This window comes from Actinomadura sp. KC06, from assembly GCF_004348735.1.
In the GTDB taxonomy this organism is placed as follows: domain Bacteria; phylum Actinomycetota; class Actinomycetes; order Streptosporangiales; family Streptosporangiaceae; genus Spirillospora.
The window spans coordinates 1-57,671 of record NZ_SMKT01000039.1 but is presented as its reverse complement, the minus strand read 5'-3'; the positions used below and the strand labels follow the sequence as shown (position 1 = coordinate 57,671).

Sequence of the window (57,671 nt, the reverse complement as noted above, 5' to 3'; positions counted from 1 at the left end):
GGACGCCGCGAACCCGGCCACCTACGAGTTCACCAAGCACGTCCTCACCGAGATAGCGGAGATGACACCCGGCCCGTACCTGCACATCGGCGGGGACGAGTCGCACAGCACCGGCCACGCCAACTACACCAAGATGATCAACGCCTTTACCGGCCAGGTGAACGGGCTGGGCAAGACGGTCGTCGCCTGGAACGAGGCCGCGGGCACGGCACTGCCGCAGGACAACGCCGTCGTGCAGTTCTGGAATGGGAACCGGACCTCCGTCGCCGAGGCCGTCACGTCCAGGGGCGCCAAGGTGATCCTGTCCCCTGCCGCGAACACCTACGTCCCACAGAAGCAGGACTCCCGGCAGCCGCAGGGCGGCACGTGGGCGTGCGGCGGCGTGTGCGGCCTCGACCGGCACTACGGCTGGGACCCCGGCACGTTCGTCCCCGGCATCCAGGAGACGAGCGTCCTCGGCGTCGAGTCGGCCCTGTGGGGCGAGTTCATCCGGCGGCTCCCCCAGGCGCAGTACTACAGCTACCCACGCCTCATCGCCACCGCCGAAGTGGGCTGGACCCCGCAGGCCCAGCGCGACTACCCGGACTTCACGCGCCGCCTCGCCGCGCTCGGCGGACGGCTGACGGTCGAGGGCGTCAACTTCTTCCCCACCGCCAGCGTCCCCTGGCCGACGGCCGCGACCGGCACCGACAAGACCGTCCCGGCGGGCTCGCCCGCGGGCGCGACCTGGACGGTCACCGCACCGGCCGCCGGCGACCTCACCGGTACCATCACCTGGGACGACGGCGTCCGCGAGGACGTCACCCTGACCGCCGAGCGGCGCGCCAGCATCCCCGACATGCGGGCGAACAGCACGTTCACCGCCGTGTCGAACCGGACGTTCGGCACGCCGGGGACGCGGACCGCGACGCTCACCGCCCGGCCGTCCGGCGGTGAACCCGTCGAGGCGACCTTGACCGTCACCGTTTCCTGAACCCGGGTGCGGGAGGACCTGGACCACTCATGACCACACCCGACCCCAGCACTCCGGCCTGCTGCGCGGCCTCGCGCGGCGGCGCCCACGCGCTCTCGCCGCCCGCCGCCCGCCCGCCGTCCCGGCCCGCCGGCGCGCGGCGGTCCGCCCCGTACGGGGAGGGGATGATCCTGCTGCCGGGCGGCACGTTCCAGATGGGCAACGAGGGCCCCGACGCCAACCCGCTGGACGGCGAGGGCCCCGTCCGCCGAGTGCGCGTCGAGCCGTTCCGCATCGACCCGTTCGCCGTCACCAACGCCCAGTTCGCCAGGTTCGTCAAGGCGACCGGGTACCGGACAGAGGCCGCACGGTACGGCTGGTCCTACGTCTTCCAGGGGCTGCTGCCCCCGGACCTCTCACACTCGGCCCCGGCCCCCTCCGGGACGCCGTGGTGGCGTGCCGTGAAAGGGGCCGTCTGGAACCGGCCCGAAGGCCCCGGCAGCGATGTTCGACAACGCCAGAAACATCCCGTCGTGCACGTCTCCTGGAACGACGCCGCCGCCTACACCGAATGGGCCGGCAAGCGCCTGCCGACCGAGGCCGAATGGGAGTACGCGGCCCGCGGCGGCCTCGACCAGGCCACCTACCCGTGGGGCAACGACCTCCACCCGCGCGGGCAGATCCGCTGCAACATCTGGCGCGGCAGCTTCCCCCACCGGCACGACGGCCGTCCCGGCACCGTCGCCGCCGACTCCTACCGGCCCAACGCCTACGGCCTCTACAACACCGTCGGCAACGTCTGGGAATGGTGCGCCGACCCGTTCAGCGGCATCGGCGACACCCGCGCCATGCGCGGCGGCTCCTACCTCTGCCACGACTCCTACTGCAACCGCTACCGCGTCGCCGCCCGGACCGGCAACACTTCCGACTCCAGCACCGCCAACACCGGCTTCCGCTGCGCCGCACCCGCCTGACATCCATCCTGGGCGTCACACAGCTGTGACACCCAGCGATAGTTGGCGTTGATAGTGCTCCGTGACCGGGCTGATCGCGCCGGATTCCCAGCGGTAGTTGGCGCTAGTTCCCAGCGACAGTTGGCGGCTGCCGCGGTGGCGGAACGGAACCGGTCGAGGATCGTGCGAGCGAGTCGTCGCAGCTGCCCTGGCTACGAACAGGGTGTTGCCGACGCACGCCGAGGCCCTACATTGTGACCAGAGCTGATGGCAGGAAGAACCGCTTTCGGGCCCGGCTGATCGTGGCCCGGTACGCCAGGTAGCTCGACAACAGCACACCGGTCGCCGCCGAGTACGGCACCACCCGTTCCAACGGTCTTGGTGGTCTCCGCCCTGATCCGCAGGATGCGATGCGCGGGATCCAGGTCGGCGGTGCGCAGCGAGCATAGGTCCTCGCGCCGCAGCGCGGCGTCGTAGGCCAGGGCCAGCATGACGCGGTTACGAATCTGCTCTTCGGCCGCGACCGCCAGGACGGCGTTCCATTGCTGTTCGGTGGGGATCAACGGCAGTTTCGTCCGCCGGGGCGCCAGGCCGAGCCGACGCCCACCGCCAGATTCCACGTAGCTTCTTAAGCTGATCAAGAGGCAGATGGATGTCGGGCGGGCTTTCGTCTGCTAGGCCAGCGCATCGTCCTCGGATAGGCCTCACCGTCCGTCACCACCGAGAGAGCGACAGAGCCGTTAACGCGCCGTCACAACCCGGCGCCGTCGGCGCCGGTGACGTTTCCGCCCGCCGACGCGCGGTACCGGACCGCGCTCTTGCAGCTCAGTATCTCGACGGCACCCCGAGGACCGCGCGCGGACACACCGGCAAAGCGAGGCCGGGGCCGGTTGCGCAGCGATCCAGAGGGTAGGGCACGCCCGACGCTGAAATTAGGACAATTCGACCTGTTCGGGAGGGTTCCAATGGCTTTGATGAGGCAGGCCCCGCGCACTCGCGGGACCGGGATGTTGAAAGTTCCGCGCAGCAGGGGCATGCTCAACGGCCTGCTGCTGGTGCTGCTGGCGTTGTGGGGCGGGCTCATTCCGTTCGTCGGCCCCTACTTCAACTTCGGGTTCGGGTCGGACAACGCATGGGTCTACACCTCCGACCGTCTGGTGCTGTCCATCCTTCCGGCGATCGCCGTAGGTGTGGGCGGGCTGATCTTGCTGGCAAGTTCCAACCGGCCTGTCGCGCTGTTCGGTTCCTGGCTGGCCATTCTGGGCGGCCTGTGGTTCGTCGTGGGCACCACGATCGCCGCGCAGTGGAACATCAGCCTTGGGGCGGCTTTGGGTGGCCAGACCCGTCAGATCGCCGAGCAACTGTCGTTCTTCCAGGGTCTCGGCGCCGTCATCGTCTTGCTGGCAGCGATGGCACTAGGACGCTTCCTGGTGGTCGGCGTGCGAGAGGCACGGCGAGCCGAGACAGCACGAGTGGAACCAGGGCGAGTGGAACCAGAACGCACCGCCGCCAAGGAGGGCCACGGCGGCCCAGGCTCCACCGCTGCTCCAGATTGGGAGAACCGGGCAGGCCCCCGCCACGAGGACCAACGACCGTCAAGCCCTGCGGAACGCACCCGGCGTGCAACTCCGCCTTCGCGCCGGTGACCTGAGGTCCGCCGCGCAGCCCCGGGACGGGTACAGATCACAGGCTCGATCTGATCGGCCTGGCTGGTGGTTCCGGCAGGTTGTGAACGATCACCTGTGGTCACTGCGGCTAGGCTCAGGCAGACGCACACCGCGGACGGGTCGGCACACATGGGATGGGTCGGGGAACCCGGCCGCCGCCGCGTGCTCGCTGATCGGCAAGCGCAGTGGCGGTTGGGGCAGGCGGTGATCCTGGTCTTCCGGGTCCGGCAGGGTGCCCGCGCCAGTCGTGATGGCGGGGCCGTGTTGTTGGCGGGACCGCTGATGTTGCAAGCGGGCCTGGTCGGCGCGAATGACCTGCCGGATGATCGCCGTGGCGATGGCGTCCCACATGCTCGGGGTCGCTCATCGGCCCACGGCGCCGATACTGGTCAGCGCTTCGGCCAAGGCCGTCGGCATTGTGCCCGGCCGCCGGGCAGGCGGCTGGTAGGTGTCCATGGCGGGCCCGTGGCTGGACGATTCGGCGGCATTGAGGAGCACGACGTCGCCGGTGGGGGTGTTGGCCGCTCGGAGGCCCGCCTTGCCGGTGGTGTCCCAGCCGGGATGGTCTCGCATCACGTACGTCATAGGGTCATCGTCTCTCGCTGGCGCCAGTGAGGCCTGAAGAACAGGGCGGGCGAATGGGCCGGTGGCGGTGCTCACTGCCATCCCAGGTCCAGGGCCGCGGTGACGTGCTCGGCCAGCAGCGCACGGTTCTTGGTCTCCGCGTCGCTGCGGATCTTCAGGGCCTGGACGATCTCGGCGAGCAGGCGCAGTTCCGGCAGGTGGTGCAGCCAGATCCGGGATCCGGGGTGGTGAACTACGGTGATCAGGCCGTGCTGCGCCCAGTCCCGCAGTGTGGTCGTGCTCACGCCCACCATCTGCGCAGCCTCCTCCGGGCGGCACCAATACTGGCCCGCCGTGCCGGTCTCGACCGGCTCGCAGTACAGAACCGCCACCCACCCCCATCGCAGGGCGCACCGCGTTCCCGCGGGGAGCTGCTCTCCGCATGCCTTGCATCGGGTCGCCGGCACCGGGTCAGAGGTCTTCGACCACGCGGACCAGCCCAGCCCATGTCGAGGAGGACTGGGCAGCGACGGGCCTATCACTAGTGGTGACGGTCATCAAGAGCGACCTGGCCTGCGACGTATGGCTGGCCGTGTTCGGTCTGTCGCGATGCGCGTTTCACTTGTCCCTCTCCCTTCGCACCGTGGTTGTTGTACGACAGAGGCAGGGGCTACTGACGGGAGCGGCCGGATGACGACGGGCGTGCCGGAGATGGCGCTGCCGCAGGGCGGCGGGGCGATCCGCGGGATAGGCGAGAAATTCGAACCCGATCCCCACACCGGGACCGGGAACCATACGGTTCCGATCGAGTTGCCACCCGGCCGGGACGGGTTCCAGCCTCGCCTTGCGCTCTCCTACAGCACCGGGGCGGGGAACGGGCCGTACGGGCTGGGCTGGAGCCTGAGCGTCCCGCAGATCTCGCGCCGTACCGACCGGGGCGTCCCCCGCTACGACGGCTCGGACGTGTTCGTGCTGTCCGGCGCCGAGGACCTGGTGCCGGCGCCCGGCGGCACGGGCGGCGTCCACCGGTACCGGCCCCGCACGGAGGGGCTGTTCGCGCGGATCGAACGCCACGCCGGCTTCTGGCGGGTGCACGGGCGCGACGGGCTCGTCAGCACCTACGCCGACGTCGTCGCCGACCCCAAGGACCCGGCGAAGATCTTCGCGTGGCTGCTCTCGCACACCACCGATCCGGCCGGCAACCGGATCGAGTACCGCTATGACCCGCCCGACCAGGGCATGCGCTACCTCCGCGAGATCAGGTACGCCGACCACGGCGATCGTGCGGCACCGCAGTTCCTGGCGTCGGTGGAGTTCTCCTACGAGGACCGGCCCGACGCGTTCTCCGCCTACCGCTGCGGATTCGAGATCAGAACGGCCAAGCGCTGCGCGCAGATCCGGACCACGGTGCTGGGCGACACCGTCCGGGTCTACGAGCTGGGATATTCCAACGATCTCGGCGGCAACGGCGTCTCACTGTTGCGAAGCGTCCGGTCCGTCGGCAAGGACGGGACACGCATCCAGGCGCTGCCGCCCGCGGAGTTCTCCTACACCCCGTTCGCTCCGGCCGGACGCCGCTTCCGCCGGGTCGAGGGGGCCGCGTTCCCGCCCGGCTCGCTGGCCCGGCCGGAACTCGAGATGGTCGACATCACCGGCGACGGCCTGCCCGACGTGATCGAACTGGCCGGCACCGCCCGGTTCTGGCGCAACCGCGGGGACGGCCGGTTCGACCGGCCGCGTTCGTTCCCCTCCGCCCCCGGCGCGCGTCTCGGCGATCCCGGTGTCCAGATCCTCGACGCCGACGGCGATGGACGCGCCGACCTGATGGTCTCGGGCGAGCGGGCGGGCTACTTCCCGCTGGGCCACACCGGCGCCTTCGCCCCGTTCCGGCCCTACGAACAGGCGCCGGGGTTCGCGCTCGACGACCCCGAGGTACGCCTGATCGACCTGACCGGCGACGGCGTGACCGACGCGCTCCGGTCCGGGGCGCGGTTCGAGTGTTTCTTCAACGACCCTGTGCGGGGCTGGGGCCGGACCCGGAGGGTGCCGCGCCGGGGCCCGGCGGAGTTCCCCGACGTGTCGTTCGCCGACCCGCGCGTCAAGACCGCCGACATGACCGGCGACGGCCTCACCGACATCGTCCTGGTGACCGACGGCGCCGTCGACTACTGGCCCAACCTCGGCCACGGGAACTGGGGCGGGCGGATCCGGATGCTCGGTGCCCCGCGCCTGCCCCGGGACTTCGACCCCCGGCGGGTGCTGCTGGGCGACGTCGACGGAGACGGCCGCGCCGACCTGCTGTACGTGGCGGACGGGTCGATCACCGTCCTGATCAACCAGAGCGGTGAGCGGTTCGCCGAACCCGTCGTGGTGCGCGGAACGCCGTCCACGACCGACCGGGACGACGTCCGGCTGACCGACCTGCTGGGCACCGGCACGGCGGGCGTCCTGTGGTCCACCGAGCCCGGCGCCGGCGGGACGGGCATGCACTTTCTCGACCTGACCGGCGGCGCCAAGCCCTACCTGCTGTCGGAGATCCGCAACGGACTGGGCGCGCTCACCCGGGTCGGCTACAAGCCGTCCACCCACTTCCTCGTGGCGGACGCGAAGAGCCCCGCGACCCGCTGGAGGACGTCCCTGCCGTTCCCCGTGCAGGTCGTGGCTTCCGTCGAGACCATCGACCAGCTCACCGGGAGCAGGTTCACCGCCGCCTACTCCTACCACCACGGGTACTGGGACGGGCACGAGCGGGAGTTCCGCGGCTTCGCCAGGGTCGACCGCAGGGACTCCGCGGCCGCGGGCGTGGCGCCGGTGGAGACCCGCACGTGGTTCCACATCGGGACCGATACGCGTCTCGACCACGAGTACTGGCCGAAGGATCCGGCGGCGTTCCCGCCCCCGGCCGCGGAAGGCCGCGACGCGCTCCGGGCGCTGAGGGGCAGCGCGCTGCGCGCGGAGGTGTACGGCCTGGACGGCGACGACCGGCCCTTCAGCGTGACCGAGCAGGCTTATGCCGTACGGCCCGAGCCCGGCGGCCCGGATCCGGGCGGCGCGATCTTCTTCCCGCACCGGGTGGCCCAGCGGACGACCCAGTGGGAACGCGGCGACGAGCCGCGCACCCGCTTCACCTTCACACCGGACTACGACGCCTACGGCAACCAACTGTCGGCCACGCAGATCGCCGTGCCGCGCGGCCGCGACCATCGGGTGGCGGGCCCGCCCGGCAAGCCGTATCTGGCCACACGCACCGTCACCGAGTACGCCGGCCGCGACGACGCCGAGCGCTATCTGACCGGCAGGGTCGCCCGTACGGTCGTCAGCGAGCTGGTCAACGACGGTTCGCAGCCGCTGTCGGAGCTGACCGGCGCCCACCGGGTCGTGGGGGACACCCGGAACTTTTACGACGGCGCCGACTACGCGGGACTCCCCCTGGGCGAGCTGGGCGACCGGGGTCTGCTGACCCGGACGGAGTGCCTCGTCCTCACCGACCAGATCCTTCAGGACGCCTACGGGGCGCAGACTCCGTCCTATCTCACCGGCCCGGACTTCGGCGCCGACCACCCACAGGAGTTCCGGGACCTGCTGCCCGCGGGCGCCGGATACATCCAGGGTGAGCACGGCCTCTACGCGGTGACCGCCCGATACCGCTACGACGAACGGGGGCTCCGTACCGGGATCAAGGACGCGCTCGGCCGCGAGACGCAGGTCGTCTACGACCAGTACGGACTGGTGCCGGTGTCCATCACCGACCCGTCCGGTCTCGCCTCCCGGTGCGTCCCCGACTACCGGTACATGCGCCCTCGCGAGATCATCGGGCCCAACGGCGACCGTACGGTGGTGACGTACGCGCCCCTCGGCCTGCTGGAGACCGTGGCCGTCATGGGCGGGCCGGGTGCGGCCGCCGGTGACACGCCCGAAGCGCCCGGCATCCGCTACGTCCAGGACCCGATGGCCTTCGCCGAACGGGGCAGCCCGGTCGGCATCCGCACGATCCAGCGGGTCAGGCACGCCACCGACGCCGCCGATTCCCCGGTCATCGAGACGGCCGACTACTTCGACGGTTTCGGCCGTCCCCTGCAGAGCCGCGCCCAGGCCGCCGGCGACGGCGCGGAGGTCATCGTCAGCGGCCGGAAGGTCTACGACGCGAAGGGACGCGTGCGCGAGACGTACGAACCGTACTTCGGCGCCGGGTTCGACTACGACGGACGAACTGTGGACGGTGCGCGGACGGAATTCCACTACGACCTCCTGGACCGGGTGACCCGTACGGTCTTCGCCGACGGCGCCGAGCAACGCATCGTGTACGGGGTGCCCCGCGACCTCGGCGACCCGGACGCCTTCACACCGACCCCCTGGGAGGTCTACACCTACGACGCCGCCGACAACGGCGGGCGGACCCATCCCTCGCTGACCGGCCACAGCCACCACTGGAACACCCCGGCGAGCATCGAGGTGGACGCCCTGGGCCGGACGGTGCGGACGGTCGCCAGGAGCGGCCCGCAGCAGGCCCTGACGGCCACCGCGACCTACGACATCCTCGGCAGGACGATCAGCCGCACCGACACCCTGGGCCGTAAGGCCATGGTCTACGTGTACGACCTGGCCGGCCAGGTGCTGCGCACGCAGAACATCGACACCGGCGTGACCCGCACGGTCTACGACGCCATCGGGAACACGGTGGAGAGCAGCGACGGCCGGGGCGCCCTGGTGCTGCGGGGCTACGACGTGACGACCCGGCCGCTGCGCATCTGGGCGAGGGACGCCCAAGGGGAGCGGCTCACCTTGCGCGAGAAGTACGTCTATGGGGAGGCCGACAGCCCCATAGAAGACAACCGGCGCGGACGGCTGATCCAGCACTACGACGAGGCCGGGCTCGTCACCGTGGACGCCTACGACTTCAAGGGCAATCCCCTTGAGACCACCCGTAGCGTCATCGCCGACACCGACATCCTCGCGGTCTTCGACCCTCCGCCGCCGGACTGGCGGGTCCCCGCCTTCCGGGTCGACTGGGACGAGCCCGCACGGCTCGAGCCCCGGACGTACCGGAGCTCGCTTCGATACGACGCGATGAACCGGCCCACCTCCCTGACCCATCCGGAGGACGCCGAGGGACGCCGCCGCGAGCAGACCTTCTCCTACGACCGGTCGGGCGCGCTGGCGGCCATGGCGCTGGACGGCGAGCCGCTCATCGGGCACATCGAGTACAACGCCCGGGGACAGCGCCTGCTCATCGGCTACGGCAACGGAGTCGAGACGCGCCGCTCCTATGACCCGGCCACCTTCCGGCTGGTCCGGTGCGTCAGCGCCCGGCCCCAGGCCGCCGGCGTCCCGCTCCAGGACATGACCTACCGCTACGACCTGGCCGGGAACGTGATCGGCATCGATGACCGGACGCCGGGCTGCGGCATCCCCGGCACGGCCGCCGGGCCCGACGCGCTGAACCGCCGCTTCACCTACGACCCGCTGTACCGGCTGATCACGGCCACCGGCCGGGAGACCGACACGGTGCCGCCCGCCCCCTTCGACGCGGGCCCGCGCGGCACCGACGTCACCCGTGCCCGCGCCTACACCCAGCAGTACACCTACGACTCCGAAGGCAGTCTCATCCTGCTGCGCCACCAGACCGCGAACGGCGCGACGACCCGCACCGTCGCCCTGGACGGAAACCGGCTGACGTCCATGGCCTTCGGCTCCACCACCTTCGACCACACCCACGACGCGGCGGGAAACACCCTGACCGAGGGCCTTTCCCGCCACTTCGAATGGGACCACGCCTGCCGGTTGAAGGTCTTCCGCGACCAAGCCGACGACGCCGAACCGACCGTTCACGCCCACTACCTCTACGACGGCTCCGGACGGAGAGTGAAGAAGGTCGTGCGCAAACGCGGCCGCGTAGAGGTGACCGTCTACATAGGCGGCGTGTTCGAGCACTCCTACACCACCACGGTGTCGGAGCGGATCGAGAACACCACCCTCCACCTGACCGACGGAAGCGACCGGGTGGCCGAGATCAGGACGGGCACGCCGTTCCCCGACGACGGCACACCCGCGGTGAAGTTCCACCTTCCCGATCACCTGGGTTCCTCGCAGGTCGTCGTGGACGGGACGGGCGGCCTGCTGAACCGCGAGGAGTTCACGCCGTACGGGGAGACGTCCTTCGGGTCCTACACCCGCAAGCGCTACCGCTTCACCGGCCGGGAACGCGATGAGGAGAGCGGCCTGGCCTACCACGGCGCCCGCTACTACGCGCCGTGGCTCGGGCGCTGGGTCTCCGCCGACCCGGCGGGCCCGGTGGACGGGCTGAACCTCTACGCCTACGCCCGCGCCAACCCGCTCCGGCTGAACGACCCGGGGGGCACCCAGTCCGGTGAGGCCGACGACCTGGAAGGCGACTGCGATCCGACGGCGCAGAGCTGTGCGGAGCCGCCCCCGGAGGAAGAGGACGCCCCGGGCTGCGACCCGCTCGCCCAAAGCTGCGTGACGATCCCGCGCGACTACAGCGAACAGAAGCCGACCAAATCTCCCCAGGTGCCCAGGCCGGTGGAACCGATGGTGACCCCCGCGGAGGAACCCGAAGAGACCTCCGCGAGCACGCGGAAGGACCTGCTCCACGTCCTGCCCTGGTGGACGTCGGGCATACGGAGCACGCGGCTGAACATCTGGCGCTGCGAGCGGCTCTACGACGACTTCGACCTCATGAAGAAGCTCACCGAGCGGACGTGCGGCGACTACTGCGAGCTGTTCCACATGAGGCTGGTCGGCACGAACATCCCCTTGTCGATCGAGACCGCCTACGAGTACATGTCGGACGCGTGCCTGGAGCAGGAGAGGACCCTCAACGACATGGCGAGCACCGCGAAGGACTGGGGCTGCCCGCAGGCGCCGCGGATGATGGACATGATCACCGAGTACGACGATCTCATCCGGGACTTCGACACCATCCTTCGCGGGAACTGGTATCCGGGCAACCCCTCGTGCGTGCTGACCAGCCCGAGCGTTGGACGCGTGCGCGTCCCGACCGGGGACCCGTCCACCGGCAATGTCCCGCGCGTGGCGGTCGAGGACATGTTCGAGATCTTCGCGTTCGGCAAGAGCGTCGAGCTGTTCCTGCAGAGCGCCGAGACCTTCGGCTCCGGGGTGCTCGGCCGGGCCCCGGCCCTCACCATCCCGTTCCTCATCGTGCCCGACGGCTACTTCGACGACTCCGGCGGCGTGATCCGCCCGCTCCAGCCCCAGGGCTACTGACCTCTCGTCTGACCTCTCGTCCCGACCTCCAGGAGAAGCGCCATGGCCGCCATCGCCGGGCAGACGACCGAGTTCTTCCCGAACGTCGCGATCACCCCCATCACCACGACGGACGGGGTCTACCGCAACGCCCAGATCACGGTCGCCGGAACCGCCGACTGCAAGAAGCAGACCACCACCACCGGGACGGACGGCACGCCCCAGACCGGTCCGCTGACGTCCTCACCGCAGTCGATCCAGTCCGTGGACGTAAAGCTCGGCAACGGCCCGTTCGTACGCGCGACCGCCAACGGCCCGTCCACCACCCCGTGGACGCAGTGGTCTCTGGGGCCGGTGGACGTCACGGGCGTGGTCGGGAACACGTTGACGATCACCGCGAGGGTCACCGCGCCGGGGCCCGACCCCCAGCGCACCGACGACACCACCACCTCCCAGGCGACGCTCACGCTGACCGTCGACCGCACCCCGCCGGTGGTCAACCTGACCACGCCGGTCCAGATGACCCGGACCGTGGACGCCACGGCCACCCCGCCGACCGCGTTCTTCGAGATCAAGGGCACGGCGGTCGACGACTTCAGCACGGTCACCGCGGTGACCTTCACCGTGGACAACGGCCCCGCCCGCCAGGCCGTCCTCGGCGGCTCCGGCAAGAACCGGACCTGGACGACCGGCGCGAGCACGAGCACCTCCGCGGTCAAAGTGGCGCTCGGCGACCACACCGTGAAGGTCACCGCCACCGATCAGCAGGGCAACGTCTCCGCCGCCACCGCCGTCACGCTGCACGCCGTCCAGGGATTCAAGCCCCATGACGAACTCGACGTGTTCGGTGCCGCCGACTACCTGGAAGACCTCCAGGTCTTCGCCGCCAAACGGGTCGTGGCCGCACCGGCCTCCCCGCCCAAGATGCTCGACGCCCAGTTGCTGGGCGCGGTGTTCTTCCAGAGGTACGCCCAGCTCATCGACCACTCCAACATGGACGTGGCGGTCGCGCCCGTACGGCAGGTCCGCGTCGCCGTCGAGGTCCTGCGCCGCTACCTGACCGCCGCCGCGGCGGTCCTGCCCGCCTCCGCCGAGATCGCCTACCGCACCGAGGCGTACGGTGCGCTGCTCGCCGGCCTCGGTGTCTCCGCCGACGAACTGCGCAGGGCGCGCGGCGACCGCCCGGCACAGGAGGCCCTCGCCGAACGCCTCGGTGTCGTCCTCCCGCCCGCCGACCAGCCCGCCGCGCCCAACCCCCTGGACATGCTGCTGTTCACCGACGCCGACATCGCCGCCGCCGGGTTCGAGGAGAGGGTGGAGGAGACCTTCGGGCTGGTGGACACCACCCAGGACATCCTGATCAACCGTCCCCCGGCGGCATCGCGGCTGCTGGTCGCCCAGCTCGACGGGCTGCGGGCACGCTGGAAGCAGCAGGACGACTCCGCCCGCGTCTTCGGGGACGTGCCGGTGCCGGTCATCGACCCCGACCTGCTGGTGGACGCCGACCTGAAGGACGGCCCCGCCAAGTCGCGCCGGACCGAGCGGCTCGCCGAGGTCGCCGCCCTCGCCAAGGAGATCGACGACCTGCGCAAGACCAAGAGCACCCCGCTGGCGGGCTTCGACGCCGTCGTCGCGGCCTTCCTGCCCGGCGGGAGCACCGCCCTCGCCGAGCTCACCGCGGGCTTCGAACAGGGGCGGGACCTCACCGGAGCGCTGGACCGGGCCCGGCTCACGCCCGCCGCGCTGACCCAGCTGATCCGGTCCCGGCAGCTCGCCACCGCCGCCACGCTCACCGAGGCCGACTGGACGGCGGTCATCGCGATCCTCACCCAGGTCCGCAAGATCGGCCGCTACCCGGCGTGGCGGGACCAGGAACAGCGGCCCGACATCGGCGTCAGCCTCGACCCCGCGCTCTTCCCCGCGGTGACCGACGCCCCGGTCGACCTGCCGCCCTGGCGCGCCGACCCGGCCGCCCGCCGGGCCTGGCTGAGCACGCTGCGCTCACGCGCGGCCGAACGGCAGACCGTCGTCGACGCCCTCGCCACGGTCGTCGACGACGCCGAGGGCGACGCCCTGCCCGGGCTGCGGGACGCGCTCGCCGCCGCCGCGCAGGCGATCACCCCGGACACGCTGAAGACCAGGAACCTGCCCAAGGCGACCGGGTTGCTGATCGACCTGGCGGCCGCGCCGAGCGTCCGGACCAGCCGGGTCCAGCAGGCGATCGAGACCCTGCAGGGAGCGCTCTTCGGCGTCCGTACCTCCGGGTTCGCGCGGTTCACCGTGCAGACCTCCACCGGGGCGTTCGCGCACCCGGCCGCGGCGTGGCAGCTGGTGGCCGGCCTGACGACCCCGGCGGGAACGACCGTGGCGTACGGCAAGCCCGGGTTCGACACCGAATGGGCCTGGTGGGGCGCGCACGAGACCTACCGGGCCGCCGGACAGGCCCTGGCCTACCCCGAGCGGCTGCTGCGACCCGCGCTCCGCCCGACCGGGCTGCCGCCGATCCCCAACCCGACACCGCACTTCACCGCCCTGGTCGCGCTGCTGCGCGGCCGTACCCGGATCACCCCCGCGCAGGCCCGCCAGGAGGCCGCCGCCTACCTGCGGCACCTGCGCGACGACGGCACGATCCCGCTCCCGGCCGACCTCGAGAACACCTCGTTCAAGATCACCGACCAGCTGACCGACCAGCAACTGGCCGACCGGCAGACGCTCAGCCGCAAACTGCTGAGCCCGACGCCGACGTCGCCGGTCGACACCGGCGACCCGTACACGGTCGCCGGCCATCTGCAGGAGCCGCTGTTCTTCGTGCCCGTCCTGATGGCCGAGCACCTGCAGCGGTCCGGCGAGCACCTGGCGGCGCTGGACTGGCTGAAGACCGTCTACGCCTTCCACCTGCCGCTGCCCGCGCCCACGACCCTCAGCCCGCGCAAGATCTACCACGGGCTGACCTTCGACATGAGCCTCACCTCCTCCTACCCCAGGCCCGCCGACCTGCCCGTGCCGGGGCTGCCCGGGCTCAGCCCGTTCGAGATCGCCCGCAGCCGGCGTGGTGCGCTCAGCCGGTTCGTGGTCACCCTCATCGCCCGCTGCCTGGTCGAGTTCGCCGACGCCGAGTTCACCCGCGACTCCGACGACTCCCGAGCCCGGGCCCGCGGCCTGTACGAGACGGCGGCCGAGCTCCTGGACCCCGCGGTCACCTGGGACGCCTGGACGACCGACAAGGAGAACATCTTCGGCAAGAAGGATCCGATCGTCATCGCCCTCGACGACCGGATCAAGGGTGATCTCGCCAAGCTGCGGCAGGGACTGAACATCGCCGGCCTGGAACGCCTGCGCGCCGACGCGTCGGCGATCGCGCCCCGGCAGCCCACCCCGTACCGCTACTCGGTGCTGGTCGCCCGCGCCAAGGAACTGACCCAGTACGCCGCGGGCGCCGAGGCCGCCATGCTGTCGGCACTGGAGAAGTTCGACGCCGAGGAGTACACCCGGCTCAACGCCGTCCAGAACCTCGAACTCGGCGACCAGAACGTCGCCCTGCGCGAGCTCGGTGTCACCGAGGCGGTGCACGGCCTCGACCTCGCCGGGCTCCAGGCCGACCGCGTCGACCTCCAGATCGCCCACCTCGAGGACCTGCTCAACCCGCGCGACACCGCCTTCGAGGTCATCGCGGCGATCGGCGGCGCGGGGCTGGCGGTCGCCGCGGGCCTGGCGAGGAAACAGAACCCGCTGCTGGCCGGAGCGTCCGGCGTCGGCTCCCTCATCGGCGGCATCAGCTCGATCGTGGAGAAGCGCAAGGAACGCCGGTTCCAGCTCGACCTGGCCAAACAGGACCAGCGCATCGCGGGCGCCCAGCAGGCGATCGCCCGGGACCGGGTGGGCATCGCCGAGACCGAACTGGCGATCGCGCGGACCCAGCTGTCGCACGCCGCGGAGACGGTGGACTTCCTGCACAACAAGTTCACCGGCGCCGAGCTCTACGAGTTCATGAGCCAGGTGCTCACCGACGTCTACCGGTCACTGCTCCAGCAGGCCACCGCGATCGCCCGGCTCGCCCAGGACCAGCTGGCCTTCGAACGCCAGGAACCGCCCGCGATGATCATTCGTGGCGACTACTGGGAGTTCACCGGCGGGCCGGACCGGCGCGGCCTCACCGGCGCCGCCCGGCTGCTGGCCGACCTGGTCGACCTCGACCAGCGGTCCTTCCTGGGCGATCGCAGGCGGCTCCAGCTCAGCCGCAACATCTCTCTCGCCCAGCTCGACCCCGTGGCCTTCGAACGGTTCCGCGAGACCGGCGTCCTGGTGTTCGGCACCCCCGAGCGGCTGTTCGACGAGGAGTTCCCCGGCCACTACCTGCGCTTGGTCAAACGTGTACGGGTCGCCACCATCGCGCTCGTGCCGCCCACGCGCGGGATCCGGGCGACCCTCAGCTCCTCTGGCGTGTCCCGTACCGTCATCGGCGACGAGACCGGCTTCCGGACGGTCACCGTGCGCCGCGACCCCGATACCATCGCCTACACGGCCACCACCGACGCCGGCGGCCTGTTCGAGCTCGCCCCAGACCAGGACGCGGGCATGCTGCTGCCCTTCGAGGGCAGCGGAGTGGACGCGCTGTGGCGGCTGGAACTGCCGAAAGCCGCGAATCCCTTCGACTACTCGACGATCTCCGACGTGATCGTGACCATCGACTACGAGGCGCTGCACAGCCCCGCCTACCGCCGTCAGGTCGTCGACCGGCTCCCCAGCTCGGTGAGCCTGGACCGCGCGTTCAGCCTCCGCAACGAGTTCCCCGACCTGTGGTACGCCCTGCACAATCCGGACGAGCAGCCCGAGCCCCTGACCGTCCGCTGGCAGACCGGACCCGGCGACTTCGCGCCCAACCTCACCGCCCCCCGCGTCACCGACCTGCTCCTCTACATCTCCCTCGCGGGCGGCGTCCGTGAGGAGTTCACCGGCCTGGAGCTGCGCTTCACTCCGTCCTCGGGCGCGAACGCCCTGGGCGGGGCCGCGTCCACCTCCGTCGACGGCGTCCTCAGCTCCCGCCGCACCAACGCCACCGCCTGGCGCGCGATCCGCGGCCAGGCCCACGCCGGCACCTGGGAGCTCAAACTCAAGGCGCTGGCCGACCGCTTCGCCGTCGCCGAGGTCGACGACCTGGTCTTCGTCCTCACCTACACCGCCACCCGCCCGTCCTGGCCCGTCTGACGGGCGAATCTTCACCCTCTGTAACCGTCGGGGTCGGTTCCTTCGCCTGAGCCGGGTAGTTGACGATGGAGGCAGCGGAACGCGGAGGAGGGGGAGCGGTGGAGAGCAATCCTGTGCTCGTCGAGGTGGAACGGTCCGGGTTTGTGGAGTCGCGGCATCGCGGGGCGGCGGCCGGTTCGCCGCTGACGGGACGGTCGCGGTGCGCGCCGGGAACCCGGACGTGCCGATCTTCCCGCGCTCGGCGAACAAGCCGATGCAGGCCGTCGCGATGCTGCGGGCCGGGCTCGACCTGGACGGCGAACTGCTCGCGCTCGCCGCCCGGCAACCACTCGGGCGAGGACTTCCACGTCGAGGGAACGTGACGTCGTGGACGAAGTCCATTTCGCCCTGGCCGACCACCGGCTGCTCGAAGCTGCCGTTGGTCAGGGCGACTTGATCGCCGCAACTGCCAGGGGTGGAGTTTTGTGGATCTGCCATGAACGGGAGCGCCTTTCTGTGGGGCTGGGCTGCCGCGGGGGTGCGACGCCTTCCCTATCTGACTCCCCAAGGCGACTAGTTGAACACAAACCGTGAGTACAGGTGAGGGTGGCCAGTTCATGCAGGGTCACCGCCCCGCCGTTCCGTTCGGACATGCTTGATCACTACCGGGTCGTCGGACCGACCCTTCGCACTAGCGGGCCCACGATCGCGCCGACGCCGACGCCGACGCCGAGGGGCGAGTCGCCCGCGCGCAGACCTCGGAGGCCTACTTCAAGGACGAACGGGACAAGGTGGCCGCCAAGGCCGCCGAGATCGCAACGGCCAACACCGAGCTGCGCGAGGAGAACAAGGCCCTCACCCGGCAGAACCGGGAGCTGACTGAACAAGGTCCGCACGGACTCGGCGCAGTGCCACGAGAAGGCGGGCGGGGACGCCATGACCGGTGGATGAGGACCCATCCCCCTTCCACCACCGAACTTTGTGAGCAAGCTTGGCGTAGTGAGGCCGAGGAGCGGATGGTCTGGCACGAGCAACCGGGGCTCGGCGTAAGCCCTGTGAGCCGTTTGCTGGGCACAGGAGAAGGGACGACCAGGGAAGTCGGACTTGGAACCACCAGCACGCGACGCGGTGCGATCTGGGACGGTATCCGGCGGCGGTCATCGTCGCACTCACTCCGCTCAACTTGCGCATCGTCGGAATCGGTACGACGCCAGGGTCTGTCTGGTGCTTGTACCGGCACGTCGCACCGACGCCCACCCGAGTCGTCTGATCTGGCGCCATCCATCCAGGGGCGTACGACGCGGCCGATTCAGCCGGATGATGCCAGAGGGGATCACCGCAGGCCCCGTTGGCCTCGCCGCGACCGGCACGTTCGCCCTGCAGAGCGCGGTCGGGTTCTGGCCCGCCGCCACGTGACAAGCCTTGACGAGGGCCTCACCGCGTACGTCGTGGAGAATCCCGGACGGATTCTCACCCTGTCCGCGCATCGCCGCGTCTATGAGGCCCTGATCCCCGTAACGAGCCAGTCATTCGGCGCCGACATGACGCCCTACTGGGCGCAGCGGAGCAGGGAAGGATACCTGGAGCGCCTGGCCGAGTTCGTGTTCGTCTGCGACGACATGGGCACCCTCGTCGGCTGGACCGGCTATCACGTGCTCCGTTTCGACGAGCACATCATCGTCTACCTCGATTCCACCGGCATGGTGCCCTCGCACCAGTCCAGGGGCACCATGCGCGCGCTGTTGCGCGACCGGATCGCGAACGGCGCGCTGCCGCGGTGCGCGGGCGACTCGCCGGTCTTCCTGGCCGCCCGCACCGAAAGCCCGATCTTCTTCCGGCTGATGCGCGGAATCGTCAATGACGCCGTGATGTTCCCGAATCCCGGAATCCCCACGCCTGCAGAGGTCCAGCTATGCGGAATCAACCTCGGCACCTGGCTGGGGCAACTGGACCTTCTTGAGCCGTCCACGCTGATGCTCCGCAACGCCTACGACACGCTGGACGAACTCTACGGAGAACTGCCCACAACGGGGGACCCGGATCTCGACGAGATGTTCCGCGGGGCGCTCGGGCCACTGGACGCTTTCCTCCTCGTGAGCAGGATCCGTTGAAATCGCCTGGTGCGGGCACCGTCGACGCCGTTCTCCTTCAACCGGCGATCGAATACCGGCAGGACCTCACATCGCGGGTGCACACGGCGTGCGACATGGTGAGCGTGCCTCGGGGCAGGGCCTTTGTCGTCCTTCCGGAGCGGTGGCCGACCGGGTATCTCGCCATCGACGACTACGCGCGGACCGCGGAGGACCTCGACGGGCCGACGGTGCGAGCGCTGGGCGCCGCGGCGCGAACGACGGGCGTCCACCTGCACGCCGAAAGCATGGTTGAACGCGACCCGGACGGGCGGCTGTACAACACCAGCCTGCTGTTCGCACCGGACGATCGGCTGGTGCACACCCACCGCAAACTCCACCTCTGCGGATCCGGTGCAAAGGAAGCAGACCTGCTGGAACCGGGGAACAGCGTGCGGGTGCAGGAGACCGAGATCGGCCGGATCGGCATCGTCACCTGCTATGACCTGAGCTTCCCGGAGATCCTCCGGATGCTGGCCGAGGACGGTGCCGAGCTCGTCCTCGTCACCGCCACATGGCGGGCGGACCGGATCGCGCACTGGCGGCTCCTAGTGCCCGCGCGCGCCCTGGAGAACCAGGTCCACCTGCTGGCCTGCAACGCCATCGGATACCAGCGCCAGGTCGAGGTCGGCGGCGAGAGCATGGCCGTAGATCCTTGGGGCCGTGTCACGGCCGCGTCGTGGCGATGGCCCAGGGCGCTCACCGGCGCGCTCGACCCGGGCGCCGTCAGCCGGGCGCGCGCAGATCCCGGCGTTCTCCGATCGCCGTCCCACCGTCGCCCTGGAGGACGGCGGCCGCCGGGCCGCCGCCCCGACGGCCGCGAACCCGTCCGCCGAAACCATCAGCGAAGGAGGTCCTGAGATGCTGCCCGTGCCCGAGGGGATCGATCCTCAGCTCGCCCGCCTCGCCGCGCTCCAGCCAGACCTCGACTACGGCCGGCCGCAGCAGGCGCGCGCTGCGCTGGAACGCGCGCTCAAGATCGCCAAGACCATGCGCGCCGCGCCCGGCCCGGACGACGGCCTGGTCGTCACCGACCGCGTCATCCCGGCACGCGAGGGGTCCCCGGACATCCCGGTGCGGATCTACGCCGCACGGGGACGCCCGGAGCCCGGCCCCGCGCTGCTCTTCTTCCATGGTGGCGGCTTCGTAACCGGCGGGCTGGAGACCGAGGAGGTGCGGTGCAGCGAGATCGCCCGGCGGACCGGTGTCCTCGTCATCTCCGTCGACTACCGGCTGGCCCCCGAGCACCCGTTCCCCTGCGCGTTCGAGGACTGTTACGACGCCCTGTGGTGGACGGCCGCGAACGCGTCCGCGCTCGGCGTCGACGGCGCGCGCATCGCGCTGGGCGGCAACAGCGCCGGAGGCGCTCTTACCGCGGCGGTCGCCATGGCGGCGCGGGACCAGGGCGGGCCGTCCCCCGCCTACCAGGTCCTGCTGTACCCGGTCATCGACCACCGGATGACCACCCCGTCGATGAAGCGGTTCGTCGATACCCCCGGGTGGCACCAGCGGAACAACGTCCACATGGTGGCGCCACTACCTCGGCACCGACACGCCCGAGTCGGTGTCGCCGTACGCCGCGCCGGCCATGGCGGAGGACCTTTCGCGGCTCCCCCCTGCTTACGTCATGACGGCGGAGTTCGACCCGTTGCGCGACGAGGGCGTGGAGTAGTAGAGGACCTGCAGCAGCTTCTCGTCCGGCCCGTCGACCCGGCGGTCCCGGTCGTCCAGGCGGCGCTCGCCGCTCACACCCACGTCACACCCACTCGAAGTACTCGGCCTGGTGCAGCGCGGCGGTTTCGTAGGTCGAGACCACCCCGTCGTGGTCGCCGGCCTTCCCGGTGGCGATCCGGCGGTACCCGGTCACCGCGTCGCACATATTGCGGGTGACCCAGAACTGGTCGGTGCGGACCCCGCCGTTGTGACCGGTCGGCGCGAACAGCTCCTTGTCCGCCGCCGGGTCGTCCAGATGCGCGGAGATGAGGTTCGCGACGTCGAACAGTTCACCGTCGTTCAGAGTCCGCGCGACGCGGGTGTCGCCTATCCACGGCCCGTCCGGGTCGAGCCTGCGATGGCAGCGGGCGGAGCGGTTGTAGGGCGGAACCATGGTCCAGTCCGGATCGGGGTCGGCGACACCTTGGAAGTTGACGTCGGCGCCGATCACGCCCATCCCGCCGTATCGGTAGAGCCGGGCGATCCACAGCTGCGCCTCTGTGGCGGCCTTCTGCGCCGAGTAGGGGATCAGGTGCCCGGTGAGGGCGGTGAGCGGAACCTTCACTTCCGGGTCGGCGATGATGTCGAACACGCCGACGCCGAAACCGTGGTGGGTCTCGTAGGCGTACTTGGTCTCCCACTGCCGCCACCGCAGAACGTCGGGGCGGAACATCAACACGGTGTGCGCCCCCGACCTGGACGGTGCGACGTGGGCGCGCATGCCCAGGTCGTCCTCGGCGTCGGCCTGCAGGCGCGGATCGGTCATCCAGCCGTGCGCCTCCTGCCCGAACAGGAGGTCGGGGTTGACCTTCCGGATGATGTCGACCTGGTCAGGCCACCGGTCGTCGGGACGGCCGCGGCTGTCCGTACGTCCCGCGTACTGGAAGTTGAGGGACATCGTGGTGAGCAGCATGTGGGGGGCTCTCTATGGTCAGGTCGCCCAGGGCCGGGCGAACGATGGGGGTGTGCGCGGGTGGGCGGACCGAGGATGCCCGCCCGCGCACGCTGGGGGATGGGTGCCGTGTTGAAGGGCCGACGCGCCCCGACGTCACGGGGATTACCCGGGGCGCGCCGCCCGCCCGCGCCCCTGGCAGCCACGTTTGACCAAGGGGCGCGGGAGTCACCGGGATGTGGTCTCCAACTTGACCCACAGCTCGGCGGGGGTGTTCGCGTCCAGGGCCGAGGCGTCGGTGTGCGAGAGGTCCTCGCGGTCCACCGTCGGTCGAGTCGCCCACCACCGTCCCCGGTTGGTCCAGATGAATGACCAGCCGGGGAACGCGTCCTTGAAAATCCGCTTGAGGTCGCTGTTGTCCTCCGGCAGGGGCGGGACGCTCTCTGTCGCCTCCGCGCGGGCGATGGTCTCCTCGCCGAGCTGCCTCACCGGACGCACCGCCCCGAGGTGTCCGCGGCGGCCGCCCGTGCGGCGTCCTCGGCGTCGAGCTGCGCCTCGATCTGGTGGACGCCGTCGATGAGTTCGCGGAGCCGCTCGGCGGTGGCGGCTCGGAGCCAGGCGACGCCGCCACCCCTGGGGATGGAGAGGAGTCCGCGCCTGGCGTCCCAGGCCATGGCCTTGAGCTCGGGAAAGTAGGCGAACGCCCAGCCGTTGTAGTCGGCCCGCAACTGCGTGAGCTTCTCCCTGTAGTCGTTCGGGCTTTCGTCGCCCTCTGCGACCGGGGGCGGTACGTTGCCCATAGCCGGACCTCCGATCCGGTGAGGCCCCGGAACCCCCGGCGTTCGCGCGCCGGCCGGGGCCGTCGTGTCTGGTCGGCGAGGCCCTGCGCCTATCGGCACTGGCAAAGCCCCGCTAAAGCCAGTGAATCCATGTCCCGGGTCACAGAGATAGGTGACAATAGGCGTCACGGAGAAGGTGACAAACCTCTTGTCACCCTGTCACCGTCGCGCCTTCGGCCCTGTCCCTCGAAGGGTGTCCGACATGAGCGGAGCCTGCCCGCCCCCCGTGGGCGATTCGCCTGGAATCAGAGCGCGTTAAGCGTGGCTGGGGAAAATGGGACATGGCCCGCAGCCTGTTCGCGGCTGCGGGGATCACACATCCCGAGACCAAGCGAGTCAAGGCTCTGGCCAGGCAGATCTCCCGCTGGGAAGCCGGCCGGGTCGGGCCACGGGACTGGGCGGGCGCCATCGCCGACCTGTTCGGCATCACGCCGAAAGAGCTTTTCCCCCCGGATCGGCAGGAATCGCCACGAGCCGCCCCTGAGTACCCTAAGCCGATCGACGACTTGGGGCAGGTGAGTGAGTTGCTGCGCCGGGTTTTCTTGAAGCGCGGGATTGCGCTCACCGCACTGCCCGCCGTCCGTGAGAGCCACGGGGTATCGCGTCGTCCAGGCACTCGAAATCCTGGGCGCTGATCATCTCGGCTGCATCGTGGACAACCTCGGCGAGATGATCGACCACTACGGCGCTACAGTGTGCGCCCGGCCCCCTTCCGAGGTTTATGACGAACTGCTCGCCGTCAGGTCATACGCCAAACACGTGCACGACCACGTAGCCCCATCCCCGCGCCGCACCGACCTGGGGCTGGCGTCCGGCTGGCTGTCGCACCTGCTCGCCGTCGCGGCCTGCGACATGGGCGAGCACGCCGCCGCCCGGCTGTGGTGCTCGGACGCCGAGCGCCGCGGTGACGAGGCGCGGCACCCGGACCTGGCCGCGTGGTCGGTCCTGACACGCGCGATGATCGCCTTCTATCAGGGGCACGCGCAGCAGTCGGCGACGCTGGCCGCCAAAGGCCAGCAGATCGCCCCGATGGGCACCGTGGTCCACGCCAAGCTCGCCTCCCAGGAGATGCGCGCAGCGGCGATGGTCGGCGCCGGCGACCAGATGACCCGTGCGCGACGCCACGCCGCCGCAGCGATCTCGGCGCTCCCGGACGGGGTTGCGGAGACGGGCGCGTTCTCGATCGCCCTGGCCGAGGACCCGCCGTACACCGCGACCTCGCTGCTGCTAGCCGGTCGCCCGCAGGAGGCGGTGGCCGCCACCGAGCGCGTGATCGGTACCGTCTACCGGCCCGAGGCGCGGCAGCGCGGCGAGCACCCGTCCGGGTACGCCCGCTCCTTGCTGATCCTGGGACTGGCACATGCCGAGGTCCGGCAGCTCGACCAAGCCGCCGCCGCCGGGCACGACGCGCTCAGCGGCAGCCGCCCCGCCTGGCCCACCATGGTGCTGGCCAAGCGGGTCGATAGGGTCCTGGCCGAGAACTTCGCAGGCGCCCGCCAGACCGAGGACTACCACGCCCGCTACCTTGAGGCGACCACCCTCCAGGCGGAGGGCGGCCTGCAGCTGGCCGCCACCGACGAGGACCCTGCATGACCGACGACCTCCAGCCCGAGCAGTTCCCCGAGATCACCCGGTTCGTGGACGTCGAAGCGCCTCCGCCTGACGGCGAGCCGAGCGCGTACTTCCTCTTCGGAACCAACCAGGTCCCGCCCGTGGACATCGCCGCCGACAGGTATCACCAGGGGCTCGCCCCGCTGATCATCGCGACCGGCGGCGTCAACCGCCACAACCAGATCGTCGAGGGCCAGGTGTTCCGCGCGCTGCTCATCGAACGCGGCGTCCCCGTCGACGCTATCCGCGTGGAGGACCGGTCGGCGAACACCTGGCAGAACGTGGAGTTCGCCCTCCCCTTCGTCCGCGAGGCGCTCACCGCCGGCCTGGCGGTCACGGCCGTGAGCAAGTGGTACCACCGCCGCGCGATCCACGTCCTGAAGACCGTCGCCCCCGAAGTCGGGGCCTTCCACGCGATCGGCTGGGACCCCGTCTACTCCGGCGAGCCGGTCACCCGGCAGGCCTGGCCGAGCATCCCTGCCGGGAGGCGGCGTGTGATTCGCGAGTGGGGCGAGGTTTCCCGCCGCGTCGCTGACGGCAGCTTCGCCGCTGCCGAGCGGCTCGCTGGCGCCTGGCGCTGACACGGTTCCGGGGGCACCCGGCGGCGGTCCTACCGACCGCCGCCGGGCGCCTGCGCTCCGGGACTGCGCGCGCAGTCAGTCTGTTCTTGTACGTACATACGCGCAAGTGATCTTGAGTCGGACTGCTCATACGTTCACGCGGCATGGAACACCGCCCCGTGGATCCAACGTCGGACCGGCCGGTCGTCAAGCAGGTCGCCGACGACCTCCGCGCGCGGATCCGAGACGGGGAGTTCCGCCCCGGTCAGGTGCTCCCTGCCGAGCATCACCTCACGGAGTGGTTCCATGTCAGCCGCGCTACCGTGCGGGAGGCGCTGACGATCCTGCGCGGAGAGGGCCTGATCCAGACGATTCCCCGAGTGGGCATCAGGGTCCTGCCAGAATGCGACAAGACCACAGTGCCGGTCGCGGCCGGAGCGGAGGTCACGGCGCGGATGCCGAGCGAGGCGGGGCGCCGCGAGTACCAGCTGCCGCTCGGCGTGCCGGTCATGGTCGTGACCCACCCGACGGGACAGAGCAGGTACTGTCGACCCGACCGGATCATGGTCGTGGTCGGCGATCGACTGCGTGGTTGTCGGTGCCGTCGAGCAGATAGCCGTACAGCCGGGCGGCTGAGGGTGTGGTGACGTCCTTGTCACCAGGGTGGCGCTCAGGCATGCGGCAGATGCTGCCACGTCCTTCGGACGGCGGCCGCCGCACGAAAGGCCGCCACTGACATCGAGGCGCTTGCGAACGCGCTCAGGCCCGCGGCGACCTCACCGACCCGCGGATCCGGGAAGCCCTGCACGCCGTCCCCCGGCACCTGTTCGCCCCGACCCCCGGATGGTGCTGGCCGGAAACCTCGATCACATGCTCACCAGTCTGGAGGCCGAGGTCCCCGTGCTTCCTGCTCGCCGCCGCCCCGGCGTTGGATGCGGCCATCCGCTACCTGACCAACAACACTGACCACCTGCACTACGACCAAGCCCTCGAACAGGGCTGGCCAATCGCCACGGGGGTCATCGAGGGAGCCGTCCGGTACATCGTGGGCGACCGCCTCGACATTACCGGTGCCCGCTGGGGCTTGACCGGAGCCGAAGCCGTGCTGAACCTGCGCATCCTGATCGCAGGCGGCGACCTGGATGCCTGCTGGCGTCATCACGTCGAACGTGAACACCAACGCGTCCACCCCGGGTTCCGACAAGGGCAAATGCGGCCTCACGGATTGATCGGCTTGATCACCCGAGGTGCAATGGCCTCGATCCTGGATACTGATTATTTCGTGGATTTATCGGCACAGACCGGCGGTATCCTGGCTCGGATGGCTGACTCGAACAATATTCATCCGACCCGCATGGTACGGGTAGACCACAGGTGTGCGGAGATCGATGAGGCGTTGGCGCCGGTCGTGGAGGCGCTGTGGCGCAATGGGTTCGAGACGCTGACCAGTTGCCAGGATGCCGGGGAGAGCAATGCGGGGTGGGCAGACCGGCTTCCGCATATGGCCGCATACGTTGCATCACGCAAAGGTTGGGCGTTCATCGACTTCCCCTTGGACAGCGGACTTGCGTTCCTGACCGCGATCGCGAAGGCCGGCCCCCGAGATGCCTTTTACGTACGGATGGTTCATTGGGCGGCACCCGATTCCTGGGAAGTGTCGAGCCGACCGTTCGATGCCGCAGTGCTGGATCAGACCCGTGAGTCGGACTTCGGCCTGCGACTGCTGCACGTTTGTTTCCCGATGCACGACCACGCCGAGATCCTCCGCCGACTCGAACGCTACGAATCCGGCGCTCTGGTCGAGCCTGCTCCGATTGATCAGACCTCTTTGGACCACCAGCCGGCAGCTTTTGGGCACCACCCGGTCTGCCGTTCAGCGGCACCCGGGACGGGGCGCGCCCACAGCCGCAACGCTGAGAAAGCCTGAAACCGCTGCCCTCGGCGACCACACACTGTGATCAGCAGCCTCCCGCATCCAGGAATACGCGCTTGCCGATTATGCGAGCTCACCAATCTCAAGGGCCTGGTTGGGCTCCAGTCGGAGGTGCCATAGGCAAGCTTCGAATGCGGTGCGGGCTCTGGCGGGTGGACAGGTCCGCCGGTGTACCGACGAGGCCGTCGTCCTCGTCGGTGAACCAGACTTGGAGCGCTAGCCGCCTGATTGGCTGGTTGATGAGTCATTCGAGCGTTCGGAGCTGGTTGGCGGCGCGTTCGATCTCCTGGATGGCGGTCACCGCCGACGTCCCCGTGGGGCGGTTGGGAGCCGTCTGGGAGAGCAGAGGGAGACGATCAAGCGAACGAAGGCGTATCGGACGCGGGTGAAACCGTACCCAGAACGGGGATGGCTCTGCGGAGGGCTGAGAAACCCCAGGTAGGCGGACTGCTCATCGGGCGAGGTGGCGGGAGATCACCAGGCGCTGGATCTGGTTGGTGCCCTCGAAGATCACCCAGATCTACGAGGGCACCAACCAGATCCAGCGCATGGTCATGGCCCGCCAGCTCCTCGGTCGCGAAGGCCGATAGCAGCTGACGTGCTGAAACTCGCCGGTGATGGATCTACAAGATCGTTGGGTGCAGGGCGCCAGAGACTCCTGCTCGGTGAAGGTGTTCGTGTCTCACGGTGGCCGTCGCTTTGATTCAGGCACCGGCAGCGCCGTCCGTATCTTGACCGAAGACGACTGGCCGAGCGGCGCCCTGACTGGCAAGGTTTGCCGGCTGCAGGGCCAGCTTGAGGTCGAAGAGGTCTTCGAGGGCTCTCTTGCCGGTCACCGTGACCCGCAGCGCCCTAGTCGGGCCGTATCGGGTCAGCCATTCCTGGTCGGTGAGATGACAGAGCAGCTCCTGCCCTGCGACGCCCGCCAGGTGGGGGCGGCGCTCCGTCCAGTCCAGGCAGGGACGGGCGAGCGGTCGCCGCGTCCGTGACACCAGTTCCGAGCCGAGCAGCTCGGCGAACCAGGCTCGCCCCTTGTCGCTGAGGATCAGGTCGTCCTCGCTGAGCACGCCGAGGGCGACCAGACGGTCGCTGATGGCGACGCCGAGGGTGCCGGCGAGATGGTCGTAGCAAGTGCGGGCGAAGGCCATGGCCTTCGCCACCCGGTGGCCGCGCAGCGAGTTCTGTCTCGCTTCGGGACGCGGTGAGAAGGCGATCAGGTTCTCGATCAGCTCCGCCGCCGGGGCGCCCGCCAGCCGGACGTACCGGTGCCTGCCCTGCCGCTCCTGGCTGAGCAGCCCGCCTTCGACCAGCGAGGTCAGATGCTCGGTGGCCGTCGAGCGGGCCACCCCGACGTGCTGCGCCAGCTCGCCCGCCGTCCACGCCCGTCCGTCGAGCAGGGCCAGGCAGATGGCCGCTCTGGTGTCGTCGGCCAGGAGTTTGGCCACCGAGATGGACATGGTTCCATCATGGCCCCGCGAAGGTTCGGCGGGCACCGAACGTTCCCGCCGTTAGTCTCCGAGCATGAGCTACCGATCGGAGGGACGGGCGGACGGCGTCGCCGCCCTGTTCCGGGCACTGCACCAGGGCCCAGAGCCGCTCGTGCTGCCGAACGCGTGGGACTTCGCCTCGGCGGCGGCGCTGGTCGCCGCCGGTTTCCCGGCGATCGGCACCACCAGCCTCGGCGTGGCCGCGGCGGCGGGCAAGCCGGACGCGGAGGCGGCCACGCTCGGCGAGACGATGGCCCTGGCCGGGAGCCTGGCGCGGCTGCCGTGCCCGGTCACCGTCGACATCGAGGCCGGATTCGGCGCGCCCGCCGAGGCGGCGGACCTGGCCGCGCGGCTCGCCGGGCTGGGGATCGCCGGGATCAACATCGAGGACGGACGTCCCGGCCGTGCGCTCGCCGACCCCGCGGTGCTGTGCGAGTCGATCGAGGCGATCAAGGGGCGCGTGCCGGAACTATTCGTGAACGCGCGGACGGACGCGTTCTGGCTCGGGCTCCCCGCGGCTCTGGACGAAGCGCTCGCGCGGGTCCGGATGTACGAGGGCGCCGGCGCCGACGGCGTCTTCGTCCCGAAGATCGCCGCGAAGGAGGACATCGCCGCGGTGGTCGCCGCGGTCGACGTCCCGGTGAACGTGCTGTTCCTGCCGAACGGGCTCGCGGTCGGTGAGCTGGCCGCGCTCGGTGTCCGGCGGATCAGCACGGGGTCGCTGCTGTTCCGGGCGGCGATCGCCGCCGGTGTCAGCGCCGCCGAAGCCGTCCGTGACGGTGCGCGGATCGGGGACGGCATTCCCGGCTACGAAGAGGTGAACGACCTGGCCACCGCCGACTTGTCGCGCACATAGCTGATTTAGAACTCATACCGCCGGGACTGCCATGCGCTAGGTCGGGTGGCGGTTATTTCGGCGTACCCGTGAACGGAGCCTGGCCGCACGCATGGACCCGCGACACTCCGGCACCGTCGTCAATGGAATGGTGTTGACCACATCCGGTCAATGTCGTCAAATGCTGAACTGTGATCATCTGTAAATGTACAGGTCATGGCACATGTAGCGGTCCATATCGCGCGATCCGGAACCGGTAAATATGAACTTCACTCGCCAGTCCATCGGTTAGCCTGCGTCCTGTGCCGGAGTCAGAGGAGCGTTCCTTGGCCGCGCGTCCGCCGATCAGTCATCCGAGAACCGTGCTGTTGCTGGCCTGCGGAGCTGTATTTCTGGCCTATCTCGATACGACAGTTGTTAACGTTGCCTTTCCGCAATTGCAGGACAGTTACCCGGACGCCGGGGTGGCGGACCTGTCGTGGTCGATCACGGCGTACGCCATCCTGTTCGCGGCCTGGCTCGTGCCCGCCGGCCGGCTGTCGGACGTGGTCGGACGGCGCCGCCAGTACGCCGTCTCGACGGCCGGCTTCGCGCTGGCCTCGGGGGTGTGCGCGCTGGCGCCCGACCTCCTCACCCTGATCGTCGCCCGCGCCGTCCAGGGAGGCTGCGCGGGCGCGATGATCCCGGCGGCACTGGCGATCCTCCTCCACGAGACGCCCGCCGAACGCAGGGCGCGGGCGCTCGGCCTGTGGGGGGCGTCCGGCTCGCTGGCCGCCGCCGCGGGCCCGGTGGCCGGAAGCCTGCTGATCGAGGCGGTCGGCTGGCGGTCGGTGTTCCTCGTGAACGTGCCGCTCGCGCTGGCGATGGCCTGGTGCGCGGTGCGGGTGCTCAGCCCGGACCAGCCGCGGACCCACCGGCTGCCCGACCTGCTCGGCACCGCGATGCTCGCCGCGGGTGTGGCGGCCCTGGTCATGGGCCTGGCGCACGGCGAGACCTGGGGCTGGGCCGATGGCCGGACGCTGCTGAGCGTGCTGGCCGGCCCGGTGCTCCTGGCGGCGGCGCTGCTCCGCTCGCGCACCCACCGCGCGCCGGTGGTCGAGTTCGATCTCTGGCGGAGCCGTGACTTCTCCCTGGCGAACCTGATCGCGTTCCCCACCGCCGCCGGAATGTTCGCCTGGCTGCTGGCCACGCCGCTGTTCCTGGCGACGGTCTGGGACTACTCCGTCCTGCGCACCGGGCTGGCGATCACGCCCGGCGCGCTCGCCGCCGCGGTCGCCGCGATCGCCGTCGGGCGCCTGCGCAGCCGGGAACGGCAGCGGGCCGCGATCAGCCTCGGCATGGCGCTCTTCGCCGCCAACGGCGTCTGGCTGTGGCTGGCGCTCAGCGAGCGGCCCGACTTCCTGCCGCTGTGGCTCGGCACGGGGCTGCTCGGCGGGACGGGCCTCGGCCTGGCCCTGACCGGCCTCAACACCACGGCCGCGGTGGCCGTCCCGCCGATCCGCTTCGCGACCGGCACCGGCCTGCACAACGCGATCCGCCAGGTGGGCGGCGCGTTCGGGGTGGCCGGGCTCGCGATCATCGCCACCGCCACCGCCGGCGGCGAGGTCAGAGCGTTCCGGTACATCTTCCTTTTCACCGCGGTGTCCGGCGCGGTGGCCGCGCTTTCCGGTCTGGCCTTCCGGCTTCCCGTCCGGAGCGGCAGACAGGCGGAGACCGAGGTTTCCGCTGTCCAGTGACGAGGTGAGCGACCACGGGGGTGGAGGCGCGTCCATTTCTTGAACGGCGACGACCTGCGAACCAGAGAAGGGGGAATTTCGTGAGTTCATTGTGGGGCTTATTCGGTGCGGCCACGGGTCCGCGCGCCGCACTTCATCTGCCTTTTGAAGACCGTACGATACCCATGGCGCGGCTGCTGGACGACGCGGAACGCACCGCGTCGCTCATCGGCGGACGGGGGCGGGCCGGCCTCATCATGGCGAACGGCGAGCCCTGGGTGCGCGGGTTGTTCGCCTGCTTCCGGGCCCGGACGGCGGCGGTTCCCATCGCGCTTCCCATCGCATTCGGCGGAGTGCAGTCCTATCTGAAGCACGTGCGGCGGATCGTCGACGACGCGGGCATCGGCACGCTTCTCGTCGATGATTCGATTCGCCGCCTCATTCCTCATCTCGCCAAAGCGATGCCGCCGGGCGTCGAGGTCGTGGACGTCACCCGTCCGCCCGACCGGCCGGGCCCGGTGGAGGAGACCGGCGACGACTTCGCGATCATCCAGTACACGTCCGGAAGCACGTCCCAGCCCAAGGGCGTCGCGCTGACCGCCGGCAACGTCGCCGCGGGTCTGGCCTCGATCACCGAGGGAATGCGGCTGAGGCCGGACGACTGCATGGGCCTGTGGCTACCGCTCTTCCACGACATGGGCCTATTCGCCATGCTGAGCGCCTTCTCCAAGGGCAACCCCGTCTGCCTCTGGCCGACCACCGGCTTCGCTCGCCGGACCCGGGCCTGGCTGGAGAGCTGCGCCGCCTCGCCGACCACCGCGATCCCGATGCCGAACTTCGCCTACGACCTGATCGCGGACTCGGTCGAGGACGGGCTCCCCGAGGGCCTCGACCTGTCCCGGCTGCGGCTGACCTTCAACGGCGCCGAGCCGGTGCACAAGCGCACCATCGACAGGTTCACCAGGACGTTCGTTCCGGCCGGCTACCGCGCGGAGGCCATGCACCCGTGCTACGGCATGGCCGAGGCCACCCTGCTCGTCGCCTGGCCGGAGGTCGGCGCCGAGCCGGAGGCGCTGCCGGTGGACCGGTTCCGGCTGGGCCCCGGCGACAAGGTCGAGCCGGTGCCCGAGTCGGACGCGGCGGCGCGGAGCCTCGTCGCGCACGGCGGCGCCGCTCCGGGAATCGAGCTGCGGATCGACGCGGCCGGCGATGGCCGCGTCGGGGAGATCCAGGTGCGCGGCCCCGCGGTCATGGGCGGCTACCTCAACCTGCCGGACGACCGCCAGCCGTTCACCGGCGACGGCTGGCTCCGCACCGGCGACCTCGGCTTCCTTCTGGACGGCCGGCTGTACGTCACCGGCCGGCTCAAGGACATGGCGATCGTGAACGGCCGCAACTATTACGCCGAGGACGTCGAGGAGATCGTCCGGCGCGCTTCGGGGGCCGGGGTCAGGCGCTGCGCGGCCATGCAGGTGACCGAGGACGCCGCCGAGCGGCTCGCCGTCCTGGTCGAGACGCCGCTGGAGGGCGAGGCGGCGGCCGCGCTCGCCGCGGAACTGGAACACGCCGTCACGGCCGAGACCGGGCCGGGGGTGGCCCGGGTCTATCCGGTGGAGCCGCGGACGATCCCGCACACCACCTCGGGCAAGGTGCGCCGGCATGCGGCCAGGGAGCTCTACGCGCAGGTCACGAACCACGCGCAGGTCACGAACCACGCACAGGTCACGGACGACGGGGGAACGGCACGATGAACGCGGCGGATGTACAGCAGACCGTCCTGGAGGCGCTGGCGAAGCGCCTGAACCTGGACGCGTCGACCATCGATCCCGATGAGCCGCTGCGCGACCTGCCGTCCATGGAGTCGGTCGTGATGCTGCAGGTCGTCGTGGACATCGAGGACGCCCTGGAGATGACCATCCCCGACGACGTCGCCTTCGAGGCGGTCACCGCGCGGGAGCTGGCCGGAGTCCTGGTGGACCTGCGATGAGGCTCCCCTTCCTGCAGACCCCCAGCGACCTGGCGGTCTTCGACACGACGCTCGACGAGGCCGCCGAGCTGCTCCGGACCGAGCCCGCGGGCGCGGCGGAACTGGCGGTCGCCGGGCTCCAGCACCGCCTGGACCCCGAGCGCGGCATGCTCTTCGACTACGGCGACGTCGTCAACGCGGCGCTGCGCCAGGGCGGAGGGGCGACGGTGCCGGAGCTGGCCCAGCGGCTGCTGATGCGTTTCGCCGCCGGTGACCCGGACGGCTGGCACACGCCGATCACCTGGAGCGTCGCGGCCCGGCCGCTCCCCGGCCGCCGCGCGCCGCTGCGGTTCGCGGTGCCCGACCCCGCCGCCGACGGCGTCGAGTACCTCGTCCGGGACGGGCTCGACCCCGCCGCGACCGGCTACCGGGCGGACGGCTACCAGATCGTCGCGCGGATCACCGGAGCGCCCCACCGCGTCCAGGATCCGCGGATCGGGGCGGAGTTCGACACCGTGCTCGCCGCTCTGACCGACGGCGACGTCGTCTACCAGGCGATCGGGGAGCGGCTGCGCGGCGACCCCGCCCGCGCCTGGCGGCTCGGCGTCGCCGACTGCGTGGTCGCCGGGGCCGTCCTCGCCGAACGGCTCAACGCGCTCGGTTACGAGGCCCGCCTGCGGCGCGGCTACTTCCTGGGCCCGATCGGCAACGACCACGCCTGGTGCGAGGTCTGGGAAGAAGGCGCCTGGCGCCCCCTCGATCCGGTGTTCGCGCACCTGGCCACGGCGTACCGCAGCCGCCATCACGACGCCTTCCGGGAGGCGTGCCGCGGCGGGCGGCTCAACCGGCTGCTGCCCTGCGCCGTCCCGGAGAACGCGCCGCTGATCCTGACGCCGGACGGGACGCCCGCCCCGCCCTGGGCGTTCGGCGGCATCGCCTCCCGCGCCACGGAGCCCGCCCGCGTCACGGAGAACGCCTGATGGAGACACCGGAGATCATCGGAACGGATCCGGCCGGCTGGTCCCTCGGCACCGGCGGGGACACGCTGTTCACCTGGGACTACGACACCAGCGCCGAGCGCCTGCTCAGCCTCTACCGCAAGGGCAAGCAGAAGCAGTGGGACGCCGAACTGCGGCTCGACTGGACGCACGAGGTCGACCCCGGCGACCCGCTCGGCCTGCCCGACGAGTTCGTCTGGATCGCCGACTCCGAGCTGTGGCGGCGGCTCCCGGAGCGGGAGAGGACCACGGTCCGGCGGCACATGGCGGGCTGGCTGTACTCGCAGTTCCTGCACGGTGAGCAGGGCGCGCTGATCTGCTCGGCGAAGGTGGTGCAGACGGTGCCCGACCTGGACGCCAAGTTCTACGCGGCCACCCAGGTCATGGACGAGGCCCGGCACGTCGAGATCTACCAGCGGATGCTGAACACCAAGATCGGCATCAGGTACGGGCTGTCGACCGGGCTGCGCGATCTGCTGGAGACGATCGTCCGGGACAGCCGCTGGGACATCACCTACCTCGGCATGCAGGTGATGATCGAAGGCTTGGCGCTGGCGTCCTTCAGCATTCAGCGGGACCGGGTCGGCGACCCGCTCGCCCGGGCGCTCAACGCCTACGTCCTGCAGGACGAGGCGCGCCACGTCGCGTTCGGCCGGCTGGCGTTGCGGGACTACTACCGCGAGCTGTCCGCCCCTGAGCTGAAGGACCGCGAGGATTTCGCGCTCGACGCGTGCTGGGCGCTGCGCGACCGGTTCGCCGGCGAGGAGATGTGGCGGCACCTGGACTACGGGGCCGACGAGTGCATCCGGCTGGCGCGCAGGTCGCCGGCGATGCGCGAGTTCAGGCGGCGGCTCTTCACGCGGATCGTGCCGACGCTGCGCGACATCAATCTGTTCGGCCCGCGGATGCAGGACGGCCTGAAGCGCCTCGGCGTGCTCGGGTTCGGCCGGCTGGACGGCGCGGCGATCAGCGAGGAGGACGAGCGCATCGCCGAGGAGGTCGCCCGGCTGGAGATGTTCGGGCGCGCCCGCGAGGTGGCGGACGTCATCGCCCGCGGCGCCGACGAAGACGAGCACTGAGAGCACGGGCGCCGACCGAGAAGGGCGCTGACGACGGGTGCCGCGGCGTCCGTGGAAGGGGAGAAGAACATGGACGAGCAAACCGACGAATACGCGCTGCCCACCGAGACCGCAGCGCAACTGCTGGCGGGCGCACCGTGGCGCAGGATGGTGACGATCGGCGACAGCGTCGCGGCCGGTATCCACGAGGCCGTGCCCGGCTACCGGGACCTTTCGTGGTCGGAGCGGATCGAGGACGTCCTCGCCACGGTCAACCCGGGTTTCCAGGCGCTGAACCTCGGCGTCCGGGACCTCGTCACGGCGGAGGTCCGGGCGACCCAGCTCGCGCCCGCGCTGGAGTTCGAACCCGACCTGGCGTTCGTCATGTGCGGCGGGAACGACATGCTCCGGCCGGGTTTCGACCCGGCCGCGGTGAAGGCGGAGCTGGCGGCGATGGTGTCCGCGCTGCGGAAGGCGGGCGCGGACGTGGTGACCTTCGGGATGCTGGACATCACGCAGGCCGGGCTGGTCCCGGCCGAGTACGAGGCGTACATCTCCCGGAACACCCGCGTCCTCGCCGAGCTCACCCGAGAGCTCTCGAAGGAGCTCGGCGCGATCTACGTGCACTTCACCGACCACCCGCTGAGCACCGACAAGGGCATCTACAGCAGTGACCGGCTGCACCTGAACGCGCGGGGCCAGGCCTTCGCGGCGGCGGAGAAGATGCGGGCGCTCGCCCGTCACCTGACCGGCTCGCAATGGGCGGTGTCGCCGATATGAGGGACCTGACCACGTCCCTGCCGGACTCTCCAGTCTCCTGCCATCCGGCCGCCTTGGCGGCGGCGATGGAGCAGTCCGATCCGCAGGAGATCTTCCACCGGCTGGTGTCGCGGCCGGAGGACGAGGCGACCTTCCTCCTCGCCCGGCGTGTGCTCGCCGCCTTCCTGACGGAGACGGCAGAGGCCGCTGCGGTGGGCGCGACCGCCGCCGACCTGCTCGCCGAGGCGGCGCACGTCCGGGACGATCTGGCCGGCCGGCTGGCGCAGCTCGCCGGCACGGCGCCGGCCATGCGGGAACGCGCCGTCCCGGCGCTCTTGGAAGGGTGCTGGCTCGACGTCCTCTCCCAGCCCGCGCTCCAGCCGGCCCTGATCGTCAACCGGCTGATGGAGCAGCATTTCGTGCTGCGCGGGCGGGGCGTCCCGGAACGGAGCATCGCCGGACGCCGTCGCAGGGCCCTCGAGGCGCAGGGCGTCGTCCTGCCGGACCTCGACGCGGCCGATTTCCTCACCCTCACCGGGGCCCGCGAGCTGACCGTGGTGACCGCCTGCTACTACCTGGCGCTGAGCCGGGTCCCGGCGAGCTTCCTCCCCGAAGTGGCCGGCACCCACTGCGCGTTCCGCGCGCTGGGAGTGGACGAGACGCTGTTCGGTGAGGAGCCGGGCCCTGATCCGGCGCCGATCCTCACCGAGTACTTCGAGATCGCCGGCCGGCGGGGAGCGCGGGACCGCGCGCGGGCGGCGGCGGCCTTCCGGCTGGTGCTCCGGCTCGAGTCCGAGTCGGTGGGGATGCTGGCCGACATGGCCGGCTGGGAGGCGGCCCTTCCGCTGGACGGCAAGGTCGCCCGCATCATCGCCCGGCACGCCCCCTACGCGGGCGCCCAGCACGGCCAGGTGACCGTCGGGCGGCGGTTGCTCTCGGAGGCGCTGGCGGACGACGACATCCGCCAGGTGGTCTGGGAGCTCCGCGACTCCCCGTATCTGAAACGGCGGGACGGCGACGGCGACGGCGACTTCGTCAAGGCGACCAAGTTCGGCGGCCCCATGTTCGGCATCTTCGACGAGGAGGAGGCCGCGGTCTTCAAGGCCTGGGAGGAGGCGATCGCGTCCGGTGCCGCGCCCGACTTCGACTTCGAACCCTGCGCCGCCGGCGACGAGGCGGCCGCCGGGTGGCGGGAGCGGCTGGCCGCCGCCGAGGTCCCCGATGCCGTCGAGGCCGACGCCGGTCCCCTCGACCAACGGGTCTTCTTCCACCGGCTGGTCAACGTCGAGCACTTCCCGTCCGTGATCGAGCCGGCCCGCGAGCAGGTGCGGACCGTCCTCGACAAGGCCGAGCTGCTCTTCGACCACGGCGCGGGCGGCCGGTACACCGACGCCGCCTTCTTCGAGTACACGCCCGAGGCGCTGCTGTCCCGCGTGGAGGACATCTACTGGAAGAAGCTGGTCGACCCGTACGCGCCGCTCTCCGAGATCCCGGACCGGGACGCGGTGATCGCCAATCAGAAGCGGTTCGCGCTCGGCAGCCTGATCGACGGCGCCTGGGCGCACCGCAGCGGCGCGCTCGCCCGGTTCCGGCGGCGGAGCGAGGCGATGCTGTACGCGGTCTACGCCGACGAGATGGGCAGGGGAGACCTCGCCAAGAACCACATCACGCTGATCCACGACGTGCTGCGGAGCATGGGCGTCGAGCTGCCCCACATCCGCACCAGCGAATTCATGGAGCAGGATCAGCTTCCCGAATTCAGCTACCCGTTCGCGATCTACCAGCTGAGCCTGTCGCTGTTCCCGGACAGCCGCCACGCGGAGATCCTCGGCTACAACCTCGGGATCGAGATGTTCGGGCTGGGCGAGCTGCGTCTGCACGAGAAACAGAAGCTCCAGTACCACGGGCTCGACTTCTCCTACGAGGAGGCGCATCTTTCGATCGACAACCTGTCCGCCGGGCACGCCCGGCAGGCGGCGGAGGCGATCAACGTCCATCTCGACCGGGTCCGCCGGGAGTTCGGCGCGGCGGCGGTCGCCGAGCAGTGGCGCCGCGTCTGGCGCGGCTACGCCTCGTTCGCCCTTTTCGTGGAGCAGCCGCTCGTGCGCCGGCTACTGGCGGGGGCGGCGTGAACGAGTTCGGGGGGACGCTGGAGCTGCCGCTCTACGACGAGCACCATCGCGCGCTGGCCCGTTCGGCCTCGGCCTGGTGCGCCGAGCGGTCCGGGGTGTGGGACGAGGCGCGCCGGGAGCCCGCCGACAAGGGCGCCACCCGCGTCCTGCGGGAACTGGGCGCGGGCGGCTGGCTGGGCTTCCTCGACCCGTCGTCGTCCGGACAGGCCGGCGACCTGCGCTCGGCATGCCTGATGCGCGAGGTGCTGGCCAACGCGGACGACCTGGCCGACCACGCGTTCGCGATTCAGACCCTGACGGCCGCGCCGATCCAGCGCCACGGCGACGCCGCGCAGCGGGACCTGTACCTGCCCGGTCTGGCCACGGGCGAGCTGGCGGGCGCGTTCGCGGTCTCCGAGGAGCAGGCCGGCTCGGACCTCGCCGCGGTCGTGCTGCGCGCCGAGCCCGTCCCCGGCGGCTACGTCCTCGACGGGCACAAGACCTGGATCGCGCAGGGGACGATCGCCGACGTCTACTGCGTCCTCGCCCGGACCGGGGAGGGCCCCGGGCCGCTCGGTCTGACGGCGTTCCTCGTGCCCGCCGGCACGCCGGGCCTGCGGGCCGAGCCGATCGACGTCATCGCGCCGCGCTCGTTCGCGCGCCTGGAGTTCACCGGCTGCCGGGTCCCCGCGGACGCCGTGCTGGGCCGCCGGGGAGGCGGCTACCAGGTGGTGCTGGACGCGCTCGAACGGGCAAGGCCGACCGTCGGCGCCGCGGCCGTCGGCTTCGCCAGGCGGGCGCTGACCGAAGCGCTGAACCATGCCCGCGGGCGTCCCGCCTACGGCGGCCGGCTGTTCGACCTGCCGGCGGTGCGATCCTCACTGGCGGAACTGGAGATCGAACTGAGCGCCGCGGCCCTGATGGTGGGACGCGCGGCCTGGGCCGCCGACCAGGCCGCCGACCACGGAAGCGCCGGTTCGGGCGCGCTCTCGGCCGCGGCCAAGGTGTTCGCCACCGAGGCCGCCCAGCGGATCGTGGACCGCGCCGTCCAGATCTTCGGCGCGGCCGGGCTGGTCAGCGGGGCGGTGCCGGAGCGGCTCTACCGGCAGATCCGCTCCCTGCGGATCTACGAAGGCGCGTCCGAGGTCCTGCTGGCGAGCATCGCCGAAACCCTGCCCAACGCTCGGACCGACGCCCGGACAGACCGGACCAAGGAGCACCGTTCCCGATGAACCCGATCGACGCGGTCACGCACGCCGACCCCTATCCGTACTACGCAGAGCTCGTCGCCGAACGCCCACTCGCCTTCGACGAGTCGCTGGGGCTGTGGGTCGCGGCCGGCGCGGCGCAGGTCACCGACGTCCTGCGCGCTCCCGGGCTGCGAGTCCGCCCGCCGGGCCAGCCGGTGCCGCCGGGCATCACCGGGACCGCGGCCGGACGGGTCTTCGGCTCGCTGGTCAGGATGAACGACGGCGAAGCGCACACCAGGCTGAAGTCCGTCGTCACCGCCGCGCTGACCCAGGCCGATCCCGCCACGGCGCGCGGCCTCGCCGAGAGCGCCGTCAAGAGCGACCTGGACGGCGGGCCGCCCGATCTGGGCGCGCTGATGTTCACCGTCCCGGTCCGGGTCGTCGCCGGGCTGTGCGGGCTGACCGAGCGGGAGGCCGCCGAGGCGGCGGCGCTGACCGGCGACTTCGTGAAATGCCTGCGGCCGGACGCCGACACCGGGCAGTTGCGGGCCGCCGACGCCGCGGCCGAGCGGCTCACCGCGCTGCTCCCACCGGAGCCCCGCCCCGGCGGCGGTCTGCTGACGGCGCTGGTGCGGGCCGCGGGCGAGGCCGTCATGCCCCCGCCCGGCGCGGTGTCCGGCAACGCGGTCGGGCTGCTGTCGCAGACGTACGACGCGACCGCGGGGCTGATCGGCAACACGCTGCTGGCCCTCGCCCGGGAGGGCGGGCGGCCCCGTCCGCTCGAACCCTTCGTCCGCGAGGTGGCCAGGCACGACGCGCCGATCCAGAACACCAGGCGGTTCGCCGCCGAGCCGACCCGGTGCGGCACGGCCGAGATCGAGCCGGGGCAGGCCGTCCTGGTGGTGCTCGCCGCCGCCAACCGCGATCCCGCCGTCAATCCCGATCCGCACACGTTCGTCGCGGACCGGCCCGCCGCGACCGTCTTCACCTTCGGCGCCGCCGCGCACCGCTGCCCGGGGCAGGACCTCGCCACGGCGATCGCGGCGGGCGCGGTCGGCGCCCTGCTCGACCACGGGTTCGACCCGTCCGCCGACGTCCCCCGCACCGCCGCGTACCGGCCGTCGCCCAACGCGCGCATACCCGACTTCAGCCGAGTCGTGGACCGGGCCCATGGGACCTGAACCGCACATCTGGGTCCGGCACGAGGTGCGGCCAGAGGAGCGCCGGGCGCCGCTCGTCCCGGCGGACGCCGCGCGGCTGGTCGGCGGCGGCGCCACGGTCACCGTCGAGGAGTCGCCGGCACGCGTCTTCCCGGACGAGGAGTACGCCGCGGCCGGATGCCGCATCGTTCCGGCCGGCACCTGGCCGGACGCGCCGGACGACTGCTTCATCCTCGGCCTGAAAGACCCGGGGCGGCCGGCGGGGCCTCCGCGGCACCGGCACATCTACTTCGCGCACGCGTTCAAAGGCCAGTACGGCTCCGCCGAGCTGCTGGGCGCGTTCGCCGCGGGCGGCGGCACGCTGCTCGACCTGGAGCACCTCGTCGACGAGGCCGGCCGCCGGCTCGTGGCGTTCGGGTACTGGGCGGGCTACGCCGGCGCGGCCCTGGCGGTGCTGCACGCCCGCGGCCGGCTCGACGCCCCGCTGCGGCCGGCGCGCAAGGCGGAGCTCGACGCGGCGTTGCGCGAGCCGGGCGCGCGGCCGGCGACGCTGGTCACCGGTGCGCTCGGCCGGTGCGGCCGCGGCGCCCGCGACGCGCTGGAGGTCGCCGGAATCGAGCCGACCCGATGGGACGTCGCCGAGACCCGGCGGCTCGACCGGCGAGCCCTCCTGGAGCACGAGCTGCTCGTGCACGCCGTCGGGACGTCCCGGCCGGCGGAGCCGTTCGTGACCACGGCCGACCTGGAACGCGGGGACCGGCGGCTGGCGACGATCGCGGACGTCACCTGCGACGTCCGCTCCGCCTGCCACCTGCTGCCCTGCTACGACCGGACGACCCGGTGGGAGCGTCCCGTCCTGCGGCTTCCCGCCGGCGGACGCCCCGTCGACGTCATCGCGATCGACAACCTGCCGTCGCTGCTGCCCGCCGAGGCCAGCACGGCGTTCTCCGCCGGGCTCGCGCCCCTGCTCGCCGGGCTGACCGTGCCCGGCCACCCCGCCTGGACCAGATGTGAGCGCGCCTTCCGGCGGGCTCTGTGGAAGGAGGCCGGCGTTGCCTGAGAAGCCGAGCGGCACCGTGCATTGGGTGGGCACGGGCCTGTCCACCGGCCCGAGCGGGCTCCGCGAGGTCGCCGCGGCAGCCGACCGGCTGCTGCTCTGGGGCCGCGACCGCGACCGGGCCCGCGCGCGCCGCGACCTGGCTGGGATCGCCGAGCCCAGGGGCCTGGACTCCGGCGACCTGCCGGCCGAACTGCGGCCGGGCGACGTGCTGGTCTCCATGCTGCCCGCGGCCGAGCACCCGCGGCTGCTGAAACTGTGCCTGGACGCCGGCGCCCATTTCGTCTGCTCCAGCTACGTCACCGACGAGCTGGCGGCGATGGCGGCCGGCGCGGAGGACCTCGTCGTCCTCTGCGAGGCCGGGCTCGACCCGGGCATCGACCATCTCGCCGCCCACCTGCTGGTGGAGCGGGGGCGCGAGGTCGCCGGAGACCGGGCCCGCTCGGCCGAGTTCACGTCGTACTGCGGCGGGATCCCGGCCGTACCGAACGAGTTCCGGTACCGGTTCAGCTGGGCGCCGCGGGGCGTGCTCGCCGCGCTGGAGGCCCCGGCGCGGCACCGCGTCGACGGCGCCGACACGGTCGTCGAGCGCCCCTGGGAGGCGGTCCGGTCATGGGACGTCGGCGGTGAGGAGTTCGAGGTCTACCCGAACCGCGACAGCATCCCGTTCATCGCCCGGTACGGGCTCCCCGAGGGCTGGCCTTTGCGGACGTTCGTCCGCGGCACGCTCCGCCACGCGGGCTGGGCGGCGGCCTGGAAGCCGGTGTTCGACACGCTCCGCGTCGGAGACCCTGCCACGACGGCGCGGCTCGCCACCGAACTGGCGCGCCGCCACCCCACCGGTCCCGGCGATCTCGACCGGGTCGTCCTCGCGGTGGACCTGGCGATCGAACGCGCCGACGGGGTCGCATGGCGCGGCGGCTACCTGCTCGACGTGACCGGCGACCCGGCGGAGTCGGCGATGGCGCGGTGCGTCTCGCTGCCCGTCGCCTGCGGAGTGCTCCGCGTCCTCAGCGGGGCGATGCCCACCGGGCTCCGCATCGCCGCCGCGGACGCCGCCGAGGCGGACCACTGGCTGGACTTCCTCCGCGGACGCGGTCTGGAACCGCGCTACACCGAAATCTGATTCTCACCCGCCACTTCTCATCCGGAATCTCGCCCGGCAAGGACATACAAGGGGGCACCTATGCCGCTGGACAACGACCCCGAACCGCTTCGGCTGCGCTGCGTCGGGATCGGCGCGGGACCGGCCAATCTGAGCCTGGCGTCGCTGCTGTACGGCCGTCCGGACATCCCGAACCTGGTCCTCGACCGCAAGCCCGACTTCGACTGGCACGACGGCCAGCTGTTACCCGAGGCGAACCTCCAGGTCTCCCACGTCAAGGATCTCGTCAGCCTCGCCGATCCGACGAACCCGTTCTCCTTTCTTGCCTACCTCGCGGAAAAGGGCAGGATCTACCATTTCCTGAACGCCCGGTTCGACAGCGTTCCCCGGCAGGAGTTCCGCAATTACCTCGAATGGGCCTGCCGGCGCAACGAGCACGTGGTCCTCGGCGAGGAGGTGCGGTCGGTCGACTTCGACGGCGCCGACTTCGTGGTCGAGACGCAGCGCCGTACGCTGCGTGCGGAGAACGTGGTCGTCGGTGTGGGAAACCGGCCGTGGGTCCCGCCGATCGTCCGGCCGCACCTGGACGCCACGCAGTTCCACGTGAGCGAGTTCATGGCCAAGGCCGTCGGGCTGAGCGGGCTCACCGTCGCCGTGGTGGGCGGCGGCCAGTCGGGGGCGGAGGCGTTCCTCGACCTGATCACCCGTGCGGCGGGGCAGACGCCCGGACGGGTCATCTGGATCTCGCGGCGCACCAACTATCACCCGATCGACGACTCGCCGTTCACCAACGAGTTCTTCATGCCCGGGTACTCCGACCACTTCGCCACCCTCGACCCGCAGGACCGGCAGAACTTCATCGTCCGGCACATCCTGGCCAGCGACGGGATCTCCGAGGACACCGTGCGCGCCATCTACCAGGCCCTCTACCTGCGGCGGTTCGTCTACGAGGACGGCCGGCCGGCCACCGGCCTGTACCCGGACCGCGAGGTCACCGGGGTCACCCCGAGCCCGCCCGGGGGCTGGAACCTGGAGGTCAGGCACAACGTCGACACCGACTCCATCGAGCACTTCGAAGCCGACGTGGTCATCTGGGCCACCGGCATGCGGAGCGGGCCGATGGAGTTCCTCGATCCGATCGCGCACCGGTTCGAGCGTGAGGGCGAGGAGTTCCTCGTCGACCAGGACTTCGCCGTCCGCTGGGACGGCCCGAGCGACCGCAACGTCTTCCTGCAGAACGCCGTCCGCTCTCAGCGCGGCCTGGCCGACCCCAACCTCAGCCTCAACGCGTGGCGGAGCCGGCGCATCGCCGACCGGATGCTCGGCGTCCGGAGCCCCGAGCCGCTCGAACCGTTCGTCAGCTGGTCGACGAAGGCGGGCTGAGCCATGGACACGGACGTGGCATTGGACGCGGACGTCGTCGTCATCGGCGCGGGGATCACCGGCTGCCTCACCGCCCGCGAGATCCTGGAACGCGATCCGGCGGCCCGGGTCGTCGTCGTGGACCGGGCGGAGATCGCGGGCGGGGCGAGCCGGTTCTCCGCGGGCCTGCACTTCCCGCGCGGAGCGGCGCCGGAGACGCGGGAGATGGCCGCCTACAGCCAGTCCTTCTACGCGAAGCTGAAGGCCGCGGACCCCGGACTTCCGGTGCATCCGCTGCGCATGACCGTGGTGGCCCCGGCCGAGGCCGAGGCGCACCTCCGGGAGACGTACCTGCCCGAGGCGGAGCTGTCCCGCACCGCGAAACCGGACCGGACGGCCACCGCGGCCGTGCATGTGCCGTCCAGCCACCTGGCCTGGACGGGCACGGGCTGCCAGTACGCCGACGTGCCGGCTCTCACCCGGCGGCTCGCCCTGGCGCTCCGCCCCCGAGTGGTGTTCCGCGAGGGGGTCGGCGCCGAATCCGTCGATCCGGGTCCGGACGCGGTCGAGGTGGCGCTCACCACCGGGGAGCGGCTGGCCGCCCGCCGGGTCGTCGTGGCGGTCGGCCCCTGGCTGCCGGGCTCCCCGTGGAACGCCGGCCTCGGCGCGCGGGTCAAGAAGGTGGTCGCGCTGCACGTCGAGCTGCCGCCGGGCCCCGGCGACCCGGCGATCGTGTTCGAGCAGGAGGACGCGTTCCTGCTGCCGCTCGCCCATCGCGGCCACTGGCTGTTCAGCTACACGTGCACCGACTGGGACGTCCTGCCCGACGAACTCGGCCGCGGTCTGACCGCCGGGGAGTTACGGCCGGGACGCGAGCTGCTCGCCGCGTACGCGCCCGAGATGGCAGCCCACTGCGCGTCCGGCCGCGTCTTCTGCGACGCCTACAGCCCCGACCGCACCCCGCTGGTCCGGCCGTTGGCCGGCGACCACCGGGTCGTCGTCGCCGGGGCCGCGAACGGGTCCGGCTACCGGCTCGCGCCCGCCATCGCGGTCAAGACCGCCGACCTGCTCTTCCCTCTCGCTTCCCTCGACACACAGGAGACCCGATGATCGTCGACAAGTACGCCGAGGACCGGCTGGCCGCCGCCTTCGGCATCGGCATGAGCGCCGTCGAAGGGCTCGGCGTGGGTGCCGCCTGGGGCCGGGTCGTCCCCGGCGGCCGCACCGAGCCCCACAGGCACGACGAGACCGAGCTGTTCGTCATCGTCTCCGGGGCCGGGGAGTTCCTGGCCGACGGCGAACGCCACCCGGCGCCCGCCGGGTCGGTGGCCCTCTTCGAGCCGTTCGAACCGCACGTCCTCGCCAACACGGGCGAGGAAGACCTGGTGTTCTTCACGCAGTACTGGCGGGACGCGTCCCGCGCGCTGCGGCAGGCCGTCCGGCCGCCAGGCCGCTCCGGCTTCGGCGACCGCCCGGTGTTCGTCTTATCGACTCCGCCGACCCCCAACGGGGACCTGCACCTCGGGCACCTGTCCGGCCCGTACCTCGGAGCGGACGCCTTCACCCGGTTCCAGCGCATGAACGGCGCACGGGCCTACCACCTGACCGGCAGCGACGACTTCCAGAGCTACGTGGCGGACCTGGCCGACCGGCAAGGAGAGACACCGGCCGAGGTCGCCGCCCACTACAGCGCGGAGATCGCCGCCACCCTGGCGCTGATGGACATCCCGCTCGACCAGTACACGGTGACCAACGTCGACCCCGCCTACGCCGACGGGCTCAGGGCGTACTTCTCGCGGATCGCCGCCTCGGGCGCGGCCCGTCCGAAGGAGACCGCGGCGCTGTTCGACCCGGACGACGGCCGCTACCTCTACGAGGTGGACGTCGCGGGCGGATGCCCCGGCTGCGGCGCCGTCACCAGCGGCAACATCTGCGAGGAGTGCGGCGAGCCCAACGTCGTGGTCGACCTGGCCGACCCGAAGGCCACGGCGTCGGCCGCCGCCCCCGTCCCCGGCGCGGTGGTCCGCTTCGTCCTGCCGTTGCACGAGCACCGCGACTTCGTCCTCACCCATCACCGCGAGGGACGGGTGCCAGCGCGGCTCCGCGAACTGGCCGCGCGGCTCTTCCGGCGGGACTCCCTCGACATTCCGATCACGCACCCGAGCGGCTGGGGCGTCGCCCCGGCGGAGGACGACGTCGAAGGGCAGGTCATCTGGGCGTGGCCCGAGATGGCGTACGGGTTCCTGCACGGCATCCAGCGCCTCGGCGAGCGGCTCGGCGAGGACTGGAGCGCCGCCGACCCGCAGCCGGACTGGAAGATCGTCCACTTCTTCGGCTACGACAACAGCTTCTACCACTCGATCCTCTACCCGGTGCTGTACCGCGCCGCGTACCCGGACTGGGAACCGGACATCGACTACCACGTCAACGAGTTCTACCTGCTGGACGGCGGCAAGTTCTCCACCAGCCGGCGGCATGCGATCTGGGGCAAGGAGATCCTCAGCACCGACACGGTGGACGCCGTCCGCTACTTCCTGTCGCGCACCCGCGCCGAGGGCGCGCGCACCGACTTCACGCGCAAGACGTTCACCGAGGCCGTGGACCGCGACCTGATCGGCGCCTGGCAGGGCTGGCTGAACGACCTCGGCCGCCGGATCGAGGCCGGCCACGACGGCGTCGCGCCCGACGCCGGCAACTGGACCCCGGAGCACCGTGCCTTCTACGCCCGGCTGGGCCGGCGGCTGGACGCGCTCACCGGCGCCCTGGGCCCGGACGGCTTCTCGCTCCGTCAGGCCGCCGCGGAACTGGACGGCATCGTCGCGGACGCGCGCCGCTTCTCGACGAGCGAGACCCTGCTCGCCGACGGCGGCCTGGCCGACGACGCGCGGACCGGAGTCGCCCTTGAGCTGGCGGCCGCCTGCCTGCTCGCCCACGTGGCGGCGCCGGTCATGCCGCGGTTCGCCGGCCGGCTGGCCGAGGCGCTGGGCCTGCCCGAGCCGCGGACCTGGCCGCGCGGCGTCGAGCTCGTCCCGCCCGGAAACAAGATCACCCTGGCGGGGTCGGTGTTCTTCCGGCCGGTGGCCCCGGACGGCGCGGAGGCGTGATGATCGACAGGCTGGTGTCCGGGCCGCCCCCGGGCGGGCGGATCCGTTTCGCCGGACTCTCCGGCACGACGGAGCTCGCGCTGCCGGATCTCTACCGCCGCTCCGGCCACGTCGCCCGCTACCTGCTGTCGCAGGGCGTGCGCGCCGGGGACCGGATCGGCATCCTCGCCGCCAACGGCCTGGAGTGGGTGCTCCTCGACCTGGCCGCGCTCCGGCTGAAGGTCGAGACCGCGGGCCTGGAGCCCGGCAAGTTCCGGCCGACCCCCGAGCTGATGGCCGCGTACGGGATGAGGCTGCTCTTCACCGACCAGCACGCCGCCGGCCCCGGGATCGTGCCGATCGGCGACGTCCCCGCCGCGGCCGAAGGGGGCGGCGCCCCGCTGCCCGAGGTCCGGTACGCGCCGGACGACGTGACCACCATCAAGTTCACCTCGGGCAGCACCGGCCCGCCCAAGGGCCTCGCGGCCACGGTCGGCAGCATCGACGGCTCGCTGGCCGCCGTCCAGGAGATCTTCCAGCACGTCCCGGGCGACGACCTGTTCGTCTTTCTCCCCCTGTCATTGCTCCAGCAGCGGTACTGGATCTACTCCGCGCTCCTGCACGGGCACGACGTCACCCTGACCAACTACGTGGCGGCCATGAGCGCCATGGCGCGGACGCGTCCGACCGTCGTCATGGGGGTGCCCGCCTTCTTCGACACGGCCCGGCTGGAGGTGGAGCGGCGGGCCGGATCCACCGACCCGGAGGCGCTGCGCGAAGCCGCCCGCGAACTCTTCGGCGGGCGCATCCGCTACCTGTGGACGGGCTCGGCGCCCGCCAACCCGGCCACCCTCTCGTTCTTCGACGACTGCGGCCTCCCCATCTACGAGGGGTACGGCCTCAACGAGACGTGCATCGCCACCAAGAACCACCCGGGCGCACACCGGCGGGGAAGCGTCGGCAGGGCGGTGCGCGGCAAGGAGATCCTGATCGACGCGGACGGCGTGATCAACGTCCGCAGCGACCGTCCGGTCAACACCCGCTACGCCTACGCCGAGCCCGGCGCCTCGGAGCGGATCTTCCTGCCCGGCGGGATCGTCAGGACCGGCGACCTCGGCCGCCTCGACGAGGACGGCTACCTCTACGTGCTCGGCCGCGCGGACGACACGATCGTGCTCGGCAACGGGAAGAAGGTCGTGGTGCGCCCGGTCGAGGAGCGGATGAAGGCGCACCCCGCCATCGCCGAATGCGTCGTCTACTGCCCCGGCGAGACCGAGCTCGTCGCCGTCGTCTCCCCGGCGCGCGTCCCCGCCGACACCGCCGCCATCGCCGCGCACCTGGACGAGGTCAACCGGGCCGGCGACCCCGACGAGCGGCTGCGCCGGGTCGTCGTCGCGGCCGAGCCGTTCTCCATCGCCAACGGCCTGCTGACCTCGCAGTACAAGCCGAAGCGGCGGCAGGTCTACGCCGCCCACGCCGACCAGATCGCCGATCCCAAGGAGGGTGTCCATGCCCACTGACATCGAATCCGTCGCTCGTGCCGGTCTCGCCGGGCTGTCCGGCTCCGGCACGCCCCCCGGGGAGCTGGACCTCGGCCTCGACCTGGCCCACGACTACGGGCTGACGTCGCTCAAGAAGGTCATGCTGCTCACCGGCGTGTGCGAGGAGCTCGGCGTCGAGCTCAGCCGGTTCACCGAAGACGACCTGGCCCGGCTCGCCACCCTCGGGGACCTGGTGGCCGTGCTCACCCGGCACCTGCCGCAGGAGGCCTGACATGAGCTGGACCTCCCGCGCCTCGGCCGTCCTGGAGAACGACCACGCGCTGCTCACGCCGATCGCCGAGGAGCACCGCGAGCCGCTGCGCGCCGTGGCGATGGACCCCGACATCTGGCGCTACTTCGTCGCGCTCATCGAGACCCCCGAGGACTACGAGCGCTACTTCGCCGAGGCGCTCGCCGACCAGGCCGCCGGGCGGCGCGCGGTGTACGTGATCACCGACAGGGCGACCGGCGGCGTCGCCGGCAGCACCAGCTTCGGCAACATCCAGGAGGCCGAGGCGCGCATCGAGGTCGGCTGGTCGTGGCTCGGCGCGGACTACCGCGGCACCTACCTCAACCGATGGGCCAAGCTGCTCATGCTGCGGCACGCGTTCGAGGAGCTCGGCGCCGAACGCGTCGAGTTCAAGACCGACGAGCTGAACGTCCAGGCGCGCCGCGGTCTCCGCAACATCGGCGCGCAGGAGGAGGGGATCCTCCGCAGCTTCAACTACATGCCGGGCGGACGGCGCAGGAACGCCGTCTTCTACAGCATCCTGCGGCCCGAATGGCCCACGGTGAAGGAGATGCTGGAGAAGACCCCGGCGCCGTACCGGCTGGAGGGCACCGGGTGATCGACGTTCCGCTCGTCCGCGCGTCCGGGGACCCGTTCGCCGTCGGCCGCGCGCACGGTAGCGCGCTCGCCGGGCGCCTCCGCGCCTTCCTGGCCGACGGCAACGCCCGCCTCGACCGTCTGCTGCCCCCGGACGCCGCCGACCCCGGCCCGATGATCGACGCTCACCGGGCGGTGGTGGAGGACGCGCTGCCCGACCTGGCCGAAGAGATCCGCGGGCTGGCCGCCGGGGCCTCGCTGACCGAGCGGGACGCCTGGCTGCTCCAGCTGCGCCGGGAGATCCTCGGCTACAGCAGGCTCCCGAGCGCGGGCGACTGCACCACCTACGCCCGGGCCGGGGACGGCGTGCTCGCCCAGACCGTCGACCTCAACGGCGATCTCGACGACCAGCTCGCCGTTCTGGAGATCGCCCGGCCGGGCGGCCCCGGCGTGCTGGTGCTGAGCATCGGCGGCCTGTGCGGCTATCTCGGTCTCAACGGCGCCGGCCTGGCGATCGGGCTGAACCTCGTCCTCGGCGGGGACTGGAGGCCCGGCATCCCGCCGTACCTGGCCATCAGGCATCTGCTCGACACGTCGCGCACCGTGGCGGAGGCCCTTGACCGGCTCCGCGGGCTGAGGCTCGCCGGCTCCCGCTCCCTGACGCTGTGCGACCGGGATGAGGCCGCCTGGGTCGAGGTCCTCGGCGATGAGACGCGCGTGCACCGGGCGCCGGAGACCGTCCACGCCAACCATTTCCTGCATGCGGATTTCCTGGCCGCGGACGAGCTCAACCCGTTCTCCGGGAATTCCTCCCGGCTCCGCCACCGCGCCTGCCAGGACCGGCTGGCCGAACTGCCCGGCGGTGCGGACGCCGAACGGCATTTCGCGGTGCTCGCCGAACGGCCGATCAGGGTCCCCGACCACGGCGACATCCGGCGTGAACGCACCGTCGCGGCCGTGGTCATGCGCCCGGGACGGGGCGAACTGCACCTGCGACCCGGAGACCCGGCATTGTCCGCGACCCGGACGTACCAGCTCTCGCGGAAGGCGATCCATCACTGATGCCGACAACACACACATACGAGGTCACGGTGACGTGGACCGGCGATCCCGAAAAGGGCTTCGACGGCGACCACGAAGTGCACGCCCCCGGCGTCCCCGTCATCCCGGGCGCCGCCGACCCGGCCTTCGGCGGCGACGCCGGACGCTGGAACCCGGAGCAGACGCTCACCGCCGCGCTCGCGCAATGCCACATGCTCCTCTACCTCTACCTGTGCGAGCAGGCGGGGATTTCCGTCCTCGCCTACGAGGACAACCCCAAGGGCACGATGACCGTGAGCCCATCCGGCGGCCAGTTCACCGGAGTCGTTCTCCGGCCCGAGGTCACCATCGGATCCGAGGCGTCCACGGAAATCGCCGAACGCCTCCACACGGACGCGCACAAGATGTGCTTCATCGCCAATTCCGTCAATTTCCCCGTCACGCACGCGCCGACGATCCGGCGCGGGCCGGCCGCCGCACAGTAGGAGAGAAAGTGTTAGACGTTCCAGCCGGCTCGCGCATCACCGCGATCGGCGCCTATCGTCCCGAAGCGGTTGTGGACAGCGACGAAGTGGGCCGGCGCTGCGGCGTGTCCGGTGAATGGATCAGATCCCGGACCGGAATCGTCAACCGGCGGGTAGCGGGACGCGGCGAGACGGTCGTCGGCATGGCCGCGGCGGCGGCCCGCGACGCGCTCGGCCGAAAGGACCTCGACATCGACCTCGTGATCGTGGCGACGTCGACGGCGGACACCCCGATCCCGAGCGTGGCGGCGCGGGTGGCGGCCGCTCTCGACCTCCCCCGCCCGGGCGCGTTCGACGTCAACACGGCGTGCGCGGGCTTCTGCTCCGCGCTCGCGTGCGCCGACTCACTCATCCGGGCGGGAAGCGCGCGGCGCGCGCTCGTGATCGGTTCCGACAAGCCCACCGACTGGCTCGACTGGGGCGACCGGGACACCGCGATCCTGTTCGGCGACGGCGCCGGCGCCGTCGTCCTGGAGCCCGCCGAGACGCAGCTGGTCGGGCCGGTGCTCTGGGGGAGCATCGGGGAATCGGCCGACCTCATCGGGATCGGCCCGTCCAGCCACGTGCTGGAGCAGGACGGCCAAGCCGTCTTCCGCTGGGCGACCAGCCTCGCCCCGATCGCCAAGGAGGTCTGCGTGAGGTCGTCCATCGACCCCGCCGACCTCGCCGCCTTCGTCCCCCACCAGGCGAATCTGCGCATCGTGCACCGGCTCGCCCGCGGCCTCGGGCTCAGCGACGCCGTCGTCGCCGACGACATCACCGAGTCGGGGAACACCATCGCGGCCACGATCCCGCTCGCTCTGAAGAAACTCGAAGAACGCGGCGACCTCCCATACGGAAAACCCGTCCTCCTCTTCGGCTTCGGCGCCGGCCTGTCCTACGCAGGCCAGGTGGTCGTCCTGGAATAGCAAAGGCGCACGGCCGAAAGGCGCAGCCCCAGCCACGGCCCCGTACACCAATGCATGTTGCACAAGCGTCACGGCGACTACGGCGCCGGCCACCGCGAGTTGTCAGGCAGCCGGCGATCGAGTTGCCATGGCGTATAGTCGCTATCACGATCGGCGGGGGTGGCGGACGTGGCGACTGTACGTTTCCATTTCACCATTGAAGATCTCTCGCGGGTCAGGGTAGCGGCGGCGGATCCGGTTGCCGAGACGCTTTTTTCGTTCCGATTTCTGCGGCAGCGCGGTGAGCGTGGAAAGTTACAGCAGTGGCATGCCGACGTCCGATCCCGACTTTCGGGCGGCTCGAACTTATCAATGCTCGCGCCGTTATTGCCCCCTCATGCGCTGTCGTTCGATCTATTCACCCTGTGTGGACTCACCGGGTCTGTCGAGGGCGCCGTGGAGAATCTGCGCACCCGTACGGCCGTGCGATTGTCCGCTGAAGTCGCCTATGCCGATGCGCTGGCACCGCTGCCCCGTTGGATCCGCCACATCGCCGAGGCCGACCGTGAGTACATCGATCTGCTCGGGGTGGCCGTGAGCCGAGCTCATCGGGCGATCGTGGCTCCGTACTGGCCGCAGATCCAGGCACGGCTGAACGCCGAGCGCGCCGGGCATGGCAGAGCGCTGCTGAACTTCGGCGTCGAGCACATGCTGGCGAATCTGCACCCTGCCGTGCGGTGGCGGCCTCCGGTGCTCGAGGTTCCCAGCCCGTGCGAGGCTGATCGACATCTGGGCGGTCGCGGGATCGTCGTGATCCCTTCGGTGTTCTGCCGACCGCTGCCCATCCCGGTGCTCGACTATTCGGCGGGGGAGGACGAGCCGCCGGAGGCGTGGCTCTTCGTCCCCGCCGCCGGCGTGCCCGATGCCTCCCCGTCGCCGCTGACAGATCCGGTCGCGGACGGGCGTGCGCTTGCCACGTTGCTGGGCCGCACGAGGGCGGCGGTGCTGCGTGCCGTGGCCGCCGGGCCGGTCACCACCAGTGGCCTGGCTCGCCGTGTCGGAGTCTCGATCTCGGCTGCCAGTCAGCATGCCGGCGTGCTGCGAGAGGCCGGGCTCATCGCCACGCAACGGGTTGGAAAGGCCGTTCTGCACACCACCACGACGACCGGTGAGACACTCCTGGCCGGTGGTGCCTTCGACGGCACGACCGGCAGCCCGGGCGACCCGCCAACGCCCATCTGAAACAGCCCGATCGGGTACTCGTCGGCAAGCCCGAGTCGGCGGACGCGATGCGCCACACCCACGCCATTGAACGATCACGCTGAATATTCCCGTGTCTTCGGCCGTCCGCGCCCGGTTCAGTGATCTCACCCATCCTTTTAGCCAGCGTTGAAAGGATTGCCGCAGCACCCGGTGCCGGTCAGGATCGTGTTACGCGACCAACGCGTGCAATTTGCAGAACCGATCCAGTCATATTTCGACGCAGGAGGTGCAATGAGAAAGGGAACATTCCTCGCGCTCACGGCAGGGGCGGCGGTGGTAGCCACAGGGCTGGTGGCCACACCGGCCCACGCCGCGACGGGGAACGGTGTGTGCGAGCGCGGGGAATTCTGTGTCTTCCGCGACACGACCGGGAGCGTCTTATGGGACTCTGGTCGCACCGACAACTCCTACTCCAACGACAAATATCCGCGGGCGGGCGGCACGGTCCAGGACACCGGTTCGTCCGTCATCAACAACACGGGGCGCGGTGTCCGCATTTTCAAGCACGGCGACCAGAACGGCCCCGGATGGAACGTCCCGGCCGACGGCCGGCGCTGGAACCTGAGCGGTACACCGGTCGGAAACGACGCCGCGTCGTCCCATCTGTTCTTCTAGGGAGCCCGCTCACGGGTCGTGATGTCACCTCATAGACCGCGCGGTCGGTTCAACGGTGGCGAGCCGACCGCGCGCGGCCCCACATCGCAGCTGGGTGCCGCCGCTACCTGCATTCGTTCAAGCTGGAACCGGGCGTGTTCGACTTTTGCGTCATTCTCCCGGGGATGGCATTTCCTGGAATGCGGCCACGGTGTCCAATGGGCGTGGCTGCTGGAGACCACCGGAGCGGCCATGGACGAACGCGTCACCAACGCACTCGCCACCGCGCACAGTCCACAACTCAGCGACCAAGGTCGGCTCGTCGGCCGCTCGTCGGCGATGCAGGCGATGACCGAGCACGCCGTTTTCACCCGGCGCGGCGCAGAGTTGGCGATCAATCTTGCCGTGGTGCAGCACGGGGTCCAGCAGAGGTTGGCGGCTGCGGCCGGCGAAGCACCCGCGTTAGCGCTCCGAGCTAGGTCGGCTACCCGGCACCGTGCTGTGGGAGTTTCACTCAACCGGATCGCTGCATGGCGCGATCCGGCCTCCGCCCCGCCTTGGCGTCCGAACCGGCCCAGCCGACGATAGGTGCACACGCCTGTCCGCATCATCGGGGAAGAATTCGGAGAGGATCATGTCCACAAATCGCCTGATTCGGCTGGTATCCCTCATCGCGGCGGCCTTAGTCTTAATGGTGATCCAAGTGATCATCACGGCGCCGGCCCAAGCGGTACCGAATCTGCAAATGATCAGCAACACCACAGCCGGCGATTCGTCGACGGCCAAGTCCGTCACGGCAGCCTGCCCGTCGGGCACCGTAGCGCTCGGCGGCGGCGGCGAGATCATCAACGGGGCCGGTGAGGTGCTGTTCACCGGCCTGCGGCCGACCCCTACGCTGAGCGGCTACCAGGTCGGCGCGCACGAGGACGAGACCGGGTACAGCGGCAGCTGGCAGGTCAGAGCCCATGCCGTCTGCGGCTCGGCGCCTGCTGGGACGCAACGCGTCGCCAGCACCGGACCCGGCTCGACAGGTGTGACCTACACCTCAGCGTTCTGTCCGAGCGGCAAGCACATCATCGGCATGGGCGGCCAGGTCAACAACGGCCAGGGACAGGTGATGCTGCTCGGCAGCAACCCCTTCGACCCGGCCGAGGTCCTGACCCCGGCGGTGCCTGATGACACCGGCTACACCGGCACCTGGACCCTCGACTCCGTCGCGGTCTGCGCGAATCCGATCCCGAGCCGCACGGTGGTCTTCGGATCGTCGGCCAGCGACTCCACGACGCCCAAGTCAGCCACCGCCACCTGCCCGGCAGGCACCCGCGTGCACGCCGGCAGCTCCTCGATCGGAGGCTTTCCCGACACCAATTCGCTCATCCGCGAGCGGGTCGTCCCGAACACGGCTCTCACCAGCGTCACCGCGACCGGACGGGAAACCCCAGGCGCCGGTTCACCCGACCCCTGGAGCGTAACCGCATACGCCATCTGCGCCCCCTGAACCAGGGACTACTCGGACTCCGAGTACAAACGAGCGTGCGTGTGATTGCCAGGCCGCCTGCACAGACGGCCGCTAGGCCCGTTGATCAAGACCGGAAGGGAGCGGCACTGGCATAAGGGGGCCGACGGCCGCTCACGTTGTGGCCCCCGTAGAGAGGGGGCCGCAAACGTGATTGCCTGCACCGTGATTGCCGTGGGGCCGAACCGTTGGCCGGGCGCGGGATCGGCGTTCGTCCGCTGGCCAGGCAGGTTCCATGCGACCCTGCGCAAATCTCCAGGCTTCGCCAGGGGCACATCGGCATCTCCGAACGGATGGCCATCCGGCTCGACGAGATCCTCGAAGCCGGCGACCGCGCCCTAGCCAGTCTTGATGGCCACGCCGCCGCTCATTTGGACGTGGGCGTCGTCGACATCGGCGTCCTCGTCATCGGGGCGCCACCGGTGTACCAGCGTCACGCCGGGCTCGACCAGGTCCAAGCCGCGGAACAGCGCTTGCACCTCTTCGTTGGTGCGCGCCTTCGCCGGGATACCACGGGCGGTGTACTCCTGGGCCGCGCTGAGAGCCTGCGGGTTGTGCGCGGTGACTGTGGAAATGGCCAATGCGCTGCCGGCGGGCAACGGCGCCATCAGCGCATCGATGATGCGGTATGCCTCATCCTCGTTCACAATGAACTGGAAGATGGCGATCACGCTCACCGCGACCGGTTGTGTCAGGTCCAGCGTGCCGGTCAACTCGTCAGCGGACAAGATCGCCTGGACGTCACGCAGGTCAGCGTCGATATAGGTGATGGCCCCCTCGGGGACCGTATTGAGCAGGGCCCTGGCGTGCACCAGCACAATCGGGTCATTGTCCACGTACACCACCCGCGACTGCGGCGCCACCTGTTGCACGACCTCATGCAGATTGGGCGACGTCGGAATACCCGTGCCGATATCCAGGAACTGGCGGATGCCGCGCTCCTTGGCCAGGTAACGGGCCGCTCGGACCATATACCTCCGGTTCACCCGCATCGACTCTGGCAGGCTCGGCGACGCTTTCACGATCGCGGCCGCGGCGTTCCGGTCGGCCGAGTAGTTGTCCTTGCCGCCCAAGAGGTAATCGTAAATCCGTGCCGAGTGCGGCACATCAACATTCAGCTCGACGGCAGCCACGGGGCAACGATATCAAAGCGGTCTTCCACCTTGCAGGTGCAGCACTCGAAGTCTGCTTTACCTAATGCGTCCTGGATAGGCCGCAGGTGATCGGCAGCTGGGCGGCGGTCTGTCGGGTCCTGCGGGTGCGTGTCCGTCTCGGCCTCGACGGGCTCCCGACTACAACCGATGGCTGGCTTGAAGGTCAAGTCGGTGGTTCGCCGGGTTGCGGCGACCCGGCCTAGGCGGTCGCGGTGCGTTTCGCTGTGGTGGGCGTCGGGGTGGAAAGCGAGCGCAACGTTTGCCGTTTCGCCAACTTCGAAGAGGGCGCCAGAAATGGTGGAAGGGGTGTCCCCGGCCGCCCGCGGAAGGTGGAGAGCACGCGGGCGGCCGGGGAGGTCTGTCACGGCTTGCTGAAACCGAATGTGTACTCGCCCGTGCCGCTGTAGGCGTGGACGCGGTACCGGTAGGTGCCCGGGGCGCCGTTGTAGGTGATGGTCTCGTCCGGGGTCGGGCTGATCGAGTGCGCGACGTTCTGCCATGTGCTGCCGTTGAGCTTCTGCAGGTAGAGGTCGAAGTCGACGCCGTCGGGCCCGTCGAGGCAGGCGGTGTGGGCGCCGGAGGCGGTGGTGGTGTAGTCGCCGCTGGGCTGGTGGTCGCTGGAGCCGGAGTTCAAGGTGCTGGTCAGCCTGGTCTGGTAGCCGTCGCAGCGGTCGGGGCCGGGGCCGCCGCCCTCGGTGACCAGCTCGCGGCCGTCCTGCGCCAGGAGCTGCAGGACTTCGGTGACGGGCTGGAAGTAGACCTCGTCGCCGGGGCCGTGGCCGTCCTTGCAGGAGCCGGAGCCGCCGGACGTGATGCCCTGCGCCTGTCCGCCAGTCTTGGTGAAGAGCGCGCCGCCGGAGTCACCGGGGTCGGCGCAGATGTCGGTGCGGATCAGGCCGGTGACGGCGCCCTCGGGGTAGTCGGCGGTCGCGTTCAGCTGCTTGATGGTGCCGCACCAGATCTGGGTGTTGGTGGTGCCGCCCGAGCGGCAGACCTGGGTGCCGACGGTGGCGGGTGTCGCGCCGTGGAGGAGCTCAAGAGGAACCCGCGATCCCTGCCCGCCCTCAAGCACGTCGGCTACGGCGCGTCACCGATCACTAGGACGCTGCTGGAAGAGGGCCTCGACCTCCTCGGGTGCGACTTCTCCCAGGTGTACGGCATGACCGAGGCCGGCGGAGGGCTTTGCTTCCTGCCGCCAGAGGACCACCGGACGACCGGGTCGAACGCGCATCGGCTCACTTCCGCCGGCCGCCCGGGCAACGGTGTGGACGTCGAGGTCAGGAACGCCACCGGCGAACGCCTCCCCACGGGCCGGTCCGGCGAGCTGTGGTTCCGGGCCACCAGCCTCACCCGCGGCTACCTCGGCGACGAGGAGGCGTCCCGCGCCCTGATCGTCGACGCCTGGCTCAACAGCCGCGACGTCGGCCGGGTGGACGAGGACGGCTACGTCTACGTCGAGGGCCGTGCGGACGACATGATCGTGACCGGCGGCGAGAACGTGCATCCGCGGGCGGTCGAGGACGTACTCGCCTCCATGCCGGGCGTCCAGGACTGTGCCGTCTACGGCGTGCCCGACGACCACTGGGGCCAGGCCGTCGCGGCCGCACTCGTCGCCGATCCCGCGACGGTCACCGAGGCCGACGTCGTGGCGTACTGCAAGGAACGCCTCGCCGGCTACCAGGTGCCGCGCCGCGTGCTGTTCGTACCCGACCTCCCGCGCACCGCGGCGGGGAAGGTCGTCCGCAAACAACTCTCCGACATGACTCTCGCCGCCTCCGAGACCGGCTGAGACACAAGAGGACCCGGACGGCATCGCAGCGTCGTACCAGAAGCGGCGGAGGTACCTACTTCCTGGAATCCTTTTTTGGCTTTTTCGGCGTTCCCTTTTTCTTCTTCTTCTCGTTTTCGGGATCTTTGGGCTTTTTCTTTGGAGGGTCGTCCGGCTTCTTCTTGTGTTGCTTGCCGGGCAGGGTCTTCGCGCAGTAGTCGGCGACCTTTTCGGGGCCGCCCGCGGCAGCGGCCAACTGAGCGAACTCCGAAGCGGAGACCCGTGGGGACGCGGTCGAGCTCTTGGGCTTACCGTTCTTCGCTTTGCCCTGATAAGTGCGGCAAAGGTCGGCCAGTGCCGCCGAGTTCGGGGAACCGGGGCTCGAGGACGTGCCGGGTGGGCTGCGATGCGGTTGCCCGGGGGCGGGAGTATTCGTGGGGGGCTTTTTGG

Annotated in this window: 47 protein-coding genes and 1 pseudogene (1 of these 48 running past the window's edge); 39 read left to right on the top strand and 9 right to left on the bottom strand. The window is 70.8% G+C overall.

All coding sequences use genetic code 11. The features are described from left to right. Both E1287_RS15280 and E1287_RS15275 read left to right on the top strand, forming a co-directional pair. Positions 1-973: the 3' portion of a family 20 glycosylhydrolase gene (locus tag E1287_RS15280; RefSeq protein ID WP_243719041.1), read on the top strand. Its footprint begins 1,391 nt before the window's first position; the window shows 973 of its 2,364 coding nt (coding positions 1,392-2,364); its start codon lies off the left edge, out of view; it ends in the stop codon at positions 971-973. Between the two features lie 29 nt (positions 974-1,002). Then, a complete protein-coding gene (locus E1287_RS15275; protein ID WP_131965597.1) occupies positions 1,003-1,926 on the top strand; it encodes a formylglycine-generating enzyme family protein in 924 nt (307 codons plus the stop codon). A 191-nt stretch (positions 1,927-2,117) separates the two neighbouring features. On the opposite strand, the gene E1287_RS15270 is transcribed toward E1287_RS15275, so the two are convergent. Continuing rightward, a complete protein-coding gene (locus E1287_RS15270; protein ID WP_207934228.1) occupies positions 2,118-2,468 on the bottom strand; it encodes a site-specific integrase in 351 nt (116 codons plus the stop codon). A 471-nt stretch (positions 2,469-2,939) separates the two neighbouring features. Here E1287_RS15270 and E1287_RS15265 point away from each other — a divergent pair, with 471 nt between their 5' ends. After that, positions 2,940-3,551, top strand: a complete 612-nt coding sequence (locus E1287_RS15265) for a hypothetical protein (protein ID WP_131965596.1) — start codon at positions 2,940-2,942, stop codon at positions 3,549-3,551. A gap of 384 nt (positions 3,552-3,935) precedes the next feature. Here E1287_RS15265 and E1287_RS15260 read toward each other — a convergent pair whose 3' ends face one another. Together E1287_RS15260 and E1287_RS15255 are read right to left on the bottom strand one after the other, a co-directional pair. Next, complete coding sequence (locus tag E1287_RS15260; RefSeq protein ID WP_131965595.1) at positions 3,936-4,157, bottom strand: hypothetical protein; 222 nt, start codon at positions 4,155-4,157, stop codon at positions 3,936-3,938. 71 nt (positions 4,158-4,228) lie between these two features. Continuing rightward, entirely contained in the window at positions 4,229-4,528 is a 300-nt protein-coding gene (locus E1287_RS15255) for a MerR family transcriptional regulator (RefSeq protein WP_131965594.1), read from the bottom strand. Between the two features lie 298 nt (positions 4,529-4,826). On the opposite strand from E1287_RS15255, the gene E1287_RS15250 reads away from it, so the two are divergent. The 6 genes from E1287_RS15250 to E1287_RS15225 all read left to right on the top strand — a co-directional run bounded on the left by E1287_RS15250 (position 4,827) and on the right by E1287_RS15225 (position 20,563). Further along, entirely contained in the window at positions 4,827-11,381 is a 6,555-nt protein-coding gene (locus E1287_RS15250; protein ID WP_165969015.1) for a SpvB/TcaC N-terminal domain-containing protein, read from the top strand. 42 nt (positions 11,382-11,423) lie between these two features. Next, positions 11,424-16,565: a hypothetical protein gene (locus E1287_RS15245; protein WP_131965592.1), complete on the top strand. Its 5,142-nt coding sequence runs from the start codon at positions 11,424-11,426 to the stop codon at positions 16,563-16,565. 199 nt (positions 16,566-16,764) lie between these two features. Beyond that, positions 16,765-17,001, top strand: coding sequence for an asparaginase (locus tag E1287_RS45635; RefSeq protein ID WP_243719039.1), 237 nt, complete (start codon positions 16,765-16,767; stop codon positions 16,999-17,001). Between the two features lie 955 nt (positions 17,002-17,956). After that, positions 17,957-18,655 (top strand): GNAT family N-acetyltransferase, encoded by a 699-nt coding sequence (locus tag E1287_RS15235; protein WP_131965591.1) that lies wholly within the window; start codon positions 17,957-17,959, stop codon positions 18,653-18,655. After that, positions 18,652-19,533 (top strand): nitrilase-related carbon-nitrogen hydrolase, encoded by an 882-nt coding sequence (locus tag E1287_RS15230; RefSeq protein WP_347813973.1) that lies wholly within the window; start codon positions 18,652-18,654, stop codon positions 19,531-19,533. Before E1287_RS15235 ends, E1287_RS15230 begins: the two co-directional genes overlap by 4 nt. Before the next feature lies 1 nt (position 19,534). Next, on the top strand, positions 19,535-20,563 hold the full coding sequence (locus E1287_RS15225) for an alpha/beta hydrolase (protein WP_131965589.1): 1,029 nt from the start codon (positions 19,535-19,537) through the stop codon (positions 20,561-20,563). 943 nt (positions 20,564-21,506) lie between these two features. On the opposite strand, the gene E1287_RS15220 is transcribed toward E1287_RS15225, so the two are convergent. Then, positions 21,507-21,767 carry a hypothetical protein gene (locus E1287_RS15220; RefSeq protein WP_131965588.1) on the bottom strand — a complete coding sequence of 87 codons (261 nt, stop codon included), beginning with the start codon at positions 21,765-21,767 and terminating at the stop codon, positions 21,507-21,509. Further along, positions 21,764-22,078 (bottom strand): hypothetical protein, encoded by a 315-nt coding sequence (locus E1287_RS15215; protein WP_131965587.1) that lies wholly within the window; start codon positions 22,076-22,078, stop codon positions 21,764-21,766. The genes E1287_RS15220 and E1287_RS15215 overlap by 4 nt, the downstream gene beginning before the upstream one ends. A 320-nt stretch (positions 22,079-22,398) precedes the next feature. On the opposite strand from E1287_RS15215, the gene E1287_RS43720 reads away from it, so the two are divergent. The 5 genes and pseudogenes from E1287_RS43720 to E1287_RS45630 all read left to right on the top strand — a co-directional run. After that, positions 22,399-22,752: a hypothetical protein gene (locus E1287_RS43720; RefSeq protein WP_165969014.1), complete on the top strand. Its 354-nt coding sequence runs from the start codon at positions 22,399-22,401 to the stop codon at positions 22,750-22,752. Next, entirely contained in the window at positions 22,700-23,710 is a 1,011-nt protein-coding gene (locus E1287_RS15210) for a hypothetical protein (RefSeq protein ID WP_131965586.1), read from the top strand. The genes E1287_RS43720 and E1287_RS15210 overlap by 53 nt, the downstream gene beginning before the upstream one ends. Continuing rightward, positions 23,707-24,309, top strand: a complete 603-nt coding sequence (locus E1287_RS15205; RefSeq protein ID WP_131965585.1) for a YdcF family protein — start codon at positions 23,707-23,709, stop codon at positions 24,307-24,309. Before E1287_RS15210 ends, E1287_RS15205 begins: the two co-directional genes overlap by 4 nt. A 143-nt stretch (positions 24,310-24,452) precedes the next feature. Beyond that, entirely contained in the window at positions 24,453-24,935 is a 483-nt protein-coding gene (locus E1287_RS15200; RefSeq protein WP_131965584.1) for a winged helix-turn-helix domain-containing protein, read from the top strand. A 256-nt stretch (positions 24,936-25,191) separates the two neighbouring features. Further along, positions 25,192-25,480, top strand: a pseudogene (locus tag E1287_RS45630) (ISKra4 family transposase); the annotation flags it as partial. Positions 25,481-26,925: 1,445 nt separating this feature from the next. On the opposite strand, the gene E1287_RS15185 reads toward E1287_RS45630, so the two are convergent. Beyond that, on the bottom strand, positions 26,926-27,678 hold the full coding sequence (locus E1287_RS15185; protein WP_131965582.1) for a helix-turn-helix domain-containing protein: 753 nt from the start codon (positions 27,676-27,678) through the stop codon (positions 26,926-26,928). A 64-nt stretch (positions 27,679-27,742) separates the two neighbouring features. On the opposite strand from E1287_RS15185, the gene E1287_RS15180 reads away from it, so the two are divergent. The 24 genes from E1287_RS15180 (at position 27,743) to E1287_RS15065 (ending at position 54,281) form a co-directional block, all read left to right on the top strand. Next, the gene (locus E1287_RS15180) at positions 27,743-28,564 is read left to right on the top strand and encodes an isocitrate lyase/phosphoenolpyruvate mutase family protein (RefSeq protein WP_131965581.1); all 822 of its coding nucleotides are present in this window, start codon (positions 27,743-27,745) and stop codon (positions 28,562-28,564) included. A 281-nt stretch (positions 28,565-28,845) separates the two neighbouring features. Then, the gene (locus tag E1287_RS15175) at positions 28,846-30,279 is read left to right on the top strand and encodes a DHA2 family efflux MFS transporter permease subunit (RefSeq protein WP_165969013.1); all 1,434 of its coding nucleotides are present in this window, start codon (positions 28,846-28,848) and stop codon (positions 30,277-30,279) included. Between the two features lie 137 nt (positions 30,280-30,416). Next, positions 30,417-32,009, top strand: a complete 1,593-nt coding sequence (locus E1287_RS15170; protein ID WP_347813975.1) for an AMP-binding protein — start codon at positions 30,417-30,419, stop codon at positions 32,007-32,009. Further along, on the top strand, positions 32,006-32,245 hold the full coding sequence (locus tag E1287_RS15165) for an acyl carrier protein (RefSeq protein WP_131965579.1): 240 nt from the start codon (positions 32,006-32,008) through the stop codon (positions 32,243-32,245). Before E1287_RS15170 ends, E1287_RS15165 begins: the two co-directional genes overlap by 4 nt. Next, positions 32,242-33,204, top strand: a complete 963-nt coding sequence (locus tag E1287_RS15160; protein WP_131965578.1) for a transglutaminase domain-containing protein — start codon at positions 32,242-32,244, stop codon at positions 33,202-33,204. Before E1287_RS15165 ends, E1287_RS15160 begins: the two co-directional genes overlap by 4 nt. Next, complete coding sequence (locus tag E1287_RS15155; protein ID WP_131965577.1) at positions 33,204-34,301, top strand: ferritin-like domain-containing protein; 1,098 nt, start codon at positions 33,204-33,206, stop codon at positions 34,299-34,301. The genes E1287_RS15160 and E1287_RS15155 overlap by 1 nt, the downstream gene beginning before the upstream one ends. 69 nt (positions 34,302-34,370) lie before the next feature. Further along, entirely contained in the window at positions 34,371-35,060 is a 690-nt protein-coding gene (locus E1287_RS15150; RefSeq protein WP_131965576.1) for an SGNH/GDSL hydrolase family protein, read from the top strand. Further along, positions 35,057-37,171 carry an iron-containing redox enzyme family protein gene (locus tag E1287_RS15145; protein WP_131965575.1) on the top strand — a complete coding sequence of 705 codons (2,115 nt, stop codon included), beginning with the start codon at positions 35,057-35,059 and terminating at the stop codon, positions 37,169-37,171. The genes E1287_RS15150 and E1287_RS15145 overlap by 4 nt, the downstream gene beginning before the upstream one ends. Continuing rightward, on the top strand, positions 37,168-38,382 hold the full coding sequence (locus tag E1287_RS15140) for an acyl-CoA dehydrogenase family protein (RefSeq protein WP_131965574.1): 1,215 nt from the start codon (positions 37,168-37,170) through the stop codon (positions 38,380-38,382). Before E1287_RS15145 ends, E1287_RS15140 begins: the two co-directional genes overlap by 4 nt. Further along, positions 38,379-39,521 (top strand): cytochrome P450, encoded by a 1,143-nt coding sequence (locus E1287_RS15135; RefSeq protein ID WP_131965573.1) that lies wholly within the window; start codon positions 38,379-38,381, stop codon positions 39,519-39,521. The genes E1287_RS15140 and E1287_RS15135 overlap by 4 nt, the downstream gene beginning before the upstream one ends. Continuing rightward, a complete protein-coding gene (locus tag E1287_RS15130; protein ID WP_131965572.1) occupies positions 39,511-40,560 on the top strand; it encodes a saccharopine dehydrogenase in 1,050 nt (349 codons plus the stop codon). The genes E1287_RS15135 and E1287_RS15130 overlap by 11 nt, the downstream gene beginning before the upstream one ends. Continuing rightward, the gene (locus E1287_RS15125; protein WP_131965571.1) at positions 40,553-41,683 is read left to right on the top strand and encodes a saccharopine dehydrogenase C-terminal domain-containing protein; all 1,131 of its coding nucleotides are present in this window, start codon (positions 40,553-40,555) and stop codon (positions 41,681-41,683) included. The genes E1287_RS15130 and E1287_RS15125 overlap by 8 nt, the downstream gene beginning before the upstream one ends. Before the next feature lie 60 nt (positions 41,684-41,743). Further along, entirely contained in the window at positions 41,744-43,045 is a 1,302-nt protein-coding gene (locus E1287_RS15120; protein ID WP_131965570.1) for a SidA/IucD/PvdA family monooxygenase, read from the top strand. Between the two features lie 3 nt (positions 43,046-43,048). Beyond that, positions 43,049-44,134, top strand: coding sequence for an FAD-binding oxidoreductase (locus E1287_RS15115; RefSeq protein ID WP_131965569.1), 1,086 nt, complete (start codon positions 43,049-43,051; stop codon positions 44,132-44,134). Beyond that, complete coding sequence (locus E1287_RS15110) at positions 44,131-46,128, top strand: class I tRNA ligase family protein (protein WP_131965568.1); 1,998 nt, start codon at positions 44,131-44,133, stop codon at positions 46,126-46,128. Before E1287_RS15115 ends, E1287_RS15110 begins: the two co-directional genes overlap by 4 nt. Continuing rightward, positions 46,128-47,627, top strand: a complete 1,500-nt coding sequence (locus tag E1287_RS15105; RefSeq protein WP_131965567.1) for an AMP-binding protein — start codon at positions 46,128-46,130, stop codon at positions 47,625-47,627. Before E1287_RS15110 ends, E1287_RS15105 begins: the two co-directional genes overlap by 1 nt. After that, positions 47,617-47,880 (top strand): acyl carrier protein, encoded by a 264-nt coding sequence (locus E1287_RS15100; RefSeq protein ID WP_131965566.1) that lies wholly within the window; start codon positions 47,617-47,619, stop codon positions 47,878-47,880. Before E1287_RS15105 ends, E1287_RS15100 begins: the two co-directional genes overlap by 11 nt. A gap of 1 nt (position 47,881) precedes the next feature. Beyond that, a complete protein-coding gene (locus E1287_RS15095; protein WP_131965565.1) occupies positions 47,882-48,496 on the top strand; it encodes a GNAT family N-acetyltransferase in 615 nt (204 codons plus the stop codon). Beyond that, positions 48,493-49,536 (top strand): C45 family peptidase, encoded by a 1,044-nt coding sequence (locus E1287_RS15090; RefSeq protein ID WP_207934226.1) that lies wholly within the window; start codon positions 48,493-48,495, stop codon positions 49,534-49,536. The genes E1287_RS15095 and E1287_RS15090 overlap by 4 nt, the downstream gene beginning before the upstream one ends. Beyond that, positions 49,536-50,000, top strand: a complete 465-nt coding sequence (locus E1287_RS15085) for an OsmC family protein (RefSeq protein WP_131965563.1) — start codon at positions 49,536-49,538, stop codon at positions 49,998-50,000. The genes E1287_RS15090 and E1287_RS15085 overlap by 1 nt, the downstream gene beginning before the upstream one ends. 8 nt (positions 50,001-50,008) lie before the next feature. Further along, positions 50,009-50,947, top strand: coding sequence for a beta-ketoacyl-ACP synthase 3 (locus E1287_RS15080; RefSeq protein WP_131965562.1), 939 nt, complete (start codon positions 50,009-50,011; stop codon positions 50,945-50,947). Between the two features lie 159 nt (positions 50,948-51,106). Further along, positions 51,107-52,168 (top strand): winged helix-turn-helix domain-containing protein, encoded by a 1,062-nt coding sequence (locus E1287_RS15075; RefSeq protein ID WP_131965561.1) that lies wholly within the window; start codon positions 51,107-51,109, stop codon positions 52,166-52,168. Between the two features lie 252 nt (positions 52,169-52,420). Further along, positions 52,421-52,804, top strand: coding sequence for a peptidase inhibitor family I36 protein (locus tag E1287_RS15070; protein ID WP_131965560.1), 384 nt, complete (start codon positions 52,421-52,423; stop codon positions 52,802-52,804). A gap of 613 nt (positions 52,805-53,417) precedes the next feature. Continuing rightward, positions 53,418-54,281 carry a hypothetical protein gene (locus E1287_RS15065; RefSeq protein WP_131965559.1) on the top strand — a complete coding sequence of 288 codons (864 nt, stop codon included), beginning with the start codon at positions 53,418-53,420 and terminating at the stop codon, positions 54,279-54,281. Positions 54,282-54,637: 356 nt separating this feature from the next. On the opposite strand, the gene E1287_RS15060 is transcribed toward E1287_RS15065, so the two are convergent. Together E1287_RS15060 and E1287_RS15055 are read right to left on the bottom strand one after the other, a co-directional pair. Next, a complete protein-coding gene (locus tag E1287_RS15060) occupies positions 54,638-55,432 on the bottom strand; it encodes an SAM-dependent methyltransferase (protein WP_131965558.1) in 795 nt (264 codons plus the stop codon). Between the two features lie 382 nt (positions 55,433-55,814). Beyond that, positions 55,815-56,525, bottom strand: a complete 711-nt coding sequence (locus E1287_RS15055) for a S1 family peptidase (protein WP_131965557.1) — start codon at positions 56,523-56,525, stop codon at positions 55,815-55,817. Here E1287_RS15055 and E1287_RS43715 point away from each other — a divergent pair. Then, entirely contained in the window at positions 56,478-57,242 is a 765-nt protein-coding gene (locus tag E1287_RS43715; protein WP_165969012.1) for a fatty acid--CoA ligase family protein, read from the top strand. The genes E1287_RS15055 and E1287_RS43715 overlap by 48 nt on opposite strands. 55 nt (positions 57,243-57,297) lie before the next feature. Here E1287_RS43715 and E1287_RS44740 read toward each other — a convergent pair. After that, positions 57,298-57,671: hypothetical protein (locus E1287_RS44740; protein WP_207934225.1), on the bottom strand; the 374-nt coding region annotated here is incomplete at its 5' end.

Coding starts and splice junctions, on each gene's coding strand:
- E1287_RS15275 (WP_131965597.1), top strand. CDS start 1,003: ATGACCACACCCGACCCCAGCACTCCGGCCTGCTGCGCGGCCTCGCGC.
- E1287_RS15265 (WP_131965596.1), top strand. CDS start 2,940: ATGCTCAACGGCCTGCTGCTGGTGCTGCTGGCGTTGTGGGGCGGGCTC.
- E1287_RS15260 (WP_131965595.1), bottom strand. CDS start 4,157: ATGACGTACGTGATGCGAGACCATCCCGGCTGGGACACCACCGGCAAG.
- E1287_RS15250 (WP_165969015.1), top strand. CDS start 4,827: ATGACGACGGGCGTGCCGGAGATGGCGCTGCCGCAGGGCGGCGGGGCG.
- E1287_RS15245 (WP_131965592.1), top strand. CDS start 11,424: ATGGCCGCCATCGCCGGGCAGACGACCGAGTTCTTCCCGAACGTCGCG.
- E1287_RS15225 (WP_131965589.1), top strand. CDS start 19,535: ATGCTGCCCGTGCCCGAGGGGATCGATCCTCAGCTCGCCCGCCTCGCC.
- E1287_RS15215 (WP_131965587.1), bottom strand. CDS start 22,078: ATGGGCAACGTACCGCCCCCGGTCGCAGAGGGCGACGAAAGCCCGAAC.
- E1287_RS43720 (WP_165969014.1), top strand. CDS start 22,399: ATGGCCCGCAGCCTGTTCGCGGCTGCGGGGATCACACATCCCGAGACC.
- E1287_RS15205 (WP_131965585.1), top strand. CDS start 23,707: ATGACCGACGACCTCCAGCCCGAGCAGTTCCCCGAGATCACCCGGTTC.
- E1287_RS15200 (WP_131965584.1), top strand. CDS start 24,453: ATGGAACACCGCCCCGTGGATCCAACGTCGGACCGGCCGGTCGTCAAG.
- E1287_RS15185 (WP_131965582.1), bottom strand. CDS start 27,678: ATGTCCATCTCGGTGGCCAAACTCCTGGCCGACGACACCAGAGCGGCC.
- E1287_RS15180 (WP_131965581.1), top strand. CDS start 27,743: ATGAGCTACCGATCGGAGGGACGGGCGGACGGCGTCGCCGCCCTGTTC.
- E1287_RS15165 (WP_131965579.1), top strand. CDS start 32,006: ATGAACGCGGCGGATGTACAGCAGACCGTCCTGGAGGCGCTGGCGAAG.
- E1287_RS15160 (WP_131965578.1), top strand. CDS start 32,242: ATGAGGCTCCCCTTCCTGCAGACCCCCAGCGACCTGGCGGTCTTCGAC.
- E1287_RS15155 (WP_131965577.1), top strand. CDS start 33,204: ATGGAGACACCGGAGATCATCGGAACGGATCCGGCCGGCTGGTCCCTC.
- E1287_RS15150 (WP_131965576.1), top strand. CDS start 34,371: ATGGACGAGCAAACCGACGAATACGCGCTGCCCACCGAGACCGCAGCG.
- E1287_RS15145 (WP_131965575.1), top strand. CDS start 35,057: ATGAGGGACCTGACCACGTCCCTGCCGGACTCTCCAGTCTCCTGCCAT.
- E1287_RS15135 (WP_131965573.1), top strand. CDS start 38,379: ATGAACCCGATCGACGCGGTCACGCACGCCGACCCCTATCCGTACTAC.
- E1287_RS15130 (WP_131965572.1), top strand. CDS start 39,511: ATGGGACCTGAACCGCACATCTGGGTCCGGCACGAGGTGCGGCCAGAG.
- E1287_RS15120 (WP_131965570.1), top strand. CDS start 41,744: ATGCCGCTGGACAACGACCCCGAACCGCTTCGGCTGCGCTGCGTCGGG.
- E1287_RS15115 (WP_131965569.1), top strand. CDS start 43,049: ATGGACACGGACGTGGCATTGGACGCGGACGTCGTCGTCATCGGCGCG.
- E1287_RS15110 (WP_131965568.1), top strand. CDS start 44,131: ATGATCGTCGACAAGTACGCCGAGGACCGGCTGGCCGCCGCCTTCGGC.
- E1287_RS15105 (WP_131965567.1), top strand. CDS start 46,128: ATGATCGACAGGCTGGTGTCCGGGCCGCCCCCGGGCGGGCGGATCCGT.
- E1287_RS15100 (WP_131965566.1), top strand. CDS start 47,617: ATGCCCACTGACATCGAATCCGTCGCTCGTGCCGGTCTCGCCGGGCTG.
- E1287_RS15095 (WP_131965565.1), top strand. CDS start 47,882: ATGAGCTGGACCTCCCGCGCCTCGGCCGTCCTGGAGAACGACCACGCG.
- E1287_RS15085 (WP_131965563.1), top strand. CDS start 49,536: ATGCCGACAACACACACATACGAGGTCACGGTGACGTGGACCGGCGAT.
- E1287_RS15070 (WP_131965560.1), top strand. CDS start 52,421: ATGAGAAAGGGAACATTCCTCGCGCTCACGGCAGGGGCGGCGGTGGTA.
- E1287_RS15065 (WP_131965559.1), top strand. CDS start 53,418: ATGTCCACAAATCGCCTGATTCGGCTGGTATCCCTCATCGCGGCGGCC.